We start from the raw sequence: 51,453 nt of genomic DNA, 5'->3' as shown, positions 1-51,453 counted from the left end.
GTCGAACTCGGCCTGCTTGAACGGCGGGGCGACCTTGTTCTTGACGACCTTGACGCGGGTGCGGTTGCCGACCATGTCGGTGCCGTCCTTGAGCGTCTCGATGCGGCGCACGTCGAGGCGGACCGAGGCGTAGAACTTCAGCGCCCGACCACCGGTCGTGGTCTCGGGCGAGCCGAACATCACGCCGATCTTCTCGCGCAGCTGGTTGATGAAGATCGCGGTGGTCTTGGAGTTGTTGAGCGCACCGGTCATCTTGCGCAGCGCCTGGCTCATCAGGCGGGCCTGGAGACCGACGTGGCTGTCACCCATCTCGCCCTCGATCTCGGCGCGCGGCACGAGCGCGGCGACCGAGTCGATGACGATCAGGTCGAGCGCGCCGGAGCGGATCAGCATGTCGGCGATCTCGAGCGCCTGCTCACCGGAGTCGGGCTGGGAGACCAGCAGGGCGTCGGTGTCGACGCCGAGGTTCTTCGCGTACTCGGGGTCGAGCGCGTGCTCGGCGTCGATGAACGCGACGATGCCGCCGGCGCGCTGCGCGTTGGCCACCGCGTGCAGGGCGACGGTCGTCTTGCCCGAGGACTCCGGGCCGTAGATCTCCACGACGCGGCCGCGCGGCAGGCCGCCGAGGCCCAGCGCGACGTCGAGGGCGATCGATCCCGTGGGGATGATCTCGAGCGGGGCGCGGGTCTCGTCGCCCAGACGCATGACCGAGCCCTTGCCGAACTGCTTCTCGATGTTGGCGAGTGCGACGTCCAGCGCCTTCTCGCGGTCTCCTCCGGCCATCTGCTGCTTCCTCTTCTCTCGTCGTGGTCCAGGCACGTCGGCGACGTTAGAGCGAGCCACCGACAGCGCCTGATCAGCGCCGCCGCAGCTGTGGACGACCTCGCTCCACGTCATGCCTGTGGACACAACCTAGCCCGAACACGTGTTCGACCCGCGCAGGAGGCCCGGCGTGTCGCCGACGCTCAGACGCCCGGTCGGAGGTAGGTGAGGTCGATGCCGTCGGCCCACGACGAGCAGGTGCAGCCCTCGGGGTCCGGCAGGCCCGCGACCGCGGCGGCGAGCACGCCCTTGAGCCGGTCGAGGTTGGCGCGGAACAGCGCGAACACCTCCTCCTGGCCCACGCCCTCGCCGCTCTCGGCGCCGGCGTCCATGTCGGTGACCAGCGCGATCGAGGCGTAGCACATGCGCAGCTCGCGGGCGAGGGCCGCCTCCGGCGCCCCGGTCATGTTGATCAGCGTCCAGCCCTGCGCGGCGTAGTGGCGCGACTCGGCGCGCGTGGAGAAGCGCGGCCCGTCGATGACGACCATCGCTCCCCCGGCTCTGGCGTCCGGAGCCGCGGACAGCAGCGCGGCGGAGACACCGGCACAGTAGGGGTCGGCGAACGGCAGGTGCACGGCCCCGGTCTCGACAAACGTCCCGGCCCGGCCGGTGGTGCGGTCGACGAGCTGGTCGGGCACCACGACGTCGCCGGGTGCCACCTCCTCGCGCAGCCCTCCGACCGCGCACGGTGCGAGCACCTGGCGCACGCCCAGCGAGCGCAGCGCCCACAGGTTGGCGCGGTAGGGGATGCGGTGCGGAGGGTGCTCGTGGTGCCGGCCGTGGCGCGGCAGGAACGCCACCTGGCGCCCGGCCACGGTGCCGACCGAGATCGGCGCCGACGGGGCGCCGTACGGCGTCTCGACGACGTGCTCCTCGACGCCGTCCGGGCTGTCGTCGAGGAAGGAGTAGAAGCCGGTGCCGCCGATCACCGCCACGTCCGCGTGCGTCATGTCCTCACCCTGCCAGCCGCGCAGTGACGCGCGAGCCGAGTCCGCCGATCGCCACGAGCGCGACCAGGCCGATGGCTGCCATCGACAGCTCGGCGTAGCCCCATGCGTCGACGATGACGCCGGCCAGCCCACCCGCCCCGGCCGCGGTCAGGCCCATCACCAGGTCGGCGGCACCCTGGACGTCGGTGCGCGCCTCGAGCGGCGCGTGCTGCGCGATCAGCGTCGACGCGGCCACGGTCACGAACGACCAACCCAGCCCGAGCAGGAACAGGCCGACGAAGATCTGCCACGAGCTGCCCTCCGGCGAGCGCGCCGAGAGCACCAGGGAGGCGAGCAGGAGCACGGCCCCCTCGAGCACGACCGTGGCCCGGCCGGTGCGGTCGGCGAGCATGCCGACCAGCGGCGAGAACGCGAACATCCCGAGCACGTGGATGCTGATCACGACGCCGATCACCCGCAGCTCGGCGTGCCCGTGCTCCATGTGCAGCGGCGTCATCACCATCACCGCGACCATCGCGGCGTGTGAGCAGGCCATCGCCAACCCCGCGAACGCGATCACGGGCCGCTCGCGGGCGGCCTCGACCGCGCGCCCCCAGGCCGTACCGCTCGGCGGCTCCTCGGGCTCGCCGGCGACCTCGCGGGCCAGCAGCAGCGGGTCGGGACGCAGCAGGAGCCAGGTGATCACCGCGGCGCCCAGCATCCCGAGGCTGCCGAGCGCGAACGGACCGGTCAGCTCGGGGATCCCGAGCCACTCGGCCAGGCGGCCGGAAGGTCCGGTGAGGTTGGGGCCCGCGACCGCACCGATGGTGGTCGCCCACACGACCGTGGAGAGCGCCCGGCCCTTGTGGGCGTCCTCGGCCAGGTCGGTCGCGGCGTAGCGCGCGCTGCTGTTGGCGGCCGACGTCGCGCCGAGCAGCACGGCCCCGACGAGCAGGACGACCATCGAGTCGAGCACCCCCGCCAGCACGGCGAGCACCGCTCCGGTCGCACCGAGCAGGTAGCCGCTCACCAGGCCGATCCGCCGCCCGCGCTGGGACATCAGCCGGGCCAGGAGGTACGACGCCACCGCTGCGCCGAGCACCTGGAACGTCTGAGCGAGCCCGGCCTGGCTCTCCGACCCCGAGATGTCGCGCGCCAGGAGCGAGGCGGTGGCGATGCCGATCGTGATGCCGATGGCGCCGACGGCCTGGGCGGCCACGAGCGTGCGCATCGTGCGCCGCTGCACGGCGACGACGTCGGGCAGCGCACGCGAGCCCACGGGCTGGCTCATCGCTTGCTGGCCGGCAGGTCGAGCGCCCGCCACACGGCTGCCCACACCTCCTTGGGCGCGATGCCCGCGGCGAGCGCCTGCGAGGCGGTGCGGCCACCGAGCTCGGCCATCACGAACATGTCCGCCCACGAGCGGGCGTAGGCCCCGCCGAGCGCGTCCTCCATGCGGGCCCAGAACTCCGTGTGCCTCATCGCCGCCTCACCGTCGCCTCGCCCGCACGTCGAGCCACGGCTCGCCGGTGCGGGTGCTGGTCGTGTGGTCGACCCGGTCGACGACCCAGCCCGCCCCGTCCAAGACCTCCCGCAGCGGGCCCTCGCGCCAGTAGACGAAGTGCCGCGGGGCGCCGACCGAGCCGTGCGTGGACCAGCCCTCGCCGTCACCCTCCTTGAGCCAGAGCATGAGCACGCCCGCGGGACGGGTGGCATCGGCGAGGCGGCGCAGCACGGTCGGGAGGTCGGTCCGGTCGACGTGCAGGAGGCTGGCGCTGGCCCACACGCCGTCGTAGGGCGTGCCCGGACGGGCCGGGTCGCCGAGGTCGTCGGTCAGCGGGTCGAGCACGTCGGCCTCGTGCCCGGCGCCACGCAGCAGCTCGACGAACGCCGGGGTGATGTCGGTGCGGCGCACGCTCAGACCGGCCTGTTCCAGCGTGCGCGCGTCCTGCCCTCCCCCGCTGCCGATCTCGAGCAGGCGGGCACCCGGCCCGAGCTCGGTGGCGAGCTCCTCGATCTGGGCGATCGCCTCCGCCGACAGCTGCGCAGCCGCGTCGCGGTAGGCGGCCGCGTGGGCGTCGTACGACTCCACCGTCGCCCGCCCGACCAGGACCCGCACGTCCCAGGCGTGGTGGACGATGTCGTGGAGGTGGTACTGGCCGAGGCTCTCGACGGTGAACTCGCTGCCGTTGCTGCGGAAGCCGCGACGGCCCCAGGCATCGGGCGGCACCGACTCGTAGCGCTCGGCCACCGCCACGGCCGCCTCCATCAGCTCCTCGGCGACGACGGCCGGGTCCTGCTCGCCGTAGCGCTCCACGATCGCGGTCTCGTCCTGGTCCCAGTTGGGGAACTGCGGGTCGACCTCGTCGAGCATGAGCCCGAGCCGGACGTCGAAGATGCGGTGCACGTCGCGCACGTGGCAGGCGTACTCGAGAGCCGACCAGGTGGCCGGGTCCGGGCGGTCGGTGGCGCCGTCGACGGTGAGGACCGCCTGCCAGGTGGTCGCGTTGTCGCGCACGACCTCGGCGAACCGGTCGGGGGTCGCCCGGGACGCCTCGAACCCGCACTCGGGGCACGGGCGGTCGAGGACCCAGGTCCAGTCCTTGCCGTCGGGGACGATGGCGTCACTCGTCATGCCGACATCCAACCAGCCGACACCGACGGGCCGCCCGCGAGATCCGGCCACCGTCCGCCAAGATGGCGCCATGGCTGCTGTGCCACCTCCGGCCGCGATCCGCCCGGCCACCGACGCCGACCTGCCCGCGATCGCCGCGATCTACGCCGAGGAGGTCCACCACGGGATCTCGACGTTCGCGACCGAGCCGCCGCCCCTGGACTACTGGGTCGGGCGCTTGACCAGCACCGAGACCGGCGACCACCTGCTGGTCGCCGAGCGCGACGGCGCGGTCGTCGGCTACACGTTCTCGGGCAGCTACCGGCCGCGTGCGGCGTACGCCCGCACGCGCGAGAGCTCGGTCTACCTCGCCGCCGAGGCGCGCGGCGCGGGCGTCGGCCGCGCGTTGTACGACGAGCTGTTGAGGCTGATGCGCGCCGACGGCGTGCACCTCGTGGTGGCCGTCGTGGCGCTGCCGAACCCGGGCAGCCAGGCGCTGCACCGGGCGTGCGGCTACACCTCGGCCGGCGTGCTGCACGAGGTCGGCCACAAGTTCGGCCGGTGGATCGACACCGAGCTGTGGCAGCTGCGGCTCACGTGAGCAGCAGCGCGTCCAGGCGGCGGCGCACCAGCGCCAGGCCGACGGCCCCGAACGCCACCAGGTAGACGACCGAGACCGCCGATCCCCAGCCGACAGTGCCGGTGGTGAGCTCGCGGCACAGCACCACCCCGCGGTAGAGCGGCGTCGCCTCGACGACCCAGGCCACGCCCGTGGGATAGGCGCTGAGCGGGAAGAACGTCGCGGAGAACAGGAACATCGGCATCATCGCGAGGTTGACCCACTCGAAGTCCTGCCAGCTGCGCATGTAAGTGGTCAGGGCCATCCCGACCGCACCGAAGCACAGCCCGATCAGGAGCGAGGCCGGCACGGCGAGCAGGGCCCACCACGACGACACCAGCCCCATCGCCAGCATCACGACCAGGAAGCCCGCGGAGTAGATGCCGCCGCGCAGCAGCGACCACGACAGCTCGCCGCGGGCCACGTCGGCGGTGGTCAGTGGCGTGGCCAGGAGCTGGTCGAAGAGCTTGTTGTACTTCAGCTTGAAGAAGAAGTTGAACGTCGCGTCGAGCACGGCGCCGTTCATCGCGGAGGTCGCGAGCATGCCCGGGGCGACGAACTCGGCGTACGGGATCTCGTGGCCGTTGAACTCGAAGCCGGTGACGAGCTGGCCGACGCCGACACCGATCGAGAACAGGTAGAAGACCGGCTCGAGGAAGCCGGTCAGGAAGATGTACCAGGCGCGCCGGTAGGCCAGGTAGTTGCGGTAGAGCAGCAGCCCGGTGGCCTCGCCGGCCCCGAGGGGCCGCGCGGCGGTGCGACCGACGGCCGCGGAGACGAGCGCCACTCAGACCACCATCCGCTTCGTCAGCCGGTGCACGGCCCAGAACCAGCCGAGCACGGCGAGCACGACGAGGTAGGCCACGTGGACCGCCGCGGTCGAGGGGTCGAACCGGTCGAGGGTGAGCATCCGGGTCAGGTCGACGCCGTGCCACAGCGGTGTGGCCTTGGCGAGGACCTGCATCCACCCGTCGAGGTTGGCCACCGGGAAGAAGGCGCCCGAGAAGAGGAACAACGGGATCAGCCCGAGGCGGTAGATCAGCGCGAACGGACTCTCGTCGGCGAGCCCGGCCGAGAGCGCGAACACGGGCGTCGCGAAGGCCAGGGCGAGCAGCAGCTGCACGGGGAACGCGGCCAGCGCACCCACCCAGGACTCGAAGACGTCGAACGGCGCCATCACGAGCAGGAACACCCCGCACGACATCGCGACCCGGACCAGCACGAACCCCATCTGGGCGAGGATGACCTCGCGCACCGACAGCGGCGACGCGGTCATGGAGAAGTAGGTCTTCTGCCACTTCACCATCGACATCACCGGGTAGGTCGTCTCCCCGAACACCGTCGTCATCGCCTGGGAGGCGAGCAGGCCCGGTGCGATGAAGGCGAGGTAGGACGCCGCGCCCTCGAGCCGGTCGGGCTCGGCGTCGATGAAGCCGCCGAGCAGCACGCCCATCGCGACGACGTAGAAGAGCGGGGCGACGAAGGAGGTGACCGCCGAGCCCTTCCAGGTACGGCGGTAGACCGTCGCCCAGTAGTCGGTGAGCCGGGCGGCGCCGGCGAGCGGGTTGGTGGGGGCGGTGCCGCTCATCAGTCGACCAGCGTCCGTCCGGTGAGCCGCAGGAACACGTCCTCGAGCGTGGAGCGGCGCACGAGCGTCGCCGCCGGGGTCAGGCCTCGCTCGTGCACCTTGGCGACGGTCTCCTCGCCGTCGGCGGTGTAGAGCAGCAGCCGGTCGGGCAGCACCTCCACCCGCTCGGCGAGGTCCTCGACCTTGCGGGCCAGCACCTCGTGGCTCTCGCCCTCCTCGGCCACGCCGAACCGCAGCTCGGCGACCTCGCGGGTGGAGTGCTCGGCGATCAGGTCCAGTGGCGAGCCCTCGGCGACGATCAGCCCCTTGTCCATGACGACCAAGCGATCGGTGAGCTGCTCGGCCTCGTCCATGTAGTGGGTCGTCAGCACGAGCGTCACGCCCGCCTGCTTGAGCCGGAACAGCCGGTCCCAGACCACGTGGCGGGCCTGGGGGTCGAGCCCGGTGGTGGGCTCGTCGAGCAGCAGCAGCTCGGGCCGGTTGACCAGGCTGCGCGCGATCGTGAGCCGCCGCTTCATGCCGCCCGAGAGGTCGTCGACCTTGGCGTTCGCCTTGTCGGTCAGCTGCACGAACTCCAGCAGCTCGTCGGCCCGCTCGCGGACCTCACGGCGCGGCAGCCCGAAGTAGCGGCCGTAGACCACGAGGTTGTCGCGCACGGTCAGCTCGGTGTCGAGCGTGTCCTCCTGCGGACAGACGCCGATGCGCGCGCGGATCTCGGGCCCGTCGGTGGCCGGGTCGAGGCCGAGGATGCGCAGCACACCACCACTGACCGGCGAGACCGCGGCGACCATCCGCATCGTGCTCGACTTGCCCGCGCCGTTGGGGCCGAGGAAGCCGAACGACTCGCCACGGCGGACGTCCACGTCGATGCCGCGGACGGCCTCGAAGCCGCCGAACGACTTGCGCAGCCCGGAGGCGAGGATCATCGAGTCTTCCGGTGCGTGGGCCACGGTCCGACACCCTAGGCCGCCGCACCGACGGTGCTCATCCGGGTTTCCGCCGGAGGCCTGCACAGAACCTCCACATGTTCTCCGCCACCTCCCCCCGGTCCGCCTCCTAGCCTGCTGGCATGACCTCTCGCCGCCGTGTCCTCGTCGTCGAGGACGACCGCGTGATCAACCAGGCGGTCGCCGACCGGCTCGAGGCGGAGGGCTACGACGTGGTCCGCGCCTGGGACGGTCCGGGCGCGGTGGCGACGTACGCCGAGCAGGCGCCCGACCACCCGTGCGACGTGGTCGTGCTCGACGTGATGCTGCCCGGCTACGACGGCTACGAGGTGTGCCGGCGGATCCAGAGCGACCGGCCGGTGCCGGTCCTGATGCTGACCGCGCGCACCGACGAGGCCGACATCCTCGTGGGCCTCGGCGTCGGCGCCGACGACTACCTCACGAAACCGTTCCGCATGCGCGAGCTCGTGGCGCGGGTCGCCGCACTGCTGCGTCGCGTCGAGCGCGCCGCCGAGCTCGCCGCCGAGGCGACGACAGCGACCGACCGCCGACCGATCGAGGTCGCCGACCTGCGGCTCGACGCCGCCGCGCGCCGGGTGTGGCGCGAGCGCGACGAGGTGCACCTGACACCCACGGAGTTCGACCTGCTGCACTGCCTCGCCCGCGAGCCCGGCACCGTGGTGACCCGCGAGCGGCTGATGGCCGACGTGTGGGGCTGGCCGGGCGCGTCGGGCACCCGCACGGTCGACAGCCACGTGAAGGGCCTGCGCGCCAAGGTCGGAGCCGAGCGGATCCGTACGGTCCACGGCGTCGGGTACGCCCTCGAGGACGGCGTCCAGGGAGGCCCGGCGTGACGCCGCAGCCACTGGCCGGGGTGGCCTCGCTCAAGGTCAAGCTCGGCCTGCTCGTCGCGGTCAGTGTCACGGTCGCGGCCGCCGTCGCCAGCCTCGGCCGCGCGGCCGGGGTGTCGGTGTGGCTGAGCATCCCGGTGACGATCCTGCTGGCGCTCGCGGTCACCCAGCTGCTCGCCGTCGGCATGATCTCCCCGCTGCGCGAGATGACCGGCGCCGCCCAGCGGATGGCCACCGGCGACTACGCCGTCCGCGTCACGGCCACCTCCAGCGACGAGGTCGGCGCGCTGGCGCGCGCGTTCAACACGATGGCCCGCGACCTCGACGCGGTCGACCGCCAGCGCCGCGAGCTGGTCGCCAACGTCAGCCACGAGCTGCGCACGCCCCTGACCGCACTGTGCGCGGTCCTCGACAACCTCGTGGACGGAGTGGGGCCGCGTGACCCGGCCTCGCTGCAAGCCGCGCTCGACCAGGCCACCCGGATGGCCGGGCTCGTCGACGACCTCCTCGACCTGGCCCGTGTCGACGCCGGCAAGGCGCCGCTGACCCCGGAGCCGGTGGCGGTGGCCACGCTGCTCGACGACGCGGTGGCCGAGGTGGGCATGCTCGCGCGCCCGGTGACGTACGACGTCTCCGTCGAGCCGGCCGACCTGGTCCTGCACGCCGACCCCGCCCGGCTGCACCAGCTGGTCGCCAACCTGCTCGACAACGCCTCGCGGCACAGCCCCGCAGGTGGCGTCGTGCGGGTCACCGCCGAGCGCGACGGCGAGCGCCTGCGGCTCGAGGTCCACGACCAGGGGCCGGGCGTCGGGCCCGACGACCGGCTGCGGGTCTTCGAGCCGTTCGGCACCCTCGCCGCGGCCGGTGACAGTGGTGGCGGCACCGGTCTCGGCCTGGTGATCGCCCGCTGGGTGAGCGACCTGCACGGCGGCACGATCCGCTTCGTCGACCCCGACCCCGGCAGTTCCGGCGCCCGGGTGCGCGTCGACCTGCCCCTCTCACCACCCGACCGTCCGTCCCCGACGCAGGAGGACCCCATGCCAGTCCCACCGTCGCCGGCCGCACCGGCTCCGACACCCTCGCCCGCCGCCGTACCTGCACGGCCGGTCCTCGACGACGTGTTCGGCCCCGCCTGGCCGGACCGGGGCGTTCCGGCCCGACTCTCCCTGCTCCTCGGCGCGATCGCGGTGGGCGTGCTCGGCGGCCTCGTGCTGCCCGAGCGCGACCTCGGCATCGGCACCGCGCTGGTGCTGCTCGCCGCGGGCACGGTCGTGGCGGTCGCGAGCCCCCGCCGGCGCGACCCGTTCACACTCACCTCCGCGGCCCTGTGCGTGCTGCTCGCCGCGACCGCGGCCGTGCGCGACGCCGACTGGATCGTCGTGCTCTGCCTCCTCGCGGGCGCTGTGGTGTGCGTCTGCGCGATCGCGGGTGGCCGCACCCTCGGCGGGTTCGTGCTCGCCGGGCTCGCCTGGCCACTGGCCGGCCTGCGCGGACTGCCCTGGCTGGGGCGCACGCTGGCGGTGCTCACCGGCCTGGGCCGGGGTGCGGCCCTGCTGCGCACGCTGGCCCTCTCGGCACTGGGACTGCTGGTGTTCGGGGCGCTGTTCGCCTCGGCCGACGCGTTGCTCGCCGAGTGGGTCGACGCGTTGCTGCCCGACCTGACCGCCGACGTGCTGGTGGCGCGCGCGTTCGTCACCGTCGCTGTCGCCGGCACGGTGCTCGCGGCGGCGTACCTCGCCCTCAACCCGCCGGTCGTCGATCGCGACGGGCCGCCGACCCGGCCGGTGGCCCACCGCTTCGAGTGGCTCGCGCCGGTGGTCGTCGTCAACGCGGTGTTCGCGGCGCTGCTCATCGCCCAGGCGACGGTCGTGTTCGGCGGCCACGACTACCTGCGACGCACGACCGGGCTGACCTATGCCGAGTACGTCCACCAGGGCTTCGGCCAGCTCACGGTCGCGACGGCGCTGACGCTCGTGGTGATCTGGGCGGCGGCGCGAAAGGCGCCCCTGGCCACGACCGCCGACCGGATGTGGCTGCGCGGCTCGCTCGGCCTGCTCTGCCTGCAGACGCTGGTCGTCGTCGGCTCGGCGCTGCATCGGATGAACCTCTACCAGGAGGCGTACGGCTTCACCCGGCTCCGCCTGCTGGTCGACGTCTTCGAGGGTTGGCTCGGCCTGGTCGTGCTGGCGGTGATGGTCGGCGGCGCGCTGCTGCGGACCGACTGGCTCCCCCGGTTCGCACTCCTGAGCGGCGTCGTGGCGCTGCTGGCGCTGGCCGCGATCAACCCGGACGCCTGGATCGCCGAGCGCAACCTGGACCGCTACGCCGACACCGGCCGCGTCGACTGGACCTACCTGCGCGGGCTCTCCGATGACGCCGTGCCGGTGCTCGACCGCGTCGACCCGGCGCTGCGCGAGTGCGCGCTGGGCGATCGCGAGCCTGCCGACGACGACTGGCTCGAGTGGAACCTCGGCCGGTCCCGCGCCGCTGACGTCCTCGCCGACCCGTCGGTCCACACGCCCGCCCTCTGGGTGACGTGCTGGGACGACTGACGCCCCTAGGCTGCCGCCCATGACACGCACCTCGGCCCGCTCCGGGTCGCCGTTCGAGGCCTCCATCGGGTTCAGCCGCGCCGTACGGGTCGGCTCGACGGTCGCGGTCAGCGGCACCGCCCCCGTGTGGCCGGACGGCACCGTCGACCCCGACCCGGCTGTCCAGGCCCGGCGGTGCTGGGAGATCTGCCTCGCCGCGCTCACCGAGCTCGGCGGGTCGGTCGCCGACGTCGTGCGCACCCGTCAGTACGTCGTGTCGGCCGCCGACGGCGACGCGATCGGCGCCGTGCACGGCGAGGTCTTCGGCGAGGTGCGGCCGGCCTCGACGATGGTGGTCGTCGCGGGCCTGCTCGATCCCCGCTGGAAGGTCGAGGTCGAGCTGGACGCGGTCGTCGAGGAGTCGATCTAGGTCGACTGGGGCGCGCCGGGTCAGCGACGCACCTGACGCAGGTGTCGCGGAATCGGCCCGAGCACGACAGATGCGTCAGGTGCGTCGCACCGGAGCTAGGTCGCCGAGACCTCGAGTCCGAGCCAGCGGGCGAGGTCGCCGATCTCGGCATCGACCGCCGCGCGCATCTCGGCGGTGAGTGGCTCGTCCTCGTGCAGGGCCGTCACTCGCAGCACGCCGGCCGCCCGGTCGGCGGTCGCGTCGAGCTTGCCGACCAGGCGGTCGCCGTACAGGACGGGGAGCGCGTAGTAGCCCCAACGCCGCTTCGCCGCAGGCTTGTACATCTCCAGCAGGTACTCGTACTCGAAGAGCTCGGCCAGCCGCTTGCGGTCGGCGACGAGGCGGTCGAACGGCGACAGCAGCGCGGCGCGACCCTCGAACGGGCCGCCGTCGAGGTACGACGGGTCGACCCGCCACTCCCCCTTGACTCCCTCGACCACGGCCGGCTCGCCGGCGTCGCCCACGGCGTAGGGCTCTCCGGGCGCCTCGGCGACGCGCGGCCGAGCGATGCCGAGCGCACGGAGCCGCCGCTCGCGGAGGATCCGGTCGGCCTCCTCGACCGGCGGCACCGGGTCGTCGGGGTAGACGCGCTCGGCGAGGTCCCAGAGCCGGTCCTTGCCCCAGCCGCCGGCCGTTGCGACCTCGCCGCGCTGCACCATGAAACCCAGCATCCGCTGGACGTTCTTGTTGTTCGTCCACCCGCTGCTTCCCCACGGCACCTCGCAGGTGTCGGGCAGGTCCCGCACCGGCAGCGGGCCGTCGGCGCGCAGCCGCGCGAGGAGGTCGAGGCGGCACGCCTCGTTGGCCTCGACCCACGCCACGCGCTGCTCCTGCCACTCGCGCAGCTCGCCGGCGCCGGGCCACTGCGCCATCTCGGCACGGAACAGCGCGAGGTCCTCGGCCGGGCGGAGCAGGCCGTGGAGGTCGATGACCCGCTGCTCGTCGAGGGCGTCGCGCAGCTCGCCGGGGTCGTACGCCGAGCCGATCCGGCTCCACAGCACCAGGTCGGCGCTCGGCGCGACCGCGCTGATCGGATCGTGCTGCAGCATCGTCAGGTGCCGCAGGACCTCGGTGACGTCGGTCGGCCGCGCGACGTCGAGCAGCTGCGCTCGCACCGAGATCCGGCGTGCGTCGGCGCGGGAGAGCTGGTGGGGGGCCGTCACGCCGGCGAGCGTAAATCAATCCGGTTGTTGCGGGCCCGCGCCGAGCGGTTGGCTTGAGGCCATGAGCACCGATCCGATCCAGGTGGGCCGCGCCACCGACGCCGACCGCTACCTCGCCACCGACCAGCTCGTCTGGTTCGCCGAGGTCCCGGCGGCGCCGACCGACCTGCAGCTCACCGGCCTCGCACCCGAGCACCGCTTCGCCGTCGACGTGCCGGACGCGGACCCGTCGACGTACGCCGGCGTCTACGGCGTCTACCCCATGACGCTGTCGATCCCGGGCCCGGACGCAGGTCTGCGCCAGGTCCCGTGCGCCGGGCTGACCTGGGTGGGCGTCCACCCCGACCAGCGGCGCAAGGGAGTGCTGACCGCGATGCTGCGCCACCACTTCGAGCAGACGCGTGCCGAGGGCGTGCACGTCTCGGCGCTGCACGCGAGCGAGCCGGCCATCTACGGCCGCCACGGCTACGGCCTCGCGTCGCTCGAGCTCGAGGTCTCGCTGGGACGCGGCACGACGATGACGGCCCCCCACCTCGACGAGGCGGCCGGCGCCCTCACCACCCGGATGGTCTCGGTCGCCGACGACGGCGTGCCGGCCCGGCTGCGCGAGTGCTTCCTGGCCCAGGCCGACCTCGGTGCGGTCGTGGGCGACCTCGGCTACTGGGAGCGCATCTGCCTCCAGCTGCCCGAGCACCTGCGCGGCAAGGAGCCCTGGCGGGTGCTGTTCGCCCAGCGCGACGGCGTGGACGTCGGGTGCGCGCTGTTCCGCCGCCACGAGAAGTGGGAGAAGGCGCGGCCGGCCAGCTCGCTGGAGGTCTGGGCCGTCGTCGGCGAGCCGGCGGCACGCCTGGCGCTGATGCGGCGCATCGTCGACTTCGACCTGGTGTCCTCGGTCAAGGTCGGCGCGGTCGGCGCTGACGACCCGCTGCTCTCCTGGGCCGGGGGGCCGCGCGGTGCCTCCGACGTCGGGGTGTACGACGGGCTCTGGGTGCGGCTGGTCGACCTGCCCGCCGCGCTGCAGGACCGCGCGTGGACCGCGCCGTGCGACGTCGTCGTGCAGGTCGCCGACACGGCCGCTCCCTGGAACGACGGCACCTGGCGCCTCGTCGCCGACGCCGCCGGTGCAGCCAGCGTCGAGCGCACCGACGCCGCGGCCGACCTGGCCCTCGACGTCGCGGTGCTCGGCGCGGCCTACCTCGGCGGCGGCAACCTGCTCGCCCAGCAGCGGGCCGGTCTCGTCGCCGAGCAGCGGCCCGGCGCCGTACGCGAGCTGTGGCGGGCGATGCGCACCGACGTGGCGCCGACGGCAGCCGTCGGGTTCTGATGCACCCGTGAGTGACGAGCGCAGGCTCGGTGAGCACCTGGGGCGGGCTCTCGACCGCATCCTGCACGACCTGACGGACATCCCCGCTCCGCGCGTGGAGCCCTCCGACTGGCAGGACTGGCCGGGCGCCGAGTCGGCATGCCTCTGGGCGCCCGACGGCTCGGGGACGGGCGTCTGGCTCGACACCGCGCTGCCGCCGGCCGAGCAGGTCGTCCACCTCGCCGACCAGGTGCAGGAGTGGGCGGTCGAGGAGCTCTGCGCGGCCCGCCGGCCCACGAACTGGCCGCGGTGCCCCGAGCATCCCGACAACCATCCGATGACGCCGGTCGTCGTCGACAGCCGCGCGACCTGGTGCTGCCCGCGCTCGGGGCGTGCGGTCGTCGAGATCGGGCGGCTGCCTGGCGACGACGCTGCTCGAGAAAGCTCCTAGGACGGCCGGTAGGCGCCGTACGCGGTCACGAACGGCCGGTCGCTCGGGACGATCTCCTTGCCCAGGGGCGCCAGGGTCACGGGGATGACCTTGAGGTTCGCGATCGCCAAGGGGATCCCGATGATCGTCACCGCCTGCGCGATCGCGGTGACGATGTGGCCGATCACCAGCCAGATGCCGGCGACGAGGATCCAGACCACGTTGCCGAGCAGTGATCCCACACCGGCCGTCGGCCTGCTCACCACCGTGCGACCGAACGGCCACAGGACGTAGTTGGCGATCCGGAACGACGCGATGCCCCAGGGGATCGTGACGACGAGGATGCAGCAGATGACACCGGCGACCACGTAGGCCAGGGCGAGCCAGATGCCTCCGAAGACCAGCCAGACGACGTTGAGCACCACGCGCAGCAGTCCCATGCCTCCATCATGCTCGGGGTCGTCAGGGCGCCAGGGGGTGACCCGCGCCACGACGCGACCGACGTGCGAGGTCAGACGGCCTCGAGGACGAAGAACAGGAAGCACAGGAACGACTGCCCGGGCCGCAGACCCGGTGGCAGCACCTCCACCGGGGCGTCGGGTGCCGGCGGCGGCTCGCTCAGGCTGACGATCCGGAACCCGCCGCGCGCGAAGGAGTCGGTCATCGCGTGGAGCGGTCGGTGCCAGAACGTCAACCAGACCACCTGGCCGTCGAACGTGTAGTCCTCGGAGTACTCCGTCACCGCGAAGTAGTCGCCGTCGGGGTGCACGATCGGGTACGCGCCGGGGTGGTTCACCGACACCAGCAGGCGGCCGCCGGGCTTCAGCACCCGACGCAGCTCGGCGAGCGGCCGGGTCCAGTCCTCGAGGTAGTGCAGCACCAGGGAGGCGAGGACGTCGTCGAACTCGCCATCGGCGTACGGGAGCGGAGCGGCGAGGTCCGCGACCCGCAGGTCGGCGTCCTGCCCCAGTCGCTGCCGCGCCAGGTCCACCATCGCAGCGCTGGCGTCGAACCCGCTCACGACGGCTCCTCGTGCTCGGAGCTGCGCCGTCAGCGGGCCGGAGCCGCACCCGGCGTCGAGGACCCGCCGCCCCTCGACGTCACCAGCGAGGCCCAGCATCGCAGGGCGCTCGTAGTGGGCGTTGAAGAGGTTGGACTCGTTCTCGATCGAGTACGCCGTGGCGAACGCGTCGTAGTCGGTGGTCGTCATCGGGCGGGTCGTCTCCGAGAAGGCATCTCCCGTTCCTACCGGCCACAGCGGCGCGCGCGTCGCCAACACGCCGCGCCTCAGCGCGCCGGCGCAGCTGCACCCGCGGCGACGACCAACCCGTCGACGACCGCCTGCACGGTGGGCGTCCGCGAACGCCGGGTGAGCAGGAAGACCTCGCGCCCGACGCCGCCGGAGGCGAACGGCCGGGCGACGACACCGGGCGGGTCGAACCCGACGACCAGGTCGGGCAGCAACGCGCCGGCGCCCGTCGTACGCACCATCTCCAGCAGGATCAGGAAGTCGTCGGAGGTGTAGCGGATGTCGGGCTCGAAGCCGCCGATCTGGCGGCAGGCCCGCAGGTGCATCTCGTGGTGGCCGGTGCCGGGCTGGCACGCGGCCCACGGCAGGTCGGCGAGGTCCGCCAGCCGGATCCGCCGCGCGGCCGCCAGAGGGTGACCCGCCGGCAGGACGATGGTGATCCGCTCGCGCAGGGCGACCTCGCGCTGCAGCTCGGGATGGATCGCTCGGGGCTGGTCCTCGTACTCGTCGCCGACGACGACGTCGAGCCGGTGCAGCCGCAGCTCGGGCACGCCCTGCTCGACCTCGCGCTCGGTGGCCTCCACCCGGATCGCCGGGTGCTGCTCGGCCAGCGCGGCGACCGTGGGGGCCACGATCCGCAGGAACGCCGACTGGAACGCCGCGACCCGGACGACCCCGGCCAGCCGACCCGCGCTCACGGCCGCGACCTCGGCGGCGGCCGCGTCGACGCCTTCGAGCAGCGCGTCGGCGTGGACCACCAGCACCTGCCCCGCCTCGGTGAGCCGGACCTTGCGCCCCACCCGCTCGAGCAGCGGCGCCCCCGCCTCGCGCTCGAGCACGGAGAGCTGCTGGGAGACCGCGCTCGGCGTGTACCCCAACGCCTCGGCCGCTGCGTGCAGCGTGCCCCGCACGTGGACCTCGCGGAGCAGCCGGAGCCTGCGGAGGTCGATCATCTGTTCACGATAACTGAACAATTGACCGCAGACATTCGCGATGGACCTGAACAATGGTGGCCCGGACACTGGACGCATGGGATCGATCGCGTGCCTCCTCTCCGCCGTCGGGTTCGGCGTGATGGCGGTCTTCGCGAAGCTCGCGTACGACGACGGCGTCTCCCTCGAGGCCCTCCTGCTCGTCCGGTTCGGACTCGCCGGCCTGCTGCTGCTCCTCATCGCGCAGGCCCGCGGGCGGCTGCGCGGCCTCGGGCGGCAGGCGGTCGTCGCCGGACTGCTGATGGGGGCGGTCGGCTACGCCCTGCAGGCGGGGCTGTACTTCGCCGCGCTGACCCGGGTCGACGCCTCCCAGGTGGCGCTGGTCTTCAGCGTCTACCCGCTGCTGGTGATGGTGATGGCCGTGCTCACCCGCCGCGAGCGCGCGACCCGGCGGCGCTCGCTCGGTGTGGTCGTCGCGCTCGGCGGAGTCGCGCTTGTGCTCGGCGGCGCCTCATCGGGCAGCTTCGACCTCGCCGGGTCGGCGTGCGCCCTGGGCTCGGCGGTCGTCTACACCTGCTACATCCTCGTCGGCGACCGGGTGGCCGGCGCCGACCCGCTGGCCTTCGCCACCCTCGTGTGCTGCGGGGCGTTCGGCACGTTCGGGGTGTGGTCGGCCGTGCACGGCGTACCCGATCTCGGCTTCGCGGCCCAGGGGTGGCTCTGGCTGGCGCTGATCGCCCTGGTGAGCACCGTCGGCGCGATCCTGCTGTTCTTCGCCGGGCTGGCCCGGGTCGGTCCGTCGGTGGCGGCGCTGCTGTCGATCGTCGAGCCGGTCGTGACGGTCGCGAGCGCCGCTCTGGTCTTCGGCGAGTCCCTGTCGCTCCAGCAGGCGCTCGGCGGCGCCCTCGTGCTCGGGACGGTGCTCGTCGTCCAGTGGCCGGGCGGCTCGACCGGCGCGCGAGTGGCCCCTCAGCAGGCCGCCCCGGAGCTACGATCGGTCACATGAGGAGGCTGCCTGCGCTCGCTGCGCTGGTCCTCGCCGTGGGCGTGCTCGCCCCTGGCGTCTCCGCGGGCGCCCAGTCCGCCGCCCCGACGCCGCCGTCGACGCCGTCGACCCCGACCCCGGCGCCGGTCACACCTCGGGCCACACTCCCGGCGACCCCGCGGCCCGCTCCCCACCCCTTGCTCCTCCCCGGCCCCAGCCGTCCCGTGCCGATGCCGCACGCCCGACCGCGCGGGCTCCCCCCGGTCCCGATCCCGCACGTGCGCCCGCACGGCCCGCGACCGGTGCCGATGCCGCTCGTCGGCGAGCCGGCGGTGCCGAGGCTCCACCTGCCGCCCCGCTGACGCCGGCCCGCGCCCGTTGTCGGTGCCGTGAGCAAAGATGGTCGGGTGCCAGCCCTCGACCGCTTCAGCGAGCCCACCCGCACCTGGTTCGGTGCGGCGTTCGCGACGCCCACGCCTGCCCAGGAGGGCGCGTGGGAGGCGATCGGCGCCGGGCGGCACGCGCTCGTGGTCGCCCCGACCGGGTCCGGCAAGACGCTCAGCGCGTTCCTGTGGAGCCTCGACCGGCTGCTGACCACCCCGCCGCCTGAGGACAAGCGCCACCGCTGCCGCGTCCTCTACATCTCCCCGCTCAAGGCTCTCGGCGTCGACGTCGAGCGCAACCTCCGCGCGCCCCTGACCGGCATCCGCCACACCGCCGACCGGCTCGGCACCCCGGTGCCGGACGTGCGGGTCGGCGTGCGCTCCGGCGACACGGCCGCGGCCGACCGGCGCAAGCTCACGACGGCGCCACCGGACATCTTGATCACCACGCCCGAGTCGCTGTTCCTCATGCTCACCAGCCAGGCCCGCGAGTCCCTGCGCGGCGTCGAGACCGTCATCGTCGACGAGGTCCACGCGGTCGCCGGCGGCAAGCGCGGCGCCCACCTCGCCGTCAGCCTCGAGCGCCTCGACGCGCTGCTGGAGCGGCCCGCCCAGCGCATCGGGCTGAGCGCGACCGTGCGACCGCTCGAGGAGGTCGCGCGGTTCCTGGGAGGCACCGCCCCCGTCGAGATCGTGGCGCCCCCGAGCGAGAAGCAGTGGGACCTCCGCGTCGTCGTCCCGGTCGAGGACATGACGGCTCCGGGCGAGTACGACGAGGACGACGAGGATCCCCAGCGCGCCCAGTCGATCTGGCCGCACGTCGAGGAGCGGGTCGTCGACCTCGTCGAGCAGCACCGCTCCACGATCGTCTTCGCCAACTCCCGCCGGCTGGCCGAGCGGCTCACAGCCCGGCTCAACGAGATCGCCACGGAGCGGGCCGGTGGCGAGCTGGCCGAGGGCGGATCGAGCCCCGCCCAGGTGATGGCGCAGTCGGGGCAGACCGAGGGCGCCGAGACCGTGATCGCGAAGGCCCACCACGGCTCGGTGTCCAAGGAGCAGCGCGCGCTGATCGAGGACGACCTCAAGCGCGGCCGGTTGCCCTGCGTGGTCGCGACCAGCAGCCTCGAGCTCGGCATCGACATGGGCGCTGTCGACCTGGTCGTCCAGATCGAGAGCCCGCCCAGCGTGGCCAGCGCGCTGCAGCGGGTCGGCCGCGCCGGCCACCAGGTCGGCGAGGTCTCCCGTGGAGTGCTGTTCCCCAAGCACCGCGGCGACCTCGCCCAGACCGCAGTCGCCGTCGAGCGGATGCGCACCGGCGCGATCGAGTCGATGCGGGTCCCCGCCAACCCGCTCGACGTCCTCGCCCAGCAGGTCGTGGCCGCGACGGCCGTGGACGCCTGGGGAGTCGACGAGCTCTTCGACCTCGTCCGACGCAGCGCCCCCTTCACCCAGCTGCCGCGCAGCGCCTTCGACGCGACCCTCGACCTGCTCGCCGGGCGGTACCCCTCCGACGAGTTCGCCGAGCTGCGCCCGCGCATCGTCTGGGACCGCGTCACCGGCATGCTCACCGGCCGGCCCGGCGCCCAGCGGCTGGCCGTCACCAGCGGCGGCACCATCCCCGACCGCGGCCTGTTCGGCGTCTTCCTCGTCGGCGGCACCGGCCCCGGTCGCCGGGTCGGCGAGCTCGACGAGGAGATGGTCTACGAGTCGCGTGTGGGCGACATCTTCGCGCTCGGAGCGACCAGCTGGCGCATCGAGGACATCACCCACGACCGGGTGCTGGTGACCCCGGCGCCTGGCATCCCCGGCCGGCTGCCGTTCTGGAAGGGTGACGCGCTCGGCCGCCCGGCCGAGCTGGGCGCGGCGATCGGCGCCTTCACCCGCGAGCTGGTGGCGCTGCCGCGCGAGCAGGCCACCGCTCGCGCCGTACGCGACGGACTCGACGAGTACGCCGCCGGCAACCTGCTCACCTACCTCCACGAGCAGCTCGAGGCCACCAACGTGCTGCCGAGCGACCGCACGCTGCTCGTCGAGCGCTTCCGCGACGAGCTCGGCGACTGGCGCCTGGTGGTCCACTCCCCCTACGGCACACCCGTGCACGCGCCGTGGGCGCTGGCGATCAACGCCCGGTTGCGCGAGCGCTACGGCGTCGACGGCCAGGCCGTCGCCTCCGACGACGGCATCGTCATCCGCATCCCCGACACCGAGGCCGAGCCGCCCAGCGGTGAGGTCATCGTGTTCGACGCCGACGAGATCGAGGGCATCGTCACCACCGAGGTCGGCGGCTCCGCGCTCTTCGCCTCCCGGTTCCGCGAGTGTGCCGCTCGGGCGCTGTTGCTCCCCCGTCGCGACCCGGGCCGGCGCTCGCCGCTGTGGCAGCAGCGGCAGCGCTCGGCCGCCCTGCTCGAGGTCGCCGCCAAGTACCCCTCGTTCCCGATCGTGCTGGAGGCGGTGCGCGAGTGCCTCCAGGACGTCTACGACCTACCCTCGCTGCTCGCCCTGATGCGTGGGGTCGACCGACGTGAGATCCAGGTCGTCGACGTCTCGACCCAGTCGCCCTCGCCGTTCGCCCGCAGCCTGCTGTTCGGCTACGTCGCCCAGTTCATGTACGAGGGCGACTCCCCCATCGCGGAGCGCCGAGCCGCGGCCCTCGCGCTCGACCAGGGTCTGCTCGCCGAGCTGCTCGGGCGGGCCGAGCTGCGCGAGCTGCTCGACCCCGAGGTGCTCGCCGAGGTCGAGGCCGAGCTCCAACGGCTCGCTCCCGACCGGCGCGCCCGCGACCCCGAGGGCGTGGTCGACCTGGTCCGGCTGATCGGACCGCTCAGCACCGACGAGGTGTCGGCCCGCAGCGTGCCTGACGCCGACGTACCCGCCTGGCTCGATGCGCTCGCCGAGAGCCGCCGGTTGGTGCAGGTCCGGATGGCCGGCGAGGAGCGGTGGGCCGCGGTCGAGGACGTCGGCCGGCTGCGCGACGGGCTCGGTGTCCCGGTGCCGCCGGGGGTCGCCGATGTCTTCGCCGAGCCGGTGGCCGACCCCCTGGCCGACCTGGTCTCCCGCCACGCCCGCACCCACGGCCCCTTCACCGCCGACGAGGTCGCCGCGCGGCTCGGCCTGGGCGCGGCCGTGGTGCGCCAGACCCTGCAGCGGCTGGCCGCCCAGGGTCGCGTCCTCGACGGCGAGTTCCGCCCCTCGGGCGCGGGCGCCGAGTGGTGCGACGCCGAGGTGCTGCGCCGGCTGCGGCGTCGCTCGCTGGCGCGGCTGCGCCAGGAGATCGAGCCGGTCGAGCCGGAGGCACTCGGTCGGTTCCTCGGCGCGTGGCAGCAGGTCGCCACGGGCTCCACCGGTCGGGGGCGTCGTGGCGTCGACGGCGTCCTCACGACCATCGACCAGCTCGCAGGGTGCGCCGTGCCCGCCTCCGCGCTCGAGCCGCTCGTGCTCGCCTCCCGGGTGCGCGGCTACGAGCCGTCCTACCTCGATGAGCTCACCGCCTCCGGCGAGGTCGTGTGGGCCGGCCACGCGGCGCTGCCCGGCTCCGACGGCTGGGTGTCGCTCCACCTCGCCGACCAGGCGCACCTCACGCTCCCCGAGCCCCAGCCGTTCGAGCACTCCGAGCTGCACCAGGCGGTCCTCGACGCCCTCGCCCCTGGTGGTGCCTGGTTCTTCCGCCAGCTCTCCGACGCCGTGCGATCGACCAACGACAGCGCGCTGTCCACGGCGCTGTGGGACCTCGTCTGGGCCGGCCGCATCAGCAACGACACGCTGACGCCGCTGCGCGCGCTCACCCGCTCCGGCACCCCCGCCCACCGCACCCGGCGGCCGCCACCACGCGTCGGCCGACCGCTGCGCACAGGCCCGCCCGAGACCGCCGGCCGGTGGGCGCTGCTGCCCACGATCGACACCGACGCCACCCGACGCGCGCACGCCACGGCTGAGCGCATGCTCGAGCGCCACGGCGTCGTCACGCGCGGAGCCGTCGTCAGCGAGCGGGTGCCGGGCGGGTTCGCCGCCGTCTACAAGGTGCTCTCCGCCTTCGAGGACTCCGGACGCTGCCGGCGCGGCTACTTCGTGGCCGGGCTGGGTGCGGCGCAGTTCGGCACGGCCGGCGCTGTCGACCGGCTCCGCACGTTCTCCGAGGTGCCGCCCGACGCCAAGCCCACCGCAGTGGCACTGGCCGCCACCGACCCCGCCAACCCCTACGGCGCAGCGCTCCCGTGGCCGGACAGCGAGGGCGGTCACCGCCCCGGCCGCAAGGCGGGCGCGATCGTGGTGCTCGTCGACGGCGTCCTCACGATGTACGTCGAGCGCGGTGGCCGCACGCTGCTGACGTGGTCCGACGACGCCGAGCTCCTCGCGCCCGCCGCCGCCTCGCTGGCCGAGGCCGCCCGCCGCGGCTCGCTGGGCCGGATGACCGTCGAGCGCGCCGACGGCGAGCAGCTGCTCGGATCCGGCTCGACGCCGCTGCGCGAGGCCCTGCAGGCGGCCGGGTTCGTCGCGACTCCCAAGGGCCTGCGGCTGCGGACGGTCGCCGGTGCCTGAGGGAGACGCCGTCTGGCGCACCGCCGAGCGGTTGCGCCGGGCCCTCGACGGACATCGACTGGTGCGCACCGACCTGCGGGTGCCCCAGCACGCCACGGCGGACCTCTCCGGCGGCACGGTCCTCGAGACCGTCTCGCGCGGCAAGCACCTGCTCACCCGCATCCGTCACGACCAGGACTGGACGCTGCACACCCACCTCAAGATGGAGGGCTCTTGGCGCGTCTACCGGCCCGGCGAACGGTGGAGCAAGCCCGCCCACCTCGCGCGCGTGGTGCTCGACGTCGGCACCCGCAGCGCCGTCGGGTTCCAGCTCGGCGTCGTCGACCTGGTGCCCCGCGAGCGGGAGGACGATCTCGTCGGACACCTCGGTCCCGACCTGCTGGGGCCCGACTGGGACGACCAGGAGGCGGTCCGCCGGCTCACCGCCGACCCGAGCCGGCCCCTGGGCGAAGCGCTGCTCGACCAGCGCAACCTGGCCGGCATCGGCACGATCTACCGCACCGAGCTGTGCTTCCTCACCGGCTACGACCCGCGGGACCCGGTGGCCGTGGTCGCCGACCCGCTGCGCATGGTCCGGCTGGCGCGCTCGATGCTCGACCAGAACCGGCACCTGCCCCAGATCTGCACCACCGGCGACAAGCGCCGGGGCCGGAGCCTGTGGGTCTACGGACGCTCGGGCGAGCGCTGCCTGCGGTGCCGGACGACGATCGTCCACGACCAGCTCGGCGAGCCGGGCCGGGAGCGCATCGCGTACTGGTGCCCGTCCTGCCAGCCCCGGCGGGCGACGCCGGCCGACTGAGACGGGCTCAGGCGGCGGGCACGACCGCGAGCGCCGCGGCGGCCTCTTCGAGGGCGACCGCGTCGGAGACCTCGCGCAGCACGTCCGAGAGCGGCACGTCGAGTGCCGAGCACAGCGAGGCGAGCAGCTCGGAGGAGGCTTCCTTCTGGCCGCGCTCGATCTCGGAGATGTAGCCCAGGCTGACCCGGGCCTCGGCGGAGACCTCGCGCAGCGTCATGCCGCGCTGCATGCGCAGGTCGCGGAGCACGTCGCCGAGAAGCCGACGGAACAGCACCATGCGCGCCTCCTGGGTCGTTGCCGGGTCGAGCTGTGTGCGAACAACGCTACCGGAGGGACGTTTCTTCCCGCCGCAGGACCGCCTCGAGCGCCTCGAACGCCTCCTGGCAGGTGCGCGCCTGGATGGCGCCGCGGTCCCCGCTGAGCTCCAGCGCGACCGCCTCGAGCAGGCCCGGCCCGGCGATCCCGACGAAGACCGTGCCCGGCGGCTTGCCCTCCTGCTCGGTCGGCCCCGCGACGCCCGTCGTCGAGAGGCCGTACGTCGCGCCCATCAGCGCCCGCACGCCCGAGGCCATGGCTCGCGCGCACTCGGCGGACACCACGCCGTGCTGGTCGATGATCGACTGGTCGACCTCGAGCAACGACGCCTTGATCTCGGTCGCGTAGGTCACCACGCCGCCGAGGTAGGTCTCCGAAGCGCCGGGGACGTCGGTGAGCGCCACCGAGAGCCGCCCTCCGGTCAACGACTCGGCCGTCGCGATCGTGCTGCCGCCGGCGCGCAGCAGCAGGTGCACGCGGGTGAGCAGCTCGGGCTCGTGCGAGGGGGGCGTCACACGGGCAAGGCTAGCCTCGCAACCATGGCGCTCCCGATCGCGGACTACGCACTCATCGGCGACCGGCAGACCGGTGCACTCGTCGGCACCAACGGGTCCATCGACTGGCTCTGCCTGCCGCGCTTCGACTCCTCGGCCTGCTTCGCCGGCCTGCTCGGCACCGACGAGCACGGTCACTGGCAGCTGTGCCCGGTGGGCGACTACGAGGTGAGCCGCCGCTACGTCGGCGCGTCGTCGGCGCTCGAGACGACCTTCACGACCCCGGACGGGGTCGTGGCGCTCACCGACGTGATGCCGCCGTACGACGGCCGCGCCGACGTGGTCCGCCGGGTGCGTGGCGTGCGCGGCACGGTGCGGATGCGCCACGAGTGGATCGTCCGGCTCGACTACGGCGCGATCGTGCCGTGGGTGCGCCGCGAGACCGTCGACGGCGAGGCGGTGATCACCGCGATCGGCGGCCCCGACCGGCTCGTGCTGCGTGGACCGCGGCTCCCCCGGGCCAGCGACCACCGGCACAGCGACGAGTTCGACGTGGCCGAGGGCGCCGTGCTCACCTTCTCCACGACCTGGCTGCCCTCGCACGTGCCGCTCCGCGGCCTCGGCGCGATCGACGAGCGCGTCGCGGCCGCGATCGCGGAGGAGGAGCGGTGGGCCGAGCGCTGCCGCAGCGACATGCCGCACCCCGACCTCGTGCGCCGCTCGCTGTCGACGCTGCGCCTGCTCACCGACGCCCAGACCGGCGGCATCGTCGCAGCGCCGACGACGTCCCTGCCCGAGGACCCTGGCGGCGAGCGCAACTGGGACTACCGGTTCTGCTGGCTGCGCGACGCGGCGCTCACCATCGGCGCCCTGATCGAGGCGGGCTACACCGCCGAGGCCCAGCTGTGGCGTGGCTGGCTGCTGCGCGCCGTGGCCGGTGACCCCGGCGACCTGCAGATCGTCTACGCGGTCGACGGGAGCCGGCGCCTGACCGAGCTGGACCTCCCCCACCTGCCGGGCTACGCCGACTCGCGGCCGGTGCGCATCGGCAACGGCGCGTCCCTCCAGCGCCAGCTCGACGTGCTCGGCGAGGTGATGATCGCCCTCGAGCAGGTCCGCCAGGCGACCGGGCACGCCGACAGGAGCGCGTGGGCGCTGCAGCGCGCGCTGATCGAGAGCCTGGCCAGGACCTGGCAGCAGCCCGACCACGGGCTGTGGGAGATCCGCGGGCCCCAGCAGCACTTCACCCACTCCCAGGCCATGGTGTGGGCGGCGTTCGACCGCGCCGTGCGGGCCGTCGAGGACTTCGACCTCGACGGGCCGGTCGAGGAGTGGCGCGAGCTGCGCGACACCGTGCACGCCGAGGTCCTCGAGCGCGGCTACGACGCCGGGCGCGGGACGTTCGTCCAGCACTACGACACCACCGAGGTCGACGCCTCGCTGCTGGTGCTCCCCCAGATCGGCTTCGTCGCCGGTGACGACCCGCGCATGCTGGGCACCATCCGCGCCGTCGAGGAGGACCTGGTCCGTGACGGGCTGGTGCTGCGCTACCGCACCGAGTCAGGCGTCGACGGCCTGCCCGGCGGTGAGCACCCGTTCCTGGCGTGCTCGTTCTGGCTGGTGTCGGCGTACGCCCGCGCCGGCCGCACCGACGACGCGCACGCGCTCTTCGACCGGCTCTGCGGCCTGGCCAACGACGTCGGGCTCCTTCCCGAGGAGTACGACGCCGCGCACACGAGGATGATCGGCAACTTCCCGCAGGCGTTCAGTCACCTGGCCCTCGTGCGCGCGGCGTTCGACCTGCGTGGACGTTGACCCGCCCGAAAGTTTCGGGCGGGTCAACGTCGTGATCAGTGCCCGGCGGGGTTGGTGACGCGCACGGTCACCGTGGTGGTGCCGCCCGCGACGGCGTCGTCACCGGCGTAGCTCACCGTCAGCTCATACGTCCCACGCTTGAGCGACTTCTTCGGCAGGACGACGACGGCAGAACCGTCCGACAAGGTGGCAGTTCCGAGGACCCGATCACCGTCGAGGACCTCGACCGTGCCGGTCGGCACGACACCGTCCGCAGTGACGGTCACCGGGATCTCCGGGCGCTCCTTGCTGTAGACGACCGTGACGTCCTCGGCGCTCACCGTCGAGGGCTTGGGACCGATCGCCGGCAGGTCGATGCCGACGACCTCCGGGTCGTGGTCGGAGGCCCGGTAGGGCGTGGGTGCGTAGAAGTCGGTCGCGTTGTAGTTGTAGCGGCTGTACTCGAACGCGATCGACTCGTCGGCGTTGATGTTCCAGATGTCGACGCCGGTCACCATGGCCGCGGCCGCCGGGCTGGCGAGCACGTGGTCGAGCGAGCCGGCGAGCCCGTCGAAGCTGTACGTCGTCTCCTGCGGGTCGGTCGTCGACTCGAGGTTGTCGTAGCCGTCGGCGTACAGCACCTGCAGCGGGTCCTCCTGGGTGTAGGAGTTGAAGTCGCCGGTCAGGAACACCGCGTCGGTGTCGAGGTCGGTGGCCACCTGGTCGGCGAAGTCGCTGAGCGCCTCGGCCTGGGCGACGCGGTCGGGGTTGGCGTTGCCCTGGCCGGTGCCGTCGTCGACGCCGGAGCCCTTGGACTTGAAGTGGTTGACGATCACCGCGAACGCGTCGGAGTCGGGCGCACCGGTGGCCTTGAAGCCCTGGGCGAGCGGCTCGCGGGCGTCGGCGAACGGCGCCGAGCCGGTGAGCACGCGCGACGGGCCGACGAGCGTGACGTCGGCGGGCTTGTAGATGAACGCCGTGCGGATGACGTCCTGCTCGGCGAGGGCCGGCAGGTCGGCCGCGGCGGGCGACGGCGCGTAGGCCCAGGTGCCCGCGCCCGCGTCGGCGTTGAGGGCGTCGACGAGCGTGGCGACGGCGTGGTCCCGGTCGAGGCCGAACTTCACCGAGTTCTCGATCTCCTCCAGCGAGACGATGCTCGCGCCGAGGTGGTCGATCGCGGCGACGATCTTGGCCTGCTGGCGCGCCAGGTTGGCGGCGTCGGCCGCCCCGCGCGGACCGGGCGAGGCGTCGGTCCCGCAGCGGTTGACCGTGATGTGGTTGCCGGCGCGGTCGTTGTAGTACGTGCAGGTCCCCAGGCCGGCGGCCTCGTAGTCGGCGCCGGTCGTCGGGAAGTAGTTGAGCACGTTGAACGTCGCCAGCCGGATGTCGCCGCCCACGGCCTCGGGAGCCGCGGTCCGGGTGTTGCTGAAGGTCGCGACGTCCGTGCCCGCACCGGTCACCTGGTGGGTGGGCTGCAGGTTCCACATGCTGTTGCGGAACTCGAGCACGAGCGGCTGGTGGAACTCCACCGACGACCCGATGCGCACCGGGTTGTCCTGCGAGAGCCACGGCAGCGGGGTGCCCTTGTTGGCGGCGGAGTTGAAGTTGATGCTCGCCCCGTCGTCGAGCGTGATCGCGCGCGCCGCATTGTCGGCCTGGACGGCGGCCACCGCGGCAGTGTTCTGGGCGTCCACGATGTCGGTGGGCTGCACCAGCGGGTGGTCACCGGCTGCCAGCGTGAACGAGGCGTAGTAGTTGGTGTCGTAGTTGTCGCTGACGGTGAAGGCACCCTGCGGGGCGATCAGCTCACCCTCGTGCGACTCCTTCTCCGCCGCGGTGTCGAGCTCGCTCCACGGCGCCGCGAAGGGGCTGACCGTGCCGAGCGGGGTGTCGAGCACGACCACGTCGGCCGCGGCCGGCGTGATCTCGGTGGTCTGGTTGAACTCGCTGACCTCGAGGCGCCCGGGGTGTCGGGGTCGCCGGGCGTCTCGATGTAGAAGCCGTTGTAGCCGCCGGTGGGGTACGCCGCGGTCACGACGCCCTGGGTCACGACGGTCTTGCCCACGAGCGGCGAGGTGTCGCCGGTGCCCTGGACCTCGGCGATCGTGGCCTCGGTCGGCTCGTCCGCGGGGGGCTCGGTGGTGCCACCGGCGGCCTGCGGGTCGGGGGCGCCGGCGGTGAACTCGTCGGCGTTGTTGTCGTTGTCGGCCTTGGTCCGGCTGCTGGAGGTGGTGTTGCTCAGCCCGGCGGCCTTGGCGGTCTCGAAGGTGTTGCTGTTGACACCGACCAGGTCGACGATCCCGTCGCGTACGGCGGTGCCGTCGGCGGCCGGGTTCAGGGCGGTCGTGCCGGTGGCCAGCCAGACGGTGAAGGCCGACCCGCTCATCGCGATCGTGCCGGTCGCGTCCGGGGTGGGCAGCGCCGTCGTACCGCCAGTGCCGACGGCCTCCTGGATCAGGTAGTGGCCACCGGCCGGGACCGAGCCGCTCAGCGGGGTCACGCCGGTGGCGGCGCTCGTGGAGCCGCTGCTGCGGTACTGCACCGACATGCCGTTGACGCTGATCGGCGCGGAGGTGGGGTTGTAGAGCTCGATGAAGTCGTGGGTGAGGGTGGCGCCGGAGTTGCCTCCGCCGCCGTAGACCTCGCTGATGACCAGGCCGGTGCTCGCGGCCTGGGCGGTGGGGAGCGGGGCCAGCGTGAGACCGGTGACCGCCGCGGCGAGGGTGGCGGCGACCGCCAGGCCTCGCCGCGACGCCCGAGGCGTCGTGGACATGGGGAACCTTCCGAGGGGGTGAGGGGTTGAGCCCGTTCCCGGGGCCCGCCTCACGACGGGCCCCGAGAACGAGGTGGTGCTTGCTACTTGACGACCGTGATCTTCACCGTGGTGATGGATCGTTTCGTCGTGGCGTTGCCGAGGTAGCGGACCGTGACGGTCTTCTTGCCGGCCTTGTGGAACGCGGCCAGCTCGACCGAGGCGCGGCCGTCCGTCAGCTTGACGGTCTGGCTCTGGCCGCCGACCCGCACGAGCACCTTGCCAGATGCGCCGGACGGGCTGCTCACCTCGACGGAGACCGTGGCGCGCGTCTTCTTCGCGACGATCGTCTTCGGCGACACGGTCGCGGTGACCGTGGAGCCGGCCTTCTTCACCATCACCGGGACCAGCACGGTGGTGCCCGACTTGTCGCCGGTGACGCGCAGCTCGCGAGCGCCGACCGCGGAGGGCAGCGTGACGCTCACCGAGGCCGTGCCGGCCTCGTCGTCGGGCGCGCCGGGAGCGACGGTGTTGTCGACCGGAGCGGTGCCGAGCACCTTGTCGCCCAGCGAGATCGTCACCGAGGAGTCCTGGACGTCACCGGCACCGGTCATCGCCAGCGAGGACAGCGTGAAGGCCACGGTGTCGCCCGGGTGGTACGCCGCAGGCGCGCCGGCCGGGAACGCCACGCCGACCGCGTGCTGGCTGGTGTCGACCGGGAGCGCCTTGTCCGAGGCGAACTCGGCCATGAAGTCGACCATGCCCTGCAGGTCCGTCTTGCCGGTGTCCTGCTTGTTCGTGCCGGTGGCGAACGCCGCGAAGTTGTCGCCGCCGGTGGAGAGGAAGGAGTTCACCGTGACCGAGTAGGTCTTGTCCGCGGCAACGGGCTTGCCGTCGAGCCACATCTCGGTGACCGTCTTTGCGACGGGGTCGTAGGTGTAGCTGAAGCCCTTCGAGACACCGAGGCGCAGGAACGGCCGCGAGGAGCCGGCCGGCTGCCACTGCTGCTCGAGAGCAGCCTTGATCTGGGTGCCCGTCATGTCCATGTTGACCAAGGTGTTGGCGAACGGCTGGACGTTGGCGGCCTGCTTGTACGTGAGCTCCTTGGGGTAGGCGTCGCCGTTGCCGAGCATGTCGGCACGGAGGCCGCCGGGGTTCATGAACGCGATCTGCGCGCCGCCCGCCGTCGGGGACTCGGTGGCCCACCGCTGGGCCTCGGCGACGAGGTTGCCGAGGGTGGACTCGCCACCGCGGTTCTCCTCGGTGCCGCTGTTGTCGGCCTTGGGCCGCGACGCCCGCTTGAACGGACCGGCGATGTCGCCGAGCGGCACGGCGCCGAGGACGTCGGCCTTCGCGGCGGCGTCGTCGACGATCTTCTTCGTGGCCGCGTCGACCGGGTAGTTGGCCTTGTAGGTGCCGTCGGCCTGCTTGGTCGTCAGCGGCAGGATGCTCTGGTCGATCTTGAGGACCTGGCCGCTGGCCGGGTCGACGGAGATGTCGAGCTGGTTGAGGTTGTAGCCGTACTGGCCCGCGGAGACGACCGGGCGCTCGGTGACCGGGCGGCCGGCCCAGCCGGCGACCGGGAACTTGCAGTTGTAGGCCAGGTGCGTGTGGCCGGAGATAATGGCGTCGACCTTGTCGTTGACGCCGGTGACGATGCTGCCGAAGTCGGAGGTCGGGTCGTCGTCCATGGTCGCGCAGTCGGTGTTCGGGGCACCCTCGTGGACGAGCAGCACGATGACGTCGACACCGTCCGCCTCGAGCGCGTTGGCCTCGGCGTTGACCGCGGTCGGGATGTCGGTCACCTGGATGTCGGCGATGCCGCCCGGGGACACGAGCTCGGGCAGGTGCTCGGTCACGGCTCCGATGAAGCCGACCTGCACGCCGCCGACGTCCTTGACGTAGGTCGGGTCGAGGGCGGGGTTGCCGGACGCCTTCATCTTCACGTTGGCGCCGATGTACTTCCAGGCCGCGCCACCGTCGGGGTTGCTCGCCGAGGCCGGCGCCATGACGCGGTCGACGAGGTCGCGGTAGCCCTGGTCGAACTCGTGGTTGCCCACGGAGGAGACCTCGAGTCCGGCCTCGTTGAGCGCGTCGATGGTCGGCTTGTCGTGGGCGATGAAGGACTCGAAGGTCGAAGCCCCGATCAGGTCGCCGGCGGCGGCGAAGATGGTGTTCGGGTGAGCCGTCCGGATCTGGTCGACGGCACCGGCAAGGACCGCAGCGCCCGCCTCGACCCCGTTGGACTTGATGCGTCCGTGGAAGTCGTTGATCCCGAGGATGTTGACGTCGACGGGGTCGGCCGCGTTGGCCGGCGTGCTGATCAGCGTGGTGGACGTCGCGAGGAGCGCGAGCCCGGCGGTGACGGAGAGGGCACGCATGCCCCTTCGCGTCCGAGAACTACTAGAGGGCACTGAGATGACCTTTCGAAGAGGAGAAAGGGTGGTGCCGGTACTCAACCCCACGTGAGAGGAAGAAATCCAGAGTCCAAGTGCCCATGACGTAACAGTTCGGCCACCAGAGGATGTCCACCGCAAAGACTGCCGATCGGGGCCGTCTCGGCAACGGCACAAGTCGCCGAGACCGGGTCCCTTCTTCGGGCAGGTCTCGACGTTCGGGCGAGGAGCTGGCTCCTACGCGGTGCGGAGCTGGTGACGCTGCTTCCAGACGCCGTGGAAGAACTCCCAGCCCGACCAGAGCGTCAGGGCGACAGCAACGGCGAGGCAGAGCTGCGCGACGTAGAACAGGATGTCGCCCGGCGTCTCGGCCCACCCGGGCAGGTCGGGGTCGCGCAGCGGCAGGGTGAGCGCGCCGAGGGCCAGCGCCTGGAAGGTGGTCTTGAGCTTGCCGAGGTCGGCGGCGGCGATCACGACCTTCTTCAGGATCGACAGCCGCAGCAAGGTGACGCTCCACTCGCGCACGAGCACCACGATCGTCACCGCCCACCACACGTCGCCGACGACCGACAACCCGATGAAGGCCATGCCGGTGATCGCCTTGTCCGCGATCGGGTCGGCGATCTTGCCGAAGTTCGTCACCAGGTTGTGCTTGCGCGCCAGGTCACCGTCGATCTTGTCGGTGATCATCGCGACGACGAACACGACGTACGCCACCACGCGCCAGGACATCGACTCGCCGCCGTCGACCAGGAGGGCCCAGCCGAAGAACGGGACGAGCACGATCCGCAGGGAGGTCAGGACGTTGGGGACGTTCCAGTTGCTCGGCTGCGTCTGCACCTCGGACATCACAGCGCCCTCGCGAACAGGTCGGCGCCGTCGCTGTCGACGACGACTGCGCGCACCAGGTCCCCGACCTGTGGCCCGCGATCGACGAGGTAGGTCGAGCCGTCGACCTCCGGGCCCTGGTGGGCGGCGCGACCCTCCTCCACCGACTGCTCGTCGGCGTCCTCGTCGACGCGCTCGACCAGCACCTCGACCTCCTCGCCGATCCGCTCGGCGGCGCGCTGGGAGGTCAGCTCCTCGACCAGGGCGGTCACGTGCTCGACGCGAGCCCGCACCTCGTCCTCGTCGAGCTTGCCGTCATAGGTGGCGGCCTCGGTGCCGTCCTCGTCGGAGTACCCGAACACCCCGGTGACGTCCAGGCGCCCGGCGACCAGGAAGTCGCACAGGGTCTCGAGGTCCTCCTCGCTCTCCCCCGGGAAGCCCACGATGACGTTGCTGCGCACGCCCGCGGTCGGAGCGATCGCGCGGACCTGCTCGAGCAGGGCCAGGAAGCTCTCGGGGTCACCGAAGCGGCGCATCCGGCGCAGCACCGAGGCGCTGGCGTGCTGGAAGGACAGGTCGAAGTACGGCGTGACGCCCGGCGTGCCCGCGATGGCCTCGATGAGCCCGGGGCGGGTCTCGGCCGGCTGCAGGTAGGAGACGCGGACCCGGGCGATGCCGTCGACGGCCGCCAGCTCGGGCAGCAGCGTCTCGAGGAGCCGCAGGTCACCGAGGTCCTTGCCGTAGGACGTGGAGTTCTCGCTGACCAGGAACAGCTCGCGCACGCCCTGCTCGGCCAGCCAGCGGGCCTCCTGCAGGACGTCGCTGGGGCGGCGGCTGACGAACGAGCCGCGGAAGGCCGGGATGGCGCAGAAGGAGCACCGCCGGTCGCAGCCGCTCGCGAGCTTGAGCGCCGCGGTGGGGCCGGGGTCGAGGCGTCGTCGTACGGACGCCGGACCGGACGCGTGGCCGGGAACCGGCGTGGTCGAGAGCGACCGCTCGACCGGCGTGATCGGCAGGAGCGTGCGTCGGTCGTGCGGCGTGTGGGCCTCGTGCGCCTCGCCCGCGACGATCGAGCGGAGCCGGGCGGCGATGTCGGGGTAGTCGTCGAAGCCGAGCACGGCGTCGGCCTCGGGCAGCGAGGCGGCCAGGTCCTTGCCGTAGCGCTCGGCCATGCAGCCGACGGCCACGACGGCCTGCGGGCGACCGTGTTCCTTGAGGTCGGCGGCCTCGAGGAGGGTGTCGACCGAGTCCTTCTTGGCGGCCTCGACGAATCCGCAGGTGTTGACGACCACCGTGTCGGCGTCGGCGGGGTCGTCGACGAGCCGGAAGCCGTCGGCCTCGAGCCGGCCGGCGAGCTCCTCGGAGTCGACCTCGTTGCGTGCGCAGCCGAGGGTCACCATCGCCACCGACAGCAGGTCGCGGGCAGGGGCGGATGTCGAGTCAGTCGTCATGGTCGTCGTCGAGTATGTCAACCGAGCCGGGTCACGTCGAAACGCGACCCGGTCCGGGTCTCAGTCCGTGCTCGCCGCGAAGGTGTTCTGCGCGGGCTGTCCCTCCTCGCCGAGCGCACCGCGGTCGCGCCCGTCGATGCGGACCTGGAGCGCGCCGTCCGAGGACTGCACCCGCACCGGCGGCGACGCCTTGAGCGTCTTGGAGTCGCCGAACGCGAGGTCACCCGCGAAGACGACCTCTCCGGTCGCGTCGAAGACCTTGACGTGCGCGCCCCCGGCGGCGGCGGTGAGCACCACGGGCACCGGCGGGCCGACCTTCGCGGCGCTGGACGGCGAGCCGTTGAGCACCGGCTTGTGGTCCAGGGAGACCGGGCTGTCCATCACCAGCCGCGCGATCGACCAGGCCAGCACGATGGCCATCACCGCGGCGACCAGCACCGACCAGTTCGGCCCGCCGCGCGTGCTGCGGATCGGTCCGTCCACGCCGGTCGCGAGCTCGGACTCGAAGACCCGTCGGGCGTCGATCGGGGCGTCGGCATAGCGCTCGTCGTACGCCGTCAGCAGGGGCGCCGCGTCCACGCCGAGCACCCGCGCGAGCGTGCGCAGGTGGCCGCGGGCGTAGAAGTCACCGCCGCACGGGGCGAAGTCGTCGACCTCGATCGACTCGATCACGTGGGGGCGGATGCGGGTGCGCTCGGCCAGCTGGTCGACGCTCAGCGCGAGCCGGGAGCGGGCCGCGGCCAGCTCGGGCCCGATCACCGGGTCCAGGGCCGGCTCCAGGGCCGGCTCGACGGCGAACGCAGCGTCGACGGCGAGGTCGTCGATCACCAGGTGGTCGCCGCGGCGCAGCTCGGCGGCCTCGGGCAGCCAGGTGCTCGTGGCCGCGTCGTCGTCCGCCGGGTCCGCCGCCAGCGCCGCGGCGCCCTCGAAGCGGACCTCGGCGCGGGTGGCCGTGACCGGGTCGCGCAGCGGGAGCGGCGTCGCGCTGGCCACCATCGGCAGCGCGACGGTCGGCTCCGGACCGGGGTCCAGTGCCGGCGCGTCGTCACCCGCCGGAACGCCGGGCGTCAGCCGCAGGCGGGCGGCCAGGAAGCCGATGCCGCGCGCCAGCGCGGGTCGCGGGTCGTGGAGCACGGGGTGGTGCGGCTCGTCGTCGTGGCGGGCCGGCTCGTCGTCCTCGGTGTGCTCGTCGGTGGGCTCGTCCTCCCACGCGTCGAGAGCGTCATCGGCCTGGTCGTCCCACGCGTCGGACGTGTCGTCGGCGGGCGCGTCGAGGGCCACGTCCGGACCCGTCTCGACCACCTGGTCGCTGTGCGGCGCGAGGTCGGCGAGCGCCTCGGTCAGCCCCTCCTCGGCGCCGACGACCCGCGTCGACAGCGAGAGTGGCACCGACAGCACCGGAGCATCGGCATCGCGGGGCACCAGCACCAGCCGGCCGTCGTGGAGCATCCCGCGCCGAGGCTCGTGCTCGAGGCACTCGATGTCGTCCCACGGGAGCCCGTGCCAGGTGCCGCGGCGGCGCAGCCGCACGCCCTGCTCGTCGACGACGAGCAGCGGCACCCGGGCGTCGACCAGCGACTGCAGGTGGGCGGCCGCGATGGCGCCGGTGACGAGGGCGAGGACCCAGTCGAGCCACCCTCCCCCACCGATCGCCCGCGACAGGTAGGCGATCGCGACGAGTGCCGCGAGGCCGCCGACCGGCGCGGCGAGGCGGGCGTCGACGCGGACCTCGACCGGCGCCCGCTCGGCGCCCGAGGTCTCCTGCAGGTCAGTGCTGAGGATGCTCACATCTCCCCCTGGAGGGTCGCGATCACGGAGTCGATCTCGTCGGGCTTGACCAGCACGTCGCGGGCCTTGGAGCCTTCGCTCGGCCCGACCACGCCCCGGCTCTCGAGGATGTCCATCAGGCGGCCGGCCTTGGCGAAGCCGACCCGGAGCTTGCGCTGCAGCATCGACGTCGAGCCGAACTGGGTCGACACGACGAGCTCGATGGCCTGGATCACCAGGTCCATGTCGTCGCCGATGTCGTCGTCGAGGTCGCGCTTGGCTGCGGCAGGAGCGGTGACGTCCTCGCGGTACGACGGCTCGAGCTGGGTCTTGCAGTGCTTGACGACCTGGTGGATCTCGGCCTCGGTGACCCAGGAGCCCTGCACACGGACCGCCTTGGAGGCACCCATCGGCAGGAACAGCCCGTCACCCTGACCGACCAGCTTCTCGGCGCCGGGCTGGTCGAGGATCACCCGGCTGTCGGCCAGGCTCGAGGTGGCGAACGCCAGCCGCGAGGGGACGTTGGCCTTGATCAGACCGGTCACGACGTCGACCGAGGGTCGCTGGGTCGCGAGGACCAGGTGGATGCCGGCCGCGCGGGCGAGCTGGGTGATGCGGACGACGGCGTCCTCGACGTCGCGCGGGGCGACCATCATCAGGTCCGCGAGCTCGTCGACGATCACCAGCAGGTAGGGGTAGGGCGACAGCACCCGCTCGCTGCCCGGCGGGACCTGCACCTTGCCGGCCCGGACTGCCTTGTTGAAGTCGTCGATGTGGCGGAACCCGAAGTTGGCCAGGTCGTCGTAGCGCATGTCCATCTCGCGCACGACCCAGGCCAGCGCCTCGGCGGCCTTCTTCGGGTTGGTGATGATCGGCGTGATCAGGTGCGGCACGCCCTCGTAGGCGTTCAGCTCGACCCGCTTGGGGTCGACCATGATCATCCGGACCTCGTCGGGCGTGGACCGCATCAGGATCGAGGTGATCATCGAGTTGATGAAGCTCGACTTTCCCGATCCGGTGGCGCCCGCGACGAGCAGGTGCGGCATCTTCGCCAGGTTGGCGACGACGAACCCGCCTTCGACGTCCTTGCCGAGCCCGGCGACCATCGGGTGGTGGTCGGAGCGGGCCGTGTTCGACCGCAGCACGTCGCCGAGGGAGACGATCTCCTTGTCGGTGTTGGGGATCTCGATGCCGATCGCGGACTTGCCGGGGATCGGGCTGAGGATGCGCACGTCGGCCGATGCGACGGCGTACGCGATGTTCTTCGACAGCGCGGTGACCTTCTCGACCTTCACCGCGGGGCCGAGCTCGACCTCGTAGCGGGTGACCGTCGGGCCGCGGGTGTAGCCGGTGACCTGCGCGTCGATGCCGAACTCGTCGAGCACCTGGGTGAGCCGGTCGACCACCGCGTCGCTGGCCTTGGACCGCGGCTTGTGCGGCGAGCCGGGCTTGAGCACCTCGTTGGGCGGCAGGACGTAGGCGATGTCGCCGGAGAGCTCCAGCTGCTCGACGCGGGCCGGGAGCGGCGCGTGCGGCGGTGGCTCGAGGTCGTGGTGGTCGTCGACGGGCGCGTCGGGGACGGCGGGCGTCACCTCGGTCGGCGCGAACAGATCGATGCCGGCGTCGGTGTCGGTGTCGGGCTCCGGGGTCGCCTTCTTGCGCCGCTTCTTCAGCTCGCGGTCGGCGAGGACCGGGCTGTCGTACGCCGGGTCGCCCATGTCCGGGTCGATCTCGTCGTCGTGCAGCTGGTGGCGGCGACCGCGGACCGTCGGCATCGCCTGGGTGGCGTCCGGATCCTCGCCGACCTCGCGGCCGAGCAGCCGGTCGCGAGTGTGCGCGAGCTTGGCCGGGACCTGGTAGAGCGGGGTCGCGGTGATGATCAGCATCCCGAAGAACGAGAGCAGCGCCAGCAGCGGCATCACGACGTACTCCGAGCGGAGCAGGTCGAGCAGCAGGCTGGCCACCACGTATCCGATCGCGCCGCCCGCGGTGCGCAGGTCGCTGGTGTCGCCGAGCTCGGGCTGGGGGTTGCCGCCGGCGATCTGGACGATGCCGAGCAGACCCAGCGCGAACGCCGACCAGCCGACGACCTGCCGACCCGCCGGGCCGTTGTGCTCGGGGTCGCGCATCGTGCGCCACCCGACGTAGAGCAGCGCGAGCGGCACGAGGAACCCGACCTTGCCGACGGAGCCCTCGACGACGGTCCGGGCGCCGTCCATGACCGACCCGGGGAGCTGCCACCACACGGCGGCGGCTACGACGACCGCGGCGCCGAGCAGCGTTAGCCCGGCGCCGTCGCGCCGGTGCGCCGGCTCGAGGTCGCGGGCGGTGTGCCCGATGCCCCGGGCGACCGCGCCCACGCCGTGGGCGACGCCGAGCCAGACCGCGGAGATCCCGCGCCAGACCAGCCCGAAGAAGCGCGCGACCGGGCCGGGCCCGGTGCGCACGGCCCGAGGAGCGGGCCGAGCGGCGGGACGCCGGGTGCTGGCCTTGCTCCGCGACCGTCCGCTGGAGCCGCGCGTCGACGATCCTCGGGTCGACTTCGTGGCCGTGGACTTCTTCGGGGCAGGCTTGCGCTGCGGGCTGGTACTCCGGGATCGGGTGCTCGAGCCTGTGCGAGACGTGCTCTTGCTCCGCGACCCCGGCGGGGAAGACGTACGGGTCGCCATGGTCCCCACCCTAGGCGTACGCCCCATCAGTCACAGGGACCACACGAGTGCGTGTCGGAGACGCGCCGGCGGATCCGACGATGGTGGTCGAGCGACCGGCCGGGAGCACGTTGACCCGCCCGAAAGTTTCGGGCGGGTCAACGTGGTGGTGGGGCGACGCAGCCTCAGCGGCTCCCGCGGGGCACCGAGATCAGGCCTCGATGACCACGGGGATGATCATCGGCCGGCGGCGGTGGGTGCTGCTGACCCACCGGCCGACGACACGACGCACGGTCTGCTGGAGCTGGTAGGAGTCGGTGTTGCCCTCGGCGACGGCCCGGTCGAGGGCATCGATGATCGGCTGCTTGAGCTCGTCGAAGTTCGAGCCGTCCAGCGCGTTGCCGCGGGCGTGGATCTCGGGCCCACCTGACACCTTGCCGCTCACCGAGTCGACCACCACGATGATCGAGATGAAGCCCTCCTCCCCCAGGATCCGGCGGTCCTTGAGGTCGGACTCGGTGATGTCGCCGACCGAGGAGCCATCGACGAAGACGTAGCCGCAGTCGACCTTGCCGACGATCGAGGCGACGCCGTCGACGAGGTCGACGACCACGCCGTCCTCGGCGATCACGACGTTCTCCACGCCCGTGTCGCGGGCCAGCTGGGCGTTGGCGAGCATGTGCCGGATCTCGCCGTGCACCGGGAGCACGTTGCGCGGGCGCACGATGTTGTAGCAGTAGAGCAGCTCACCGGCGCTGGCGTGGCCCGAGACGTGCACGAGGGCGTTGCCCTTGTGGACGACTCGCGCGCCCCAGCGCGCCAGGCCGTTGATCACCCGGTAGACGGCGTTCTCGTTGCCCGGGATCAGGCTCGAGGCGAGCAGGACGGTGTCGCCCTCCTCGATGTGCACGAAGTTGTGGTTGCGCTGGGCGATCCGCGACAGCGCACTCATCGGCTCACCCTGGGAGCCGGTGGAGATCAGCACCTGCCGCTCCGGCGGCAGGTCGGCCAGGTCCTTGGTGTCGACCAGGACGCTCGGCGGCACCTTGAGGTAGCCCAGGTCGCGGGCGATGCCCATGTTGCGCACCATCGAGCGCCCGACGTACGCCACCTGGCGCTCGTGGGCGTACGCCGCGTCGAGCACCTGCTGCACGCGGTGCACGTGGGAGGCGAAGCAGGCGACGATGACGCGCTGCTTGGACTCACGGAAGACCTGGTCGATCACCGGGGTGATCGACTTCTCGGTCGGGGTGAACCCGGGCGTCTCGGCGTTGGTGGAGTCGGTGAGGAAGAGGTCGACGCCCTCCTCCCCCAGCCGCGCGAACGCGCGCAGGTCGGTGATCCGGCCGTCGAGCGGCAGCTGGTCCATCTTGAAGTCGCCGGTGTGCAGCACCATCCCCGCGCCGGTGCGGATGGCGACCGCCAGCGCGTCGGGGATCGAGTGGTTGACCGCCACGAACTCGAGGTCGAACGGCCCGAAGCTGACCCGGTCGCCCTCCTTGACCACGTGGTGGACGGTCTCCTTGAGGCGGTGCTCGCGCAGCTTGCTGCCGAGCAGCGCCAGCGTCAGCTCCGAGCCGACCAGCGGGATGTCGCCCCGCTCACGCAGGAGGTACGGCGTCGCGCCGATGTGGTCCTCGTGGCCGTGGGTGAGCACGAGCGCCTCGACGGCGTCGAGCCGGTCGCGGATCGAGCTCCAGTCGGGGAGGATCAGGTCGACGCCCGGGTGGTGGTCCTCGGGGAACAGCACGCCGCAGTCGACGATCAGCAGCCGGCCGTCGTACTCGAAGACCGTCATGTTGCGGCCGACCTCGCCGAGCCCACCGAGCGGGGTGACCCGCAGGCCCCCCGTCGGAAGTGCGGCCGGTGCGGAGAGCTCTGGGTGGGGATGACTCATCTGGTTCCTTTACAGGAGGCCGGCGGCGGCGAGTCCTGCTCGCAGCGCGGCCACCTCGTTGTCGTCCAACGGCACCAGCGGTGCCCGGACATTGCGGTTGTCGAGGACGCCGAGCAGCTGGAGTGCTGCCTTGGCGGTGGTCGCTCCGTAGTTGGGGACGCCCATGACGGCGTCGATCGCGGGGAGCAGCCGCGTGAAGATCTCGAGGGCGCCGGCGGAGTCGCCGCCCTGGAAGGCGTCGATCATGGCCTTGGTCTCGGTGCCCGCGGCGTGCGCGACGACCGAGACGAACCCGGCGGCGCCGTGGGCGAGCCAGCCCAGGTTGTTGGCGTCGTCGCCGGAGTAGAGGGCGTAGCCCATCTGCATGATCTTGACCCCGCGGGCGTAGTCGCCCACGGCGTCCTTGACCGCCACCACCGTCTCGAGGCGCATCGCGGCCTCGTAGGTCTCGAGCGCGATCTGGGTGCCGGTGCGGCCCGGGACGTCGTAGAGCATCACCGGCACGTCGCTGGCCTCGGCGACCGCAGTGAAGTGGTGCAGCACACCGGCCTGGCCGGGCTTGTTGTAGTACGGAGTGACCAGCAGCAGCCCGTCGGCGCCGAGCTTGGCGGCCTGCTCGGCCAGCTCGACCGAGTGGGCGGTGGAGTTGGTGCCGACCCCGGCCACGACGACTGCGCGGTCGCCCACGGCGTCCTTGACCGCCGAGAGGATCGCCCCGTCCTCGGCGGTCGTGGTGGTCGGCGACTCACCGGTGGTGCCCGACACGACGACTCCGTCGTGGCCGTGGTCGACCAGGTGCGCCGCGATGCGCGCGGTGCCCTCGAGGTCGACCGACCCGTCGTCGTGGAAGGCGGTGGCCATCGCGGTGAGCAGCCTGCCGAAGGGGGCAGCGGGCGCGGACGTCATGGACACCAGGTTATCGCTCCGCGGTGCAGGTCTTTCGGACCCCGCCGACCGGGGTCTTTGTTCCCTGGGCTCGTGCGGCTCCGCCGACAAGGCTGGAGGCCAGGAGGACTACATGTCTGTGCTCGTGGCATATGCCAGCAGGTACGGCGCGACGCGCCAGATCGCTCAACACATCGCAGCCGTGCTGACGGTCGCCGGACTCGACGTCCGGGTGCGGCCGACGACGGTGGTCGACGACGTCCGCGGTCACGAGGCGGTGATCCTCGGCAGCTCGGTCTACCGCGGGCACTGGATGGAGCAGGCGACCGCGTTCGTCGACCTGCACCACGACGCGCTCGTGGAGCGGCCCACCTGGCTGTTCAGCAGCGGGCTGCTCGGCCCCGACCAGCCCCACAGCGACCTCGACCGGCTGGCCGAGGAGCTCGGGGCGCGCGACCGCCAGGCGTTCGGCGGCGCGCTCGAGGTGGGACGCCTCGACCTCATCGACCGGGTGCTGCGACTCAAGCCGGCGCGGCGCCGGGTGCTGCCCCCGGGCGACTACCGCGACTGGGACAGCATCGAGGGCTGGGCGCACCGGATCGCGACCGAGCTGGCGCCATCCGTCACACCGGGGTTCACCCCCGGCCTCACACCTGGGGCATGACCTCCGCGGCCACCAGACGCAGGTGGTCGAGGTCGCTGAGGTCGAGCACCTGCAGGTAGACCCGCTGGGCCCCGAGCTCGGCGTACCGCCCGATCTTGTCGACGACCTCGGCGGGCGTGCCGGCCAGCCCGTTGGCGCGCAGCTCGTCGGGCTCGCGACCGATCGCGGCCGCGCGGCGCTGCACCTCGGCCTTGTCGGCTCCGACGCAGAGCACCAGCGCGTTGGACCAGGTGAGCTCCCCGGGATCACGGCCCTGCGCCGCGCAGGCCTCGCGGACGCGCGCGAACTGGGTCGCGGTCGTCTCCTCGTCGACGAACGGCAGGTTGAACTCGTCGGCGTAGCGAGCGGCGAGCTCGGGCGTGCGCCGCTTGCCAAGGCCCCCGATCAGCACCGGCGGCGCGGACTGCACGGGCTTGGGCAGCGCGGGTGAGTCGGTCAGCCGGTAGTGCTCGCCCTCGTAGGTGAACCGCTCCCCCGCCGGCGTCGCCCACAGGCCGGTGATCACCGCGAGCTGCTCCTCGAAGCGGTCGAACCGCTCGCCGGTGCTCGGGAACGGGATGCCGTACGCCGTGTGCTCGGCCTCGAACCAGCCGGCGCCGATGCCCAGCTCGACCCGGCCGCCGCTCATCTGGTCGACGTTCGCGACCGAGATCGCGAGCGGGCCGGGGTGGCGGAACGTCGCGCTGGTCATCATCGTGCCCAGGCGGATCGTGCTGGTCTCACGCGCCAGGCCCGCGAGCGTCACCCAGGCGTCGCTCGGCCCGGGCAGCCCCTCGGTGCCCATGCCGAGGTAGTGGTCGGAGCGGAAGAACGCTCCGAAGCCGAGGCGCTCGGCCTCCTGGGCGACCTGCACGAGGTCGTCGTAGGTGGCTCCCTGCTGGGGTTCGGTGAAGACGCGCAGCTCCATGCGGCCCAGCCTGCCAGGTGGGCCCCGGCCGCTGTAACGCCGGGTTACCCCACCTACCCACCATGCTGCAACCTGGTGGGCAGGTGGGGTAACAGGGCGTTACAGCTCGGCCGCGCGGCGGCGCGAGTAGGTGACCCGGTCGTAGCCGTCGTGGTGCTCTCGGGACGTCTCGACCCACTCCGTGCGGTCGAAGTCGGGGTAGAACGCGTCGCCGGCGGGCTCGAGGTCGACCTCGCTGATCACCTGCTCGTCGGCGACCGGCAGCGCGACGGCGTACACCTGCCCGCCGCCGGCCACCATGACCTCGCCGTCGAGGCCGTCGGCGAGCGCGAGCGCCCCCTCGAGGTCGCGGGCGACCAGGACCCCCTCGGCCGTCCAGTCCGGCGACCGGGTGAGCACGATCGTGGTGCGTCCGGGCAGCGGGCGGCCGATGGACTCGAAGGTCGTGCGACCCATCACCAGCGTGTGGCCCCAGGTCAGCCCCTTGAACAGGCGCTGCTCCCCCGGCAGCCGCCAGGGGATGTCGGGGCCGTCGCCGATGACGCCGTTGCGGGCGACGGCCGCCACCATCACGACCCGCTTGCCGCCAGGAGTCATACGGCGATCGGGGCCTTGATCCCGGGGTGCGGGTCGTAACCCTCGACGGCGATGTGCTCGAGGTCGAAGGCGTCGATCTCGGTGACCGACGGGTCGAGCACGAGCCGCGGCAGCGGCCGGGGCTCGCGCGTGAGCTGCAGCCGCGCCTGGTCGAGGTGGTTGGTGTAGAGATGCGCGTCACCCAGCGTGTGCACGAAGTCGCCGACCTCGAGCCCCGTGACCTGGGCGACCATGTGGGTCAGCAGGGCGTAGGAGGCGATGTTGAACGGCACGCCGAGGAAGACGTCCGCGGAACGCTGGTAGAGCTGGCAGCTCAGCCGGCCCGGGCCGTCCTGCTGGGGGGCGACGTAGAACTGGAACATCGTGTGGCACGGCGCGAGCGCCATGTCGGGGATGTCGGCGACGTTCCACGCCGAGACGACGTGGCGGCGCGAGTCGGGGTTGGCGCGGATCTGCTCGATCACCTGGGCGATCTGGTCGACGTGGCGACCGTCGGGGGTCGGCCACGAGCGCCACTGGTAGCCGTAGACCGGCCCGAGGTCGCCGTTGTCGTCGGCCCACTCGTCCCAGATCGTGATGCCGCGGTCCTGGAGCCACTTCACGTTGGTGTCGCCGCGGAGGAACCACAGCAGCTCCCCGAACACCGACCGCGTGTGCACCTTCTTCGTCGTCACCAGCGGGAACCCGGCGGTGAGGTCGAAGCGCATCTGGTGCCCGAAGACGCTCAGCGTCCCGGTGCCGGTGCGGTCGCCCTTGGGCGCGCCCTCGTCGAGGATCCGCTGGAGGAGGTCGAGGTAGGCGCGCACGAGTCAGAGCGTAGTGCTCACAGGTCCACGGACCCGGTGATCGTCGTCCGGGTGTCGCCGCCGACCCAGACCTGCTCGCCGTCGCGCACGACGTGCACCCGGCCCCGACGCCCGAGCACGGTGCCCTGGCTCGCGACGTACGACGCGGGCAGGCGGCGTCCGGCCAACCACTGGCCCACGCCGGCGTTGAGGCTGCCGGTGACCGGGTCCTCGGGCGGCCCGTAGCCCGGGCAGAACGCGCGTACCTCGATGGCGGCGGGCCCGTCGGCGTACTCGCCGACGACGCCGATCTTGAGGTCGCCGAACACCGCCCAGTCGGGGTCGATCCCGAGGACGGTGTCCGCATCGGGCAGCAGCACGCCCATCCAGCCGGGTCCGTTGTCGATCCAGGCCGCCTCGACGACCGTGCCGCGGTCGAGACGGAGAGCGCGGGCGGCCGCGACGAGCTCGGCCTCGTCGACCGGCCCCGAGCGCATCAGCGGCGGCGCGGCGAACGCCAGCCGGTCGCCCGTGCGGAGCTCGACGAGCCCCGCCGCGCACTCCTGCACCAGGACGCCCTCGGCGGCGGCCACGCCTCCGGCCTCGAGCCAGGCGTGGGCGCTGCCGAGCGTCGGGTGGCCCGCGAACGGCAGCTCGCCGCCCGGCGTCCAGATGCGCAGGCGGTAGTCGGCGCCCGACTGGGTCGGCGCGAGCAGGAACGTGGTCTCGGAGAGGTTGGTCCACCGGGCGAACGCGGCCATCTGCTCGTCGCTGACGCCGTCGGCGTCGTGGACCACCGCCACGGGGTTGCCGAGCAGCGGCTCGCTGGAGAAGACGTCGACCTGGCTGAAGCGCATGGCCGCAGTCTGGCAGCGGGCGCCCCCCGCCGGGCTCACCGGGCGAGCAGCGAGCGCTCCCCCGGGCGCGCCAGCGGAATGACGTCGTGGCACACCACCGGGGCCAGGTCGCAGGAGCGCAGGATGACGAGCGGCGCGCTGTTGCCGTCCAGGTCGGGCCCGCCCGCGAGGTCGGCGCGCGGTGTGACGAGGTAGCTCACGGTGTGGTTGGGCCCGAACGTCGCGTCGAGCGCCAGCTCGCCTGCTGCGAGGCCCGAGCGCATCCGCTCCCCCGAGCGCACGTCGTAGAGCAGCGGCCGGAACGGCGCGGTGCCGTCGCCGTCCCGGCTCAGCACGAAGTTGCCGCCCGGCGAGATCGTGGCGCCGGTGCCGGGGCGGACGAACGACACGCTGTAGAACGACTGCACCATCTCGATGCGCGCCTCGATGCCGCCCTCGACCTGGTAGGCCTGTGCCCCCGAGGTGACGTCGAGCAGCCCGGGACGGTCCAGCTCCACCGGATCGTCCCCCGGCGCCCACACGAAGTCGCCGCGCGGCGTGCGGAAGTAGACGCGGGCGAGGTCGACCGCGATCACCTCGCCGCCCTCGGGCAGGTCGCGCTCGGCGGCGTCCTTGCCGGAGACGAGGTTGTGCACCACGAGCCGGGGTACGTCGGACGAGGTGTCGACCCAGGAGACCCAGTCGGTCTGGTCGGATGCTGCGACCCGCGCGTCCGGGTCGGTCACGCCGAGCTCGGTCACGGCGCCGTCGGACCCGGCGAAGTAGACGGTGCCGTCGGCGCCGGTGAACAACGCCCCGTCGCCGACCGCCACGAGGTCGGCGATCGGCGGCATCGTCACGACGACGCTCTTGAGGTGGAGCTCCCCGCCGGCGTACCACGGGATGTCGACGGGGTTCGGCTCGCGCACGACCGTCCAGTCGCGGTCCGAGGACTGCTCCGGTGCCGGGCGGCTCGCGAGCCAGACGATCCCCGAGACCACGAGCACCGCGGCGACGACCGAGGCGAGCACGACCCGCAGGTGCCGCCGGCGCTGCGCCCGGGCCTCGGCGACGACGGCGTCGATCGGCGCCGCGAGCACGTCGATGGTCTCGCACGCGATCCGGAAGTCGTCGACGGGCGCCGGGCTGACGACGGAGCGCACCGACCTGACGGAGAGCCCGAGGAGATCGGCCACCTGCTCCTCGGAGAGGCCGGCGACGTGCCGGAGGACGAGCACCTCGCGGTCGGTGGCCGCCAGCCGGCCCAGCTGGTCCTCGAGCTCGCGACGCACCCGCACGACCTCGGGGACCTGCTCGTCGGCAGGCACGGGGACCTGCTCGGGCACCGGCTCCGGGGCGGGCTCGACGACCTCGACGGGCCGCCGGTGCCGGGCGCTGCGGTGCCACCCGCCGAGGACGACGCCGTAGACGCTCACGTCGACGTCGTCGGTTCCGAGCACCTCGTCCCAGGCGAGGTAGCACCGGGCGAGCGCGGTGCGCACCAGCCGCTCGGACTCGGGTGCGGGGCAGCCGATCAGGGTCAGCGAGCGCACCAGGAACGGCCAGCGCGCCCCGACGTACGCCACGAAGTCGGCGTCGTCGGCGTGCCAGGACATGGCGGCATCCTGCTCCTCGGGCGGGGCGCCGACCAGAGCAGAAGGACTCGTCAGGCCGGGGCGGGGATCATGCGTGCAGCGACATCGGGCCGTAGACCTGCCGGTCGTGCTCGAACAGCGTCACGGCGTCGACGCCCTCGGCCGCCAGGTCGGGCCACGCCTCGCCGACCCACGACTCGGCGTCGGCCTGGCTGGCGAACCGCTCCTCAGCGAGGTCGGGACCGACGCTCACCTCCTCGCCCGCGGCGTTCTCGAGGCGCCACCACCAGGGGCGCTCGGCGGGCGAGGGCGCGCGGAACGTCGAGGGCTGCTCGGGCAGGTTCATCTCAGCTCTCCCGGACCGACGGGTCGACGAACGGTGGCTTGACGAGCTGGAAGATCTCGCGCCGCCCGCGGATGTCGACGCCGACCTCGGCGTCGGGGTCGACGAACGACGGGACCAGCGCCAGGCCGATGCCCTTGCGCAGCGTGGGCGAGAACGTCCCCGAGGTGACCTCGCCGAGCAGCACGTCGGGGGTGAGGCTGACGCTCATGTGGGGGCGCGGGATGCCGCGACCGGTCGCCACCAGGCCGCGCAGCTGCCGCTTGGGGCCGGCGGCCTTCTCGGCGGTGAGGACCTCGCGTCCCCAGAACGCGTCCTTGCGCCAGCCGACCGCCCAGCCGAGGCGGGCCTCGTTGGGGGTGACGTCGAGCGAGATGTCCTGGCCGTGGAGCGGGTAGCCCATCTCGGTGCGCAGGGTGTCGCGGGCGCCCAATCCGCAGGCGAGCATCCCGAACTCCGCACCGGCCGTCATCAGCGCGTCCCAGAGCTGCTCGGCGACGGCGTTGGGGGCGATCACCTCGTAGCCCCGCTCGCCGGTGTAGCCGGTGCGGCACACGACGACGGTCTCGCCCGCGAAGTCCTGCTCGGCGAACGACATGTAGTCGTGACCGGTCGGCAGCCCGACCGCCGTCAGCACCTCGTCGGAGCGGGCGCCCTGGACCGCGAGCACGACGAAGTCGCGGTGCCGGTCGGTCACCGTCACGCCGTCGGGCGCGGCCGCGGAGAGACGGCGCACGACCTCGGCGGTGTTGGCGGCGTTGGGCACCAGCAGCACGCGGTCCTCGGTGTGGAGGTAGACGATCAGGTCGTCGACCACGCCCCCGGTCGCGTCGTCACAGCACAGCGTGTACTGCGCCTGGCCCGGCCCGATCCGGCCGAGGTCGTTGGTGAGCGTGCTGTTGACGAAGGCCGCGGCGCCCGGGCCCTCGACGGTCGCCTTGCCGAGGTGGCTCACGTCGAAGATGCCGACGGACTCGCGGACCGCCGTGTGCTCCTTGACGACGCCCGTGGAGTACTCCAGGGGCATCGACCAGCCGCCGAAGGCGGCGAACTTGGCCCCGAGGGCCTCGTGCCGGGCATGCAGGGGGGAGCGCAGCAGCTGCTCCTGCTCATCGTGGAGGTCCGCCATGGTCGCGAACCTACCGGACTATCCTGCCCCGGTGACGTCGTACACCCTGCGCAGCGCCAGCCCCGCCAAGACCCGCAGCGACGCCGTGGTGGTGGGGGTCATCCAGGGAGCGAAGGGACCCGAGCTCGCCGAGGGCGGCGAGGACGTCGCGTCGGCCTACGGCCGCAAGCTGCGCCCGCTGCTGGCCACGCTCGGCGTCAAGGGCAAGGCCGGCGAGGTCGTGAAGGTCCCGACCGGCGGTGCGCTCTCCACTCCCCTGCTCGTGCTCGTGGGCCTCGGCACGACCTCCGACGCCGGCGCCGTACGCCGGGCGGCGGGCGTCGCCGCCCGCGCGGTGACCAACGCCGCCTCGGTCGCGATCGCGCTGCCGGCCGGCACGGCCGAGTTGGTGCGCGCGATCACGGAGGGCTACGAGCTCGGCGGCTACACGTTCACCACGTACAAGAAGTCCGGCAGCTCGGGCACCGACGCCGCGGCCGCACCCGCCGACGTGATCGTGCTGAGCCCCGCCGCCCGCAAGAAGGACGTCGTCGCGGCGTTCGAGGAGGCCCAGATCGTGGCGGCCGCGGTCGCGACCACCCGGGACTGGGTCAACACACCTCCGGGCGACCTCACCCCGCCGGCGTTCGCCGACACGGTCGCGGCCGCCACCCAGGAGCTGACGAAGGGTCGCGGCGCGCCCAAGGTCGCGATCCGGGTCCTCGACGAGACCGAGCTCGCCGAGCTCGGCTGTGGCGGCATCCTCGGTGTCGGCGCCGGCTCCGCGGCCCCGCCGCGGCTCGTCGAGCTGACCTACGAGCCCAAGGACGCCAAGCGCCACGTCGCGCTGGTCGGCAAGGGCATCACGTTCGACTCCGGCGGCCTCACGATCAAGCCCGCGCAGAGCATGGGCGAGATGAAGTCCGACATGGCCGGGGCCGCCGCCGTCGTGCAGGCGACTTTCGCCATCGCGCGGCTCGGGCTGCCGGTCAAGATCACGACGTACGCGCCGATGGCCGAGAACATGCTCTCCGGCTCGGCCGTGCGACCCGGCGACGTCCTCACGATGTACGGCGGCACCACGGTCGAGGTGCTCAACACCGACGCCGAGGGCCGACTGATCCTCGCCGACGCGCTGGTCCGCGCCACGGAGTCCGGGCCCGACGTGATCCTCGACGTCGCCACGCTGACCGGCCACATGGTCGTCGCGCTCGGCGACCGCGTCGCCGGTGTCATGGGCTCGGCCGAGGTGGTCGACGACGTGCTCGCCGCCGCGGCGGTCGCGGGCGAGGAGATGTGGCCGATGCCGATCCCCGAGGCGATGCGCGAGCGCATCACCTCGAGCAAGATCGCCGACCTGTCCCAGCACGACTGGATCCGCTGGGGTGGGGGCCTCTACGCCGCCGCCTTCCTGCGCGAGTTCACCGGCGGCCTGCCCTGGGCTCACCTCGACATCGCCGGCCCGTCGTTCAACTCCGGAGGAGCCTGGGGCCACGTCACCGCCGGCGGGACCGGCGTCGCCGTGGCGACGCTGGTCGACTACGTGCGGGCGCTCGTCCGACCCTGACCTCGGCCCGACGGGTCAGAGGCCACCCTCGAGCTTCTTGCGCCGGTTGTAGTCGCGCATCCGCTGCGGGATGCCGACCACGGCGGCGTCGTAGGACGGCACCTGGTGGCGGTTGCAGAAGTCGTGCGCCCAGCCCACCGACGGCACCCGGCGGCGGGTCCACTCGCCGTCGTGCGCGACGAGCAGCAGCGTCACGTCGCTGACCGCGGTGCGCGGCTCGACGAAGCCCTCCACGCCGCGCCGCTCGGCGACCCAGGCGTGCAGGTGCTCCTGGTCGACGGAGTCCGACGCGCGCACCCGGGTCGAGCCGGTGCGGAACGCGTCGCGAGCCGGCCGCCGCATCTTCGGGCCCGAGCCTCGCCGGAACCGGTCCATCCATGCCATGGGGACAGTGTGCCAACAACCCCGGCACGGGTCCGGCACATCCACCGGGACGGCGCCACGAAGTGACCCGTCGGTAGGAGTCCGGGCGCCGCGCACCTGCCCGGAGGCCGGTGTGGACACGTTGGGCAGAAGTGCAAGGATGGGCGCGTGGCCGACGCCGACTTCGACGTACTCATCCTCGGTGCAGGCTCGGGCGGCTACGCCTGTGCCCTGCGCGCGGCCCAGCTGGGCCTGCGCGTGGGTCTGGTCGAGAAGGGCAACCTGGGCGGCACCTGCCTGCACATCGGCTGCATTCCCACCAAGGCGCTGCTGCACGCCGCCGAGGTCGCCGACCAGGCGCGCGACGCGGCGACGTTCGGCGTGCGGGCCAGCCTCGACGGCATCGACATGGCCGGCGTCAACGCCTACAAGGACGGCGTGGTCTCGCGGCTCTTCAAGGGGCTCAGCGGCCTCATCAAGGGACGTGGCATCACGGTCATCGAGGGCACCGGCAGGCTCACCGGCCCGCACGAGGTGACCGTCGGCGACACGGCGTACTCCGGTCGCCACGTCGTGCTGGCCTCCGGCTCCTACGCCCGTACCCTGCCCGGCCTCGAGGTCGACGGCGCGCGGGTGATCACCTCCGACCACGCGCTGCGGCTCGACCGGGTGCCGGCCTCGGTGGTGGTGCTCGGCGGCGGCGTCATCGGCTGCGAGTTCGCCAGCGTGTGGCGCAGCTTCGGCGCCGAGGTCACGATCGTCGAGGCGCTCCCCCGCCTCGTGGCCGTCGAGGACGAGGCGTCCTCCAAGGCCCTCGAGCGCGCGTTCCGCAAGCGCGGCATCGTCTTCCGCACCGGCACGCCCTTCCAGAGCGTCAAGCACACCGACTCGGGGGTCGCCGTGACCGTCGAGGGGGCCAACGGTGAGCAGAGCGTCATCGAGGCCGAGCTGCTGCTGGTGGCCGTCGGGCGCGGCCCGGTGACCGAGGGCCTCGGCTACGACGAGCAGGGCGTCACGATGGACCGCGGCTTCGTGCTCACCGACGAGCGGTGCCGCACCAACCTCGAGGGCGTCTACGCCGTCGGCGACATCGTCCCCGGCCTCCAGCTGGCCCACCGCGGCTTCCAGCAGGGCATCTTCGTCGCCGAGGACATCGCCGGGCTCGACCCGCAGCCCATCGACGAGTCCGGCATCCCGCGCGTCACCTACTCCCACCCCGAGGTCGCCTCGGTGGGCCTCGACGAGGCGAAGGCGGCCGAGACCTACGGCGCCGAGGGCATCGAGACGCTGACCTACGACCTGGGCGGCAACGGCAAGAGCCAGATCCTCAAGACCCAGGGCTTCGTCAAGCTCATCCGTCGCAAGGACGGACCGGTCATCGGCGTCCACATGGTCGGCGACCGGGTCGGCGAGCTCATCGGCGAGGCGCAGCTGATCTACAACTGGGAGGGGTACCCCGAGGACGTGGCGCCGCTCGTCCACGCCCACCCGACCCAGAACGAAGCGCTCGGCGAGGCGCACCTGGCGCTGGCCGGCAAGCCCCTCCACGCCCACTCCTGACCAGCTCCACACCTGTTCCACCAGCACTCCACGACACGCAAGCGAAGGAAGTCCATGGCCACCGAAGTCAACCTGCCGGCACTCGGAGAGTCCGTCACCGAAGGCACCGTCACCCGCTGGCTCAAGCAGGTGGGTGACACGGTGGCGGTGGACGAGCCGCTGCTGGAGGTCTCCACGGACAAGGTCGACACCGAGATCCCCTCGCCCATCGCGGGCACGCTGCTGGAGATCCGGGCCAACGAGGACGACACCGTGGAGGTCGGCGCGGTGCTCGCCGTGATCGGCGATGCCGGTGAGTCCTCCGGCGACTCCGGCGGCGAGTCCGGCGGCCAGGCCGAGGCCCAGCAGGAGCAGCAGCCCGAGCCCGAGCCGGAGCCCGAGCCGGAGCCCGAGCAGCAGAAGGCGGAGGAGCCCGCGGCCGCCGCGGAGCCGGCCCCCGCGGCCGAGGAGGCCGAGAAGCCCGCCGCCGAGGCCAAGCCGTCCGGTGGGTCGGGCACGTCGATCACGCTGCCCGCGCTCGGGGAGTCCGTGACCGAGGGCACCGTGACCCGCTGGCTCAAGGCGGTCGGCGACGAGGTCGCGGTCGACGAGCCGCTGCTGGAGGTCTCCACCGACAAGGTCGACACCGAGATCCCCTCGCCCGTCGCGGGCACGCTCCTGGAGATCAAGGTCGCCGAGGACGAGACCGTCGAGGTCGGCGCCGAGCTCGCCGTCATCGGGTCGGGCCAGGCCGCCGCCCCGTCCCAGCCCG

General features: G+C 72.8%; 46 protein-coding genes. 15 read left to right on the top strand and 31 right to left on the bottom strand.

The features are described 5' to 3' along the window. The 5 genes from recA to Q0L15_RS02170 form a co-directional block, all read right to left on the bottom strand. Positions 1-783: recombinase RecA (gene recA / locus Q0L15_RS02190; protein WP_296601932.1), on the bottom strand; the 783-nt coding region annotated here is incomplete at its 3' end. Positions 784-965: 182 nt separating this feature from the next. After that, on the bottom strand, positions 966-1,772 hold the full coding sequence (locus tag Q0L15_RS02185; protein ID WP_296601931.1) for an S-methyl-5'-thioadenosine phosphorylase: 807 nt from the start codon (positions 1,770-1,772) through the stop codon (positions 966-968). Between the two features lie 4 nt (positions 1,773-1,776). After that, a complete protein-coding gene (locus tag Q0L15_RS02180; RefSeq protein ID WP_296601929.1) occupies positions 1,777-3,042 on the bottom strand; it encodes an MFS transporter in 1,266 nt (421 codons plus the stop codon). Next, positions 3,039-3,233, bottom strand: a complete 195-nt coding sequence (locus tag Q0L15_RS02175; protein ID WP_296601928.1) for a DUF3046 domain-containing protein — start codon at positions 3,231-3,233, stop codon at positions 3,039-3,041. The genes Q0L15_RS02180 and Q0L15_RS02175 overlap by 4 nt, the downstream gene beginning before the upstream one ends. A 7-nt stretch (positions 3,234-3,240) precedes the next feature. After that, positions 3,241-4,386: a methyltransferase domain-containing protein gene (locus tag Q0L15_RS02170; RefSeq protein WP_296601926.1), complete on the bottom strand. Its 1,146-nt coding sequence runs from the start codon at positions 4,384-4,386 to the stop codon at positions 3,241-3,243. A 70-nt stretch (positions 4,387-4,456) separates the two neighbouring features. Here Q0L15_RS02170 and Q0L15_RS02165 point away from each other — a divergent pair, with 70 nt between their 5' ends. Continuing rightward, complete coding sequence (locus Q0L15_RS02165; protein ID WP_296601925.1) at positions 4,457-4,966, top strand: GNAT family N-acetyltransferase; 510 nt, start codon at positions 4,457-4,459, stop codon at positions 4,964-4,966. Here Q0L15_RS02165 and Q0L15_RS02160 read toward each other — a convergent pair. From Q0L15_RS02160 to Q0L15_RS02150, 3 genes are read right to left on the bottom strand one after another with little or no spacing between them, the layout of a single operon-like run. Beyond that, positions 4,959-5,771, bottom strand: coding sequence for an ABC transporter permease (locus Q0L15_RS02160; RefSeq protein ID WP_296601923.1), 813 nt, complete (start codon positions 5,769-5,771; stop codon positions 4,959-4,961). The two genes, Q0L15_RS02165 and Q0L15_RS02160, sit on opposite strands and share 8 nt — an antisense overlap. Continuing rightward, positions 5,772-6,572 (bottom strand): ABC transporter permease, encoded by an 801-nt coding sequence (locus Q0L15_RS02155; RefSeq protein ID WP_296601921.1) that lies wholly within the window; start codon positions 6,570-6,572, stop codon positions 5,772-5,774. Further along, the gene (locus tag Q0L15_RS02150; protein WP_366939525.1) at positions 6,572-7,498 is read right to left on the bottom strand and encodes an ABC transporter ATP-binding protein; all 927 of its coding nucleotides are present in this window, start codon (positions 7,496-7,498) and stop codon (positions 6,572-6,574) included. Before Q0L15_RS02150 ends, Q0L15_RS02155 begins: the two co-directional genes overlap by 1 nt. 143 nt (positions 7,499-7,641) lie before the next feature. Here Q0L15_RS02150 and Q0L15_RS02145 point away from each other — a divergent pair, with 143 nt between their 5' ends. From Q0L15_RS02145 to Q0L15_RS02135, 3 genes are read left to right on the top strand one after another with little or no spacing between them, the layout of a single operon-like run. Then, positions 7,642-8,373, top strand: coding sequence for a response regulator transcription factor (locus tag Q0L15_RS02145; protein ID WP_296601919.1), 732 nt, complete (start codon positions 7,642-7,644; stop codon positions 8,371-8,373). After that, entirely contained in the window at positions 8,370-10,922 is a 2,553-nt protein-coding gene (locus Q0L15_RS02140) for a DUF4153 domain-containing protein (protein WP_296601918.1), read from the top strand. Before Q0L15_RS02145 ends, Q0L15_RS02140 begins: the two co-directional genes overlap by 4 nt. Positions 10,923-10,941: 19 nt before the next feature. Further along, the gene (locus tag Q0L15_RS02135) at positions 10,942-11,331 is read left to right on the top strand and encodes a RidA family protein (protein WP_296601916.1); all 390 of its coding nucleotides are present in this window, start codon (positions 10,942-10,944) and stop codon (positions 11,329-11,331) included. Positions 11,332-11,426: 95 nt separating this feature from the next. Here Q0L15_RS02135 and Q0L15_RS02130 read toward each other — a convergent pair whose 3' ends face one another. Continuing rightward, positions 11,427-12,533 (bottom strand): crosslink repair DNA glycosylase YcaQ family protein, encoded by a 1,107-nt coding sequence (locus Q0L15_RS02130; RefSeq protein ID WP_296601915.1) that lies wholly within the window; start codon positions 12,531-12,533, stop codon positions 11,427-11,429. Between the two features lie 61 nt (positions 12,534-12,594). On the opposite strand from Q0L15_RS02130, the gene Q0L15_RS02125 reads away from it, so the two are divergent. Together Q0L15_RS02125 and Q0L15_RS02120 are read left to right on the top strand one after the other, a co-directional pair. Next, a complete protein-coding gene (locus Q0L15_RS02125; protein WP_296601914.1) occupies positions 12,595-13,857 on the top strand; it encodes a GNAT family N-acetyltransferase in 1,263 nt (420 codons plus the stop codon). Positions 13,858-13,864: 7 nt separating this feature from the next. Then, positions 13,865-14,287 carry a hypothetical protein gene (locus Q0L15_RS02120; RefSeq protein ID WP_296601912.1) on the top strand — a complete coding sequence of 141 codons (423 nt, stop codon included), beginning with the start codon at positions 13,865-13,867 and terminating at the stop codon, positions 14,285-14,287. Here Q0L15_RS02120 and Q0L15_RS02115 read toward each other — a convergent pair. The 3 genes from Q0L15_RS02115 to Q0L15_RS02105 all read right to left on the bottom strand — a co-directional run bounded on the left by Q0L15_RS02115 (position 14,284) and on the right by Q0L15_RS02105 (position 16,468). After that, on the bottom strand, positions 14,284-14,697 hold the full coding sequence (locus Q0L15_RS02115) for a YccF domain-containing protein (RefSeq protein WP_296601955.1): 414 nt from the start codon (positions 14,695-14,697) through the stop codon (positions 14,284-14,286). The two genes, Q0L15_RS02120 and Q0L15_RS02115, sit on opposite strands and share 4 nt — an antisense overlap. A gap of 80 nt (positions 14,698-14,777) precedes the next feature. Continuing rightward, the gene (locus Q0L15_RS02110) at positions 14,778-15,476 is read right to left on the bottom strand and encodes a class I SAM-dependent methyltransferase (RefSeq protein WP_296601910.1); all 699 of its coding nucleotides are present in this window, start codon (positions 15,474-15,476) and stop codon (positions 14,778-14,780) included. Positions 15,477-15,553: 77 nt separating this feature from the next. Beyond that, complete coding sequence (locus Q0L15_RS02105) at positions 15,554-16,468, bottom strand: LysR family transcriptional regulator (RefSeq protein WP_296601908.1); 915 nt, start codon at positions 16,466-16,468, stop codon at positions 15,554-15,556. Positions 16,469-16,544: 76 nt separating this feature from the next. Here Q0L15_RS02105 and Q0L15_RS02100 point away from each other — a divergent pair, with 76 nt between their 5' ends. The 4 genes from Q0L15_RS02100 to Q0L15_RS02085 are packed head-to-tail and all read left to right on the top strand — an operon-like array spanning position 16,545 to position 23,150. Then, positions 16,545-17,453 carry a DMT family transporter gene (locus Q0L15_RS02100; protein WP_296601906.1) on the top strand — a complete coding sequence of 303 codons (909 nt, stop codon included), beginning with the start codon at positions 16,545-16,547 and terminating at the stop codon, positions 17,451-17,453. Next, positions 17,450-17,794 (top strand): hypothetical protein, encoded by a 345-nt coding sequence (locus tag Q0L15_RS02095; protein ID WP_296601905.1) that lies wholly within the window; start codon positions 17,450-17,452, stop codon positions 17,792-17,794. The genes Q0L15_RS02100 and Q0L15_RS02095 overlap by 4 nt, the downstream gene beginning before the upstream one ends. Before the next feature lie 45 nt (positions 17,795-17,839). Further along, the gene (locus tag Q0L15_RS02090) at positions 17,840-22,351 is read left to right on the top strand and encodes an ATP-dependent helicase (RefSeq protein WP_296601904.1); all 4,512 of its coding nucleotides are present in this window, start codon (positions 17,840-17,842) and stop codon (positions 22,349-22,351) included. After that, positions 22,344-23,150 carry a DNA-formamidopyrimidine glycosylase family protein gene (locus Q0L15_RS02085; protein WP_296601902.1) on the top strand — a complete coding sequence of 269 codons (807 nt, stop codon included), beginning with the start codon at positions 22,344-22,346 and terminating at the stop codon, positions 23,148-23,150. Before Q0L15_RS02090 ends, Q0L15_RS02085 begins: the two co-directional genes overlap by 8 nt. Before the next feature lie 7 nt (positions 23,151-23,157). Here Q0L15_RS02085 and Q0L15_RS02080 read toward each other — a convergent pair whose 3' ends face one another. Both Q0L15_RS02080 and Q0L15_RS02075 read right to left on the bottom strand, forming a co-directional pair. Next, the gene (locus Q0L15_RS02080) at positions 23,158-23,427 is read right to left on the bottom strand and encodes a helix-turn-helix transcriptional regulator (protein WP_296601901.1); all 270 of its coding nucleotides are present in this window, start codon (positions 23,425-23,427) and stop codon (positions 23,158-23,160) included. Positions 23,428-23,473: 46 nt separating this feature from the next. Then, positions 23,474-23,980, bottom strand: coding sequence for a CinA family protein (locus Q0L15_RS02075; RefSeq protein WP_296601900.1), 507 nt, complete (start codon positions 23,978-23,980; stop codon positions 23,474-23,476). 24 nt (positions 23,981-24,004) lie between these two features. On the opposite strand from Q0L15_RS02075, the gene Q0L15_RS02070 reads away from it, so the two are divergent. Continuing rightward, positions 24,005-25,774, top strand: a complete 1,770-nt coding sequence (locus Q0L15_RS02070; protein ID WP_296601899.1) for a glycoside hydrolase family 15 protein — start codon at positions 24,005-24,007, stop codon at positions 25,772-25,774. A gap of 35 nt (positions 25,775-25,809) precedes the next feature. On the opposite strand, the gene Q0L15_RS02065 is transcribed toward Q0L15_RS02070, so the two are convergent. From Q0L15_RS02065 to dapA, 9 genes are all read right to left on the bottom strand, one after another. Further along, the gene (locus tag Q0L15_RS02065; RefSeq protein WP_296601896.1) at positions 25,810-27,651 is read right to left on the bottom strand and encodes an ExeM/NucH family extracellular endonuclease; all 1,842 of its coding nucleotides are present in this window, start codon (positions 27,649-27,651) and stop codon (positions 25,810-25,812) included. Beyond that, on the bottom strand, positions 27,555-28,526 hold the full coding sequence (locus Q0L15_RS02060) for a lamin tail domain-containing protein (protein ID WP_296601895.1): 972 nt from the start codon (positions 28,524-28,526) through the stop codon (positions 27,555-27,557). Before Q0L15_RS02060 ends, Q0L15_RS02065 begins: the two co-directional genes overlap by 97 nt. An 83-nt stretch (positions 28,527-28,609) precedes the next feature. Further along, positions 28,610-30,886 carry a bifunctional UDP-sugar hydrolase/5'-nucleotidase gene (locus tag Q0L15_RS02055; RefSeq protein WP_296601894.1) on the bottom strand — a complete coding sequence of 759 codons (2,277 nt, stop codon included), beginning with the start codon at positions 30,884-30,886 and terminating at the stop codon, positions 28,610-28,612. A 252-nt stretch (positions 30,887-31,138) separates the two neighbouring features. Then, positions 31,139-31,750 (bottom strand): CDP-diacylglycerol--glycerol-3-phosphate 3-phosphatidyltransferase, encoded by a 612-nt coding sequence (pgsA, locus tag Q0L15_RS02050; protein WP_296601893.1) that lies wholly within the window; start codon positions 31,748-31,750, stop codon positions 31,139-31,141. Further along, positions 31,750-33,180, bottom strand: a complete 1,431-nt coding sequence (rimO, locus tag Q0L15_RS02045; protein ID WP_296601892.1) for a 30S ribosomal protein S12 methylthiotransferase RimO — start codon at positions 33,178-33,180, stop codon at positions 31,750-31,752. The genes pgsA and rimO overlap by 1 nt, the downstream gene beginning before the upstream one ends. A 60-nt stretch (positions 33,181-33,240) precedes the next feature. After that, positions 33,241-34,968, bottom strand: a complete 1,728-nt coding sequence (locus Q0L15_RS02040) for a helix-turn-helix domain-containing protein (protein ID WP_296601890.1) — start codon at positions 34,966-34,968, stop codon at positions 33,241-33,243. Then, a complete protein-coding gene (locus tag Q0L15_RS02035) occupies positions 34,965-37,616 on the bottom strand; it encodes a DNA translocase FtsK (protein WP_296601889.1) in 2,652 nt (883 codons plus the stop codon). The genes Q0L15_RS02040 and Q0L15_RS02035 overlap by 4 nt, the downstream gene beginning before the upstream one ends. Before the next feature lie 190 nt (positions 37,617-37,806). Next, positions 37,807-39,492, bottom strand: a complete 1,686-nt coding sequence (locus Q0L15_RS02030; RefSeq protein WP_296601887.1) for a ribonuclease J — start codon at positions 39,490-39,492, stop codon at positions 37,807-37,809. Between the two features lie 9 nt (positions 39,493-39,501). Continuing rightward, positions 39,502-40,398: a 4-hydroxy-tetrahydrodipicolinate synthase gene (gene dapA, locus Q0L15_RS02025; protein ID WP_296601886.1), complete on the bottom strand. Its 897-nt coding sequence runs from the start codon at positions 40,396-40,398 to the stop codon at positions 39,502-39,504. A 112-nt stretch (positions 40,399-40,510) separates the two neighbouring features. Between dapA and Q0L15_RS02020 the strand changes: the two genes are divergently transcribed. Beyond that, positions 40,511-41,041, top strand: coding sequence for a flavodoxin domain-containing protein (locus Q0L15_RS02020; RefSeq protein ID WP_296601885.1), 531 nt, complete (start codon positions 40,511-40,513; stop codon positions 41,039-41,041). On the opposite strand, the gene Q0L15_RS02015 is transcribed toward Q0L15_RS02020, so the two are convergent. From Q0L15_RS02015 to gcvT, 7 genes are all read right to left on the bottom strand, one after another. Continuing rightward, positions 41,025-41,948 carry an LLM class F420-dependent oxidoreductase gene (locus tag Q0L15_RS02015; protein ID WP_296601883.1) on the bottom strand — a complete coding sequence of 308 codons (924 nt, stop codon included), beginning with the start codon at positions 41,946-41,948 and terminating at the stop codon, positions 41,025-41,027. The genes Q0L15_RS02020 and Q0L15_RS02015 overlap by 17 nt on opposite strands. A gap of 99 nt (positions 41,949-42,047) precedes the next feature. Continuing rightward, positions 42,048-42,545 (bottom strand): dihydrofolate reductase, encoded by a 498-nt coding sequence (locus tag Q0L15_RS02010; protein WP_296601881.1) that lies wholly within the window; start codon positions 42,543-42,545, stop codon positions 42,048-42,050. After that, positions 42,542-43,351 carry a thymidylate synthase gene (locus Q0L15_RS02005; protein ID WP_296601880.1) on the bottom strand — a complete coding sequence of 270 codons (810 nt, stop codon included), beginning with the start codon at positions 43,349-43,351 and terminating at the stop codon, positions 42,542-42,544. Before Q0L15_RS02005 ends, Q0L15_RS02010 begins: the two co-directional genes overlap by 4 nt. Before the next feature lie 17 nt (positions 43,352-43,368). Beyond that, positions 43,369-44,187, bottom strand: a complete 819-nt coding sequence (locus Q0L15_RS02000) for a PhzF family phenazine biosynthesis protein (RefSeq protein WP_296601878.1) — start codon at positions 44,185-44,187, stop codon at positions 43,369-43,371. Positions 44,188-44,222: 35 nt separating this feature from the next. Then, positions 44,223-45,782, bottom strand: a complete 1,560-nt coding sequence (locus tag Q0L15_RS01995) for a sigma factor-like helix-turn-helix DNA-binding protein (protein ID WP_296601877.1) — start codon at positions 45,780-45,782, stop codon at positions 44,223-44,225. A 67-nt stretch (positions 45,783-45,849) separates the two neighbouring features. Beyond that, on the bottom strand, positions 45,850-46,107 hold the full coding sequence (locus Q0L15_RS01990) for a hypothetical protein (protein WP_296601875.1): 258 nt from the start codon (positions 46,105-46,107) through the stop codon (positions 45,850-45,852). A gap of 1 nt (position 46,108) precedes the next feature. Beyond that, positions 46,109-47,233 (bottom strand): glycine cleavage system aminomethyltransferase GcvT, encoded by a 1,125-nt coding sequence (gene gcvT, locus Q0L15_RS01985; protein WP_296601873.1) that lies wholly within the window; start codon positions 47,231-47,233, stop codon positions 46,109-46,111. Positions 47,234-47,264: 31 nt separating this feature from the next. Here gcvT and Q0L15_RS01980 point away from each other — a divergent pair, with 31 nt between their 5' ends. Next, a complete protein-coding gene (locus Q0L15_RS01980) occupies positions 47,265-48,779 on the top strand; it encodes a leucyl aminopeptidase (RefSeq protein WP_296601872.1) in 1,515 nt (504 codons plus the stop codon). A 15-nt stretch (positions 48,780-48,794) separates the two neighbouring features. On the opposite strand, the gene Q0L15_RS01975 is transcribed toward Q0L15_RS01980, so the two are convergent. After that, the gene (locus Q0L15_RS01975; protein ID WP_296601870.1) at positions 48,795-49,163 is read right to left on the bottom strand and encodes a hypothetical protein; all 369 of its coding nucleotides are present in this window, start codon (positions 49,161-49,163) and stop codon (positions 48,795-48,797) included. Positions 49,164-49,310: 147 nt separating this feature from the next. Between Q0L15_RS01975 and lpdA the strand changes: the two genes are divergently transcribed. After that, positions 49,311-50,702 carry a dihydrolipoyl dehydrogenase gene (gene lpdA, locus Q0L15_RS01970; protein ID WP_296601869.1) on the top strand — a complete coding sequence of 464 codons (1,392 nt, stop codon included), beginning with the start codon at positions 49,311-49,313 and terminating at the stop codon, positions 50,700-50,702. Positions 50,703-50,756: 54 nt separating this feature from the next. Further along, the coding region (locus Q0L15_RS01965) for a biotin/lipoyl-containing protein (protein ID WP_296601867.1) at positions 50,757-51,453 on the top strand (697 nt) is incomplete at its 3' end.

Origin of the sequence: Nocardioides sp. (assembly GCF_024509035.1) — a bacterium.
Lineage (GTDB): Bacteria > Actinomycetota > Actinomycetes > Propionibacteriales > Nocardioidaceae > Nocardioides.
Note: the sequence above shows the minus strand (reverse complement) of the source record. Positions and strands in the feature narration are given on the sequence as shown.

Bases quoted from the DNA above. Each gene is read 5' to 3' on its own strand.
- Q0L15_RS02185 (WP_296601931.1), bottom strand. From the start codon at position 1,772: ATGACGCACGCGGACGTGGCGGTGATCGGCGGCACCGGCTTCTACTCC.
- Q0L15_RS02180 (WP_296601929.1), bottom strand. From the start codon at position 3,042: ATGAGCCAGCCCGTGGGCTCGCGTGCGCTGCCCGACGTCGTCGCCGTG.
- Q0L15_RS02175 (WP_296601928.1), bottom strand. From the start codon at position 3,233: ATGAGGCACACGGAGTTCTGGGCCCGCATGGAGGACGCGCTCGGCGGG.
- Q0L15_RS02170 (WP_296601926.1), bottom strand. From the start codon at position 4,386: ATGACGAGTGACGCCATCGTCCCCGACGGCAAGGACTGGACCTGGGTC.
- Q0L15_RS02165 (WP_296601925.1), top strand. From the start codon at position 4,457: ATGGCTGCTGTGCCACCTCCGGCCGCGATCCGCCCGGCCACCGACGCC.
- Q0L15_RS02155 (WP_296601921.1), bottom strand. From the start codon at position 6,572: ATGAGCGGCACCGCCCCCACCAACCCGCTCGCCGGCGCCGCCCGGCTC.
- Q0L15_RS02150 (WP_366939525.1), bottom strand. From the start codon at position 7,498: ATGATCCTCGCCTCCGGGCTGCGCAAGTCGTTCGGCGGCTTCGAGGCC.
- Q0L15_RS02145 (WP_296601919.1), top strand. From the start codon at position 7,642: ATGACCTCTCGCCGCCGTGTCCTCGTCGTCGAGGACGACCGCGTGATC.
- Q0L15_RS02135 (WP_296601916.1), top strand. From the start codon at position 10,942: ATGACACGCACCTCGGCCCGCTCCGGGTCGCCGTTCGAGGCCTCCATC.
- Q0L15_RS02125 (WP_296601914.1), top strand. From the start codon at position 12,595: ATGAGCACCGATCCGATCCAGGTGGGCCGCGCCACCGACGCCGACCGC.
- Q0L15_RS02110 (WP_296601910.1), bottom strand. From the start codon at position 15,476: ATGACGACCACCGACTACGACGCGTTCGCCACGGCGTACTCGATCGAG.
- Q0L15_RS02105 (WP_296601908.1), bottom strand. From the start codon at position 16,468: ATGATCGACCTCCGCAGGCTCCGGCTGCTCCGCGAGGTCCACGTGCGG.
- Q0L15_RS02100 (WP_296601906.1), top strand. From the start codon at position 16,545: ATGGGATCGATCGCGTGCCTCCTCTCCGCCGTCGGGTTCGGCGTGATG.
- Q0L15_RS02095 (WP_296601905.1), top strand. From the start codon at position 17,450: ATGAGGAGGCTGCCTGCGCTCGCTGCGCTGGTCCTCGCCGTGGGCGTG.
- Q0L15_RS02080 (WP_296601901.1), bottom strand. From the start codon at position 23,427: ATGGTGCTGTTCCGTCGGCTTCTCGGCGACGTGCTCCGCGACCTGCGC.
- Q0L15_RS02070 (WP_296601899.1), top strand. From the start codon at position 24,005: ATGGCGCTCCCGATCGCGGACTACGCACTCATCGGCGACCGGCAGACC.
- Q0L15_RS02060 (WP_296601895.1), bottom strand. From the start codon at position 28,526: ATGTCCACGACGCCTCGGGCGTCGCGGCGAGGCCTGGCGGTCGCCGCC.
- Q0L15_RS02055 (WP_296601894.1), bottom strand. From the start codon at position 30,886: ATGCGTGCCCTCTCCGTCACCGCCGGGCTCGCGCTCCTCGCGACGTCC.
- pgsA (WP_296601893.1), bottom strand. From the start codon at position 31,750: ATGTCCGAGGTGCAGACGCAGCCGAGCAACTGGAACGTCCCCAACGTC.
- rimO (WP_296601892.1), bottom strand. From the start codon at position 33,180: ATGACGACTGACTCGACATCCGCCCCTGCCCGCGACCTGCTGTCGGTG.
- Q0L15_RS02035 (WP_296601889.1), bottom strand. From the start codon at position 37,616: ATGGCGACCCGTACGTCTTCCCCGCCGGGGTCGCGGAGCAAGAGCACG.
- Q0L15_RS02030 (WP_296601887.1), bottom strand. From the start codon at position 39,492: ATGAGTCATCCCCACCCAGAGCTCTCCGCACCGGCCGCACTTCCGACG.
- dapA (WP_296601886.1), bottom strand. From the start codon at position 40,398: ATGACGTCCGCGCCCGCTGCCCCCTTCGGCAGGCTGCTCACCGCGATG.
- Q0L15_RS02020 (WP_296601885.1), top strand. From the start codon at position 40,511: ATGTCTGTGCTCGTGGCATATGCCAGCAGGTACGGCGCGACGCGCCAG.
- Q0L15_RS02015 (WP_296601883.1), bottom strand. From the start codon at position 41,948: ATGGAGCTGCGCGTCTTCACCGAACCCCAGCAGGGAGCCACCTACGAC.
- Q0L15_RS02010 (WP_296601881.1), bottom strand. From the start codon at position 42,545: ATGACTCCTGGCGGCAAGCGGGTCGTGATGGTGGCGGCCGTCGCCCGC.
- Q0L15_RS02000 (WP_296601878.1), bottom strand. From the start codon at position 44,187: ATGCGCTTCAGCCAGGTCGACGTCTTCTCCAGCGAGCCGCTGCTCGGC.
- Q0L15_RS01995 (WP_296601877.1), bottom strand. From the start codon at position 45,782: ATGTCCTGGCACGCCGACGACGCCGACTTCGTGGCGTACGTCGGGGCG.
- Q0L15_RS01990 (WP_296601875.1), bottom strand. From the start codon at position 46,107: ATGAACCTGCCCGAGCAGCCCTCGACGTTCCGCGCGCCCTCGCCCGCC.
- gcvT (WP_296601873.1), bottom strand. From the start codon at position 47,233: ATGGCGGACCTCCACGATGAGCAGGAGCAGCTGCTGCGCTCCCCCCTG.
- Q0L15_RS01975 (WP_296601870.1), bottom strand. From the start codon at position 49,163: ATGGCATGGATGGACCGGTTCCGGCGAGGCTCGGGCCCGAAGATGCGG.